The 57,671-nt window shown below is 25.9% G+C and carries 59 protein-coding genes and 4 tRNA genes (1 of these 63 running past the window's edge); 52 read left to right on the forward strand and 11 right to left on the reverse strand.

Annotated features, from left to right (window positions below; translation table 11 throughout):
* Positions 1–479: 479 nt before the first annotated feature.
* On the reverse strand, positions 480–1,013 hold the full coding sequence (locus AYC60_RS02615) for an NADPH-dependent FMN reductase (protein ID WP_067320947.1): 534 nt from the start codon (positions 1,011–1,013) through the stop codon (positions 480–482).
* 141 nt (positions 1,014–1,154) lie between these two features.
* On the opposite strand from AYC60_RS02615, the gene mutL reads away from it, so the two are divergent.
* The 16 genes from mutL to atpC all read left to right on the forward strand — a co-directional run bounded on the left by mutL (position 1,155) and on the right by atpC (position 14,282).
* Positions 1,155–2,942, forward strand: coding sequence for a DNA mismatch repair endonuclease MutL (mutL, locus tag AYC60_RS02620; protein ID WP_067320949.1), 1,788 nt, complete (start codon positions 1,155–1,157; stop codon positions 2,940–2,942).
* Positions 2,943–2,994: 52 nt separating this feature from the next.
* The gene (locus tag AYC60_RS02625) at positions 2,995–3,459 is read left to right on the forward strand and encodes a 23S rRNA (pseudouridine(1915)-N(3))-methyltransferase RlmH (protein WP_067320952.1); all 465 of its coding nucleotides are present in this window, start codon (positions 2,995–2,997) and stop codon (positions 3,457–3,459) included.
* A gap of 11 nt (positions 3,460–3,470) precedes the next feature.
* Positions 3,471–3,890: a hypothetical protein gene (locus tag AYC60_RS02630; RefSeq protein ID WP_067320954.1), complete on the forward strand. Its 420-nt coding sequence runs from the start codon at positions 3,471–3,473 to the stop codon at positions 3,888–3,890.
* Complete coding sequence (locus AYC60_RS02635; RefSeq protein ID WP_067320957.1) at positions 3,890–4,246, forward strand: DUF1934 family protein; 357 nt, start codon at positions 3,890–3,892, stop codon at positions 4,244–4,246. The genes AYC60_RS02630 and AYC60_RS02635 overlap by 1 nt, the downstream gene beginning before the upstream one ends.
* Before the next feature lie 12 nt (positions 4,247–4,258).
* A complete protein-coding gene (lysS, locus tag AYC60_RS02640; protein ID WP_067320959.1) occupies positions 4,259–5,749 on the forward strand; it encodes a lysine--tRNA ligase in 1,491 nt (496 codons plus the stop codon).
* An 86-nt stretch (positions 5,750–5,835) separates the two neighbouring features.
* Positions 5,836–6,222, forward strand: a complete 387-nt coding sequence (locus tag AYC60_RS02645) for a methyltransferase family protein (RefSeq protein ID WP_197416935.1) — start codon at positions 5,836–5,838, stop codon at positions 6,220–6,222.
* A gap of 64 nt (positions 6,223–6,286) precedes the next feature.
* Positions 6,287–7,354, forward strand: coding sequence for a hypothetical protein (locus AYC60_RS02650; protein ID WP_067320961.1), 1,068 nt, complete (start codon positions 6,287–6,289; stop codon positions 7,352–7,354).
* A gap of 82 nt (positions 7,355–7,436) precedes the next feature.
* Positions 7,437–7,820, forward strand: coding sequence for a hypothetical protein (locus tag AYC60_RS02655; protein WP_067320963.1), 384 nt, complete (start codon positions 7,437–7,439; stop codon positions 7,818–7,820).
* An 18-nt stretch (positions 7,821–7,838) separates the two neighbouring features.
* A complete protein-coding gene (locus tag AYC60_RS02660) occupies positions 7,839–8,753 on the forward strand; it encodes a F0F1 ATP synthase subunit A (protein WP_231724617.1) in 915 nt (304 codons plus the stop codon).
* A gap of 20 nt (positions 8,754–8,773) precedes the next feature.
* Positions 8,774–9,013: an ATP synthase F0 subunit C gene (gene atpE, locus AYC60_RS02665; RefSeq protein ID WP_066901074.1), complete on the forward strand. Its 240-nt coding sequence runs from the start codon at positions 8,774–8,776 to the stop codon at positions 9,011–9,013.
* 15 nt (positions 9,014–9,028) lie between these two features.
* A complete protein-coding gene (gene atpF / locus AYC60_RS02670) occupies positions 9,029–9,532 on the forward strand; it encodes a F0F1 ATP synthase subunit B (RefSeq protein ID WP_067320965.1) in 504 nt (167 codons plus the stop codon).
* A 1-nt stretch (position 9,533) separates the two neighbouring features.
* A complete protein-coding gene (gene atpH / locus AYC60_RS02675; RefSeq protein ID WP_067320968.1) occupies positions 9,534–10,055 on the forward strand; it encodes an ATP synthase F1 subunit delta in 522 nt (173 codons plus the stop codon).
* An 18-nt stretch (positions 10,056–10,073) separates the two neighbouring features.
* Positions 10,074–11,579 (forward strand): F0F1 ATP synthase subunit alpha, encoded by a 1,506-nt coding sequence (gene atpA, locus AYC60_RS02680; RefSeq protein WP_067320971.1) that lies wholly within the window; start codon positions 10,074–10,076, stop codon positions 11,577–11,579.
* Positions 11,580–11,594: 15 nt separating this feature from the next.
* Positions 11,595–12,482: an ATP synthase F1 subunit gamma gene (atpG, locus tag AYC60_RS02685; protein ID WP_067320974.1), complete on the forward strand. Its 888-nt coding sequence runs from the start codon at positions 11,595–11,597 to the stop codon at positions 12,480–12,482.
* A gap of 10 nt (positions 12,483–12,492) precedes the next feature.
* Positions 12,493–13,887 carry a F0F1 ATP synthase subunit beta gene (atpD, locus tag AYC60_RS02690; RefSeq protein WP_067320977.1) on the forward strand — a complete coding sequence of 465 codons (1,395 nt, stop codon included), beginning with the start codon at positions 12,493–12,495 and terminating at the stop codon, positions 13,885–13,887.
* A 2-nt stretch (positions 13,888–13,889) separates the two neighbouring features.
* On the forward strand, positions 13,890–14,282 hold the full coding sequence (gene atpC, locus AYC60_RS02695; protein ID WP_067320979.1) for an ATP synthase F1 subunit epsilon: 393 nt from the start codon (positions 13,890–13,892) through the stop codon (positions 14,280–14,282).
* A 21-nt stretch (positions 14,283–14,303) separates the two neighbouring features.
* Here atpC and AYC60_RS02700 read toward each other — a convergent pair whose 3' ends face one another.
* From AYC60_RS02700 to AYC60_RS02710, 3 genes are read right to left on the reverse strand one after another with little or no spacing between them, the layout of a single operon-like run.
* Positions 14,304–15,320, reverse strand: coding sequence for an acyl-CoA thioester hydrolase/BAAT C-terminal domain-containing protein (locus AYC60_RS02700; protein WP_067320982.1), 1,017 nt, complete (start codon positions 15,318–15,320; stop codon positions 14,304–14,306).
* An 8-nt stretch (positions 15,321–15,328) separates the two neighbouring features.
* Complete coding sequence (locus AYC60_RS02705) at positions 15,329–15,754, reverse strand: DUF3021 domain-containing protein (protein ID WP_067320985.1); 426 nt, start codon at positions 15,752–15,754, stop codon at positions 15,329–15,331.
* A gap of 9 nt (positions 15,755–15,763) precedes the next feature.
* Positions 15,764–16,204 carry a LytTR family DNA-binding domain-containing protein gene (locus AYC60_RS02710; protein WP_067320987.1) on the reverse strand — a complete coding sequence of 147 codons (441 nt, stop codon included), beginning with the start codon at positions 16,202–16,204 and terminating at the stop codon, positions 15,764–15,766.
* Between the two features lie 149 nt (positions 16,205–16,353).
* Between AYC60_RS02710 and AYC60_RS02715 the strand changes: the two genes are divergently transcribed.
* The 15 genes from AYC60_RS02715 to AYC60_RS02785 all read left to right on the forward strand — a co-directional run bounded on the left by AYC60_RS02715 (position 16,354) and on the right by AYC60_RS02785 (position 29,812).
* On the forward strand, positions 16,354–17,112 hold the full coding sequence (locus tag AYC60_RS02715; RefSeq protein WP_231724618.1) for a TraX family protein: 759 nt from the start codon (positions 16,354–16,356) through the stop codon (positions 17,110–17,112).
* Between the two features lie 74 nt (positions 17,113–17,186).
* A complete protein-coding gene (locus tag AYC60_RS02720; RefSeq protein WP_067320990.1) occupies positions 17,187–18,884 on the forward strand; it encodes a M3 family oligoendopeptidase in 1,698 nt (565 codons plus the stop codon).
* A 97-nt stretch (positions 18,885–18,981) separates the two neighbouring features.
* Positions 18,982–19,770, forward strand: coding sequence for an SDR family oxidoreductase UcpA (ucpA, locus tag AYC60_RS02725; RefSeq protein ID WP_067320991.1), 789 nt, complete (start codon positions 18,982–18,984; stop codon positions 19,768–19,770).
* A gap of 77 nt (positions 19,771–19,847) precedes the next feature.
* On the forward strand, positions 19,848–20,540 hold the full coding sequence (gene dapD / locus AYC60_RS02730) for a 2,3,4,5-tetrahydropyridine-2,6-dicarboxylate N-acetyltransferase (RefSeq protein WP_067320994.1): 693 nt from the start codon (positions 19,848–19,850) through the stop codon (positions 20,538–20,540).
* 14 nt (positions 20,541–20,554) lie between these two features.
* Complete coding sequence (locus AYC60_RS02735) at positions 20,555–21,733, forward strand: tetratricopeptide repeat protein (RefSeq protein WP_067320996.1); 1,179 nt, start codon at positions 20,555–20,557, stop codon at positions 21,731–21,733.
* Between the two features lie 86 nt (positions 21,734–21,819).
* Positions 21,820–22,635 (forward strand): epoxyqueuosine reductase QueH, encoded by an 816-nt coding sequence (locus AYC60_RS02740; RefSeq protein WP_414162577.1) that lies wholly within the window; start codon positions 21,820–21,822, stop codon positions 22,633–22,635.
* Positions 22,632–23,846 carry a BaiN/RdsA family NAD(P)/FAD-dependent oxidoreductase gene (locus AYC60_RS02745; RefSeq protein ID WP_067320998.1) on the forward strand — a complete coding sequence of 405 codons (1,215 nt, stop codon included), beginning with the start codon at positions 22,632–22,634 and terminating at the stop codon, positions 23,844–23,846. Before AYC60_RS02740 ends, AYC60_RS02745 begins: the two co-directional genes overlap by 4 nt.
* 8 nt (positions 23,847–23,854) lie before the next feature.
* A complete protein-coding gene (locus AYC60_RS02750; RefSeq protein WP_067321001.1) occupies positions 23,855–25,444 on the forward strand; it encodes an NAD(P)/FAD-dependent oxidoreductase in 1,590 nt (529 codons plus the stop codon).
* Positions 25,445–26,239, forward strand: a complete 795-nt coding sequence (locus tag AYC60_RS02755) for a sulfite exporter TauE/SafE family protein (RefSeq protein ID WP_067321004.1) — start codon at positions 25,445–25,447, stop codon at positions 26,237–26,239.
* A gap of 45 nt (positions 26,240–26,284) precedes the next feature.
* A tRNA-Leu gene (locus AYC60_RS02760) sits at positions 26,285–26,370 on the forward strand.
* 5 nt (positions 26,371–26,375) lie between these two features.
* A tRNA-Gly gene (locus AYC60_RS02765) sits at positions 26,376–26,451 on the forward strand.
* 3 nt (positions 26,452–26,454) lie between these two features.
* Positions 26,455–26,530 (forward strand) — tRNA-Lys (locus AYC60_RS02770).
* A gap of 96 nt (positions 26,531–26,626) precedes the next feature.
* The gene (gene dtd / locus AYC60_RS02775) at positions 26,627–27,079 is read left to right on the forward strand and encodes a D-aminoacyl-tRNA deacylase (protein WP_067321006.1); all 453 of its coding nucleotides are present in this window, start codon (positions 26,627–26,629) and stop codon (positions 27,077–27,079) included.
* Positions 27,079–27,714 (forward strand): C40 family peptidase, encoded by a 636-nt coding sequence (locus tag AYC60_RS02780; RefSeq protein ID WP_067321009.1) that lies wholly within the window; start codon positions 27,079–27,081, stop codon positions 27,712–27,714. Before dtd ends, AYC60_RS02780 begins: the two co-directional genes overlap by 1 nt.
* A gap of 118 nt (positions 27,715–27,832) precedes the next feature.
* Complete coding sequence (locus AYC60_RS02785) at positions 27,833–29,812, forward strand: elongation factor G (RefSeq protein WP_067321011.1); 1,980 nt, start codon at positions 27,833–27,835, stop codon at positions 29,810–29,812.
* Between the two features lie 22 nt (positions 29,813–29,834).
* On the opposite strand, the gene AYC60_RS02790 is transcribed toward AYC60_RS02785, so the two are convergent.
* Both AYC60_RS02790 and AYC60_RS02795 read right to left on the reverse strand, forming a co-directional pair.
* Positions 29,835–32,579 (reverse strand): sigma factor-like helix-turn-helix DNA-binding protein, encoded by a 2,745-nt coding sequence (locus AYC60_RS02790; RefSeq protein WP_067321014.1) that lies wholly within the window; start codon positions 32,577–32,579, stop codon positions 29,835–29,837.
* A gap of 65 nt (positions 32,580–32,644) precedes the next feature.
* A complete protein-coding gene (locus AYC60_RS02795) occupies positions 32,645–33,760 on the reverse strand; it encodes an anaerobic sulfatase maturase (protein ID WP_082762551.1) in 1,116 nt (371 codons plus the stop codon).
* A 121-nt stretch (positions 33,761–33,881) separates the two neighbouring features.
* Here AYC60_RS02795 and AYC60_RS02800 point away from each other — a divergent pair, with 121 nt between their 5' ends.
* Genes AYC60_RS02800 through dapB form a run of 3 tightly spaced genes read left to right on the forward strand, consistent with a single transcriptional unit; the run spans position 33,882 to position 36,719 of the window.
* The gene (locus AYC60_RS02800) at positions 33,882–35,240 is read left to right on the forward strand and encodes an MATE family efflux transporter (RefSeq protein ID WP_067321017.1); all 1,359 of its coding nucleotides are present in this window, start codon (positions 33,882–33,884) and stop codon (positions 35,238–35,240) included.
* The gene (locus AYC60_RS02805) at positions 35,233–36,006 is read left to right on the forward strand and encodes an SDR family NAD(P)-dependent oxidoreductase (protein WP_067321020.1); all 774 of its coding nucleotides are present in this window, start codon (positions 35,233–35,235) and stop codon (positions 36,004–36,006) included. Before AYC60_RS02800 ends, AYC60_RS02805 begins: the two co-directional genes overlap by 8 nt.
* Positions 36,003–36,719 (forward strand): 4-hydroxy-tetrahydrodipicolinate reductase, encoded by a 717-nt coding sequence (gene dapB / locus AYC60_RS02810; protein ID WP_067321022.1) that lies wholly within the window; start codon positions 36,003–36,005, stop codon positions 36,717–36,719. The genes AYC60_RS02805 and dapB overlap by 4 nt, the downstream gene beginning before the upstream one ends.
* A 50-nt stretch (positions 36,720–36,769) precedes the next feature.
* Here the strand turns inward: dapB and AYC60_RS02815 are convergent.
* The 3 genes from AYC60_RS02815 to AYC60_RS02825 form a co-directional block, all read right to left on the reverse strand.
* Positions 36,770–36,845, reverse strand: a tRNA-Thr gene (locus tag AYC60_RS02815).
* Between the two features lie 60 nt (positions 36,846–36,905).
* Positions 36,906–38,192, reverse strand: coding sequence for an FAD-dependent oxidoreductase (locus AYC60_RS02820; protein WP_067321024.1), 1,287 nt, complete (start codon positions 38,190–38,192; stop codon positions 36,906–36,908).
* A gap of 91 nt (positions 38,193–38,283) precedes the next feature.
* Positions 38,284–39,021 (reverse strand): toxin-antitoxin system YwqK family antitoxin, encoded by a 738-nt coding sequence (locus tag AYC60_RS02825; RefSeq protein WP_067321027.1) that lies wholly within the window; start codon positions 39,019–39,021, stop codon positions 38,284–38,286.
* A gap of 145 nt (positions 39,022–39,166) precedes the next feature.
* On the opposite strand from AYC60_RS02825, the gene AYC60_RS02830 reads away from it, so the two are divergent.
* From AYC60_RS02830 to AYC60_RS02910, 17 genes are all read left to right on the forward strand, one after another.
* Entirely contained in the window at positions 39,167–40,369 is a 1,203-nt protein-coding gene (locus tag AYC60_RS02830) for an aspartate kinase (protein WP_067321030.1), read from the forward strand.
* A 7-nt stretch (positions 40,370–40,376) separates the two neighbouring features.
* A complete protein-coding gene (locus AYC60_RS02835) occupies positions 40,377–41,204 on the forward strand; it encodes a hypothetical protein (RefSeq protein ID WP_067321033.1) in 828 nt (275 codons plus the stop codon).
* A 1-nt stretch (position 41,205) separates the two neighbouring features.
* Positions 41,206–42,072, forward strand: coding sequence for a 4-hydroxy-tetrahydrodipicolinate synthase (gene dapA / locus AYC60_RS02840; protein WP_067321036.1), 867 nt, complete (start codon positions 41,206–41,208; stop codon positions 42,070–42,072).
* Between the two features lie 2 nt (positions 42,073–42,074).
* Positions 42,075–42,857, forward strand: a complete 783-nt coding sequence (dapF, locus tag AYC60_RS02845; protein WP_067321038.1) for a diaminopimelate epimerase — start codon at positions 42,075–42,077, stop codon at positions 42,855–42,857.
* Complete coding sequence (gene asd, locus AYC60_RS02850) at positions 42,857–43,843, forward strand: aspartate-semialdehyde dehydrogenase (RefSeq protein WP_067321041.1); 987 nt, start codon at positions 42,857–42,859, stop codon at positions 43,841–43,843. Before dapF ends, asd begins: the two co-directional genes overlap by 1 nt.
* Positions 43,844–43,901: 58 nt before the next feature.
* Positions 43,902–44,474, forward strand: coding sequence for an elongation factor P (efp, locus tag AYC60_RS02855; RefSeq protein ID WP_067321043.1), 573 nt, complete (start codon positions 43,902–43,904; stop codon positions 44,472–44,474).
* 91 nt (positions 44,475–44,565) lie between these two features.
* Positions 44,566–45,396 carry an endonuclease/exonuclease/phosphatase family protein gene (locus tag AYC60_RS02860; protein ID WP_067321046.1) on the forward strand — a complete coding sequence of 277 codons (831 nt, stop codon included), beginning with the start codon at positions 44,566–44,568 and terminating at the stop codon, positions 45,394–45,396.
* A complete protein-coding gene (locus AYC60_RS02865; protein WP_067321047.1) occupies positions 45,386–46,735 on the forward strand; it encodes an MATE family efflux transporter in 1,350 nt (449 codons plus the stop codon). The genes AYC60_RS02860 and AYC60_RS02865 overlap by 11 nt, the downstream gene beginning before the upstream one ends.
* A 10-nt stretch (positions 46,736–46,745) precedes the next feature.
* Positions 46,746–48,272, forward strand: a complete 1,527-nt coding sequence (locus AYC60_RS02870) for a deoxyguanosinetriphosphate triphosphohydrolase (RefSeq protein ID WP_067321050.1) — start codon at positions 46,746–46,748, stop codon at positions 48,270–48,272.
* A complete protein-coding gene (locus AYC60_RS02875; RefSeq protein WP_067321052.1) occupies positions 48,272–48,913 on the forward strand; it encodes a TrmB family transcriptional regulator in 642 nt (213 codons plus the stop codon). The genes AYC60_RS02870 and AYC60_RS02875 overlap by 1 nt, the downstream gene beginning before the upstream one ends.
* A complete protein-coding gene (locus AYC60_RS02880; protein WP_067321055.1) occupies positions 48,913–49,695 on the forward strand; it encodes a site-2 protease family protein in 783 nt (260 codons plus the stop codon). The genes AYC60_RS02875 and AYC60_RS02880 overlap by 1 nt, the downstream gene beginning before the upstream one ends.
* Positions 49,696–49,704: 9 nt before the next feature.
* The gene (trmL, locus tag AYC60_RS02885) at positions 49,705–50,223 is read left to right on the forward strand and encodes a tRNA (uridine(34)/cytosine(34)/5-carboxymethylaminomethyluridine(34)-2'-O)-methyltransferase TrmL (protein WP_067321057.1); all 519 of its coding nucleotides are present in this window, start codon (positions 49,705–49,707) and stop codon (positions 50,221–50,223) included.
* A complete protein-coding gene (locus AYC60_RS02890) occupies positions 50,220–50,690 on the forward strand; it encodes a dihydrofolate reductase (RefSeq protein WP_067321059.1) in 471 nt (156 codons plus the stop codon). The genes trmL and AYC60_RS02890 overlap by 4 nt, the downstream gene beginning before the upstream one ends.
* Positions 50,683–52,557: a methionine--tRNA ligase gene (gene metG, locus AYC60_RS02895; protein ID WP_067321061.1), complete on the forward strand. Its 1,875-nt coding sequence runs from the start codon at positions 50,683–50,685 to the stop codon at positions 52,555–52,557. Before AYC60_RS02890 ends, metG begins: the two co-directional genes overlap by 8 nt.
* Positions 52,558–52,565: 8 nt before the next feature.
* Complete coding sequence (locus tag AYC60_RS02900) at positions 52,566–53,924, forward strand: tetratricopeptide repeat protein (RefSeq protein ID WP_067321064.1); 1,359 nt, start codon at positions 52,566–52,568, stop codon at positions 53,922–53,924.
* Positions 53,925–53,937: 13 nt separating this feature from the next.
* Entirely contained in the window at positions 53,938–54,402 is a 465-nt protein-coding gene (locus AYC60_RS02905) for a peroxiredoxin family protein (protein WP_067321067.1), read from the forward strand.
* Entirely contained in the window at positions 54,403–55,320 is a 918-nt protein-coding gene (locus tag AYC60_RS02910) for a nucleoside hydrolase (RefSeq protein WP_067321069.1), read from the forward strand.
* A gap of 23 nt (positions 55,321–55,343) precedes the next feature.
* Here AYC60_RS02910 and AYC60_RS02915 read toward each other — a convergent pair whose 3' ends face one another.
* The gene (locus AYC60_RS02915) at positions 55,344–56,273 is read right to left on the reverse strand and encodes an L-lactate dehydrogenase (RefSeq protein ID WP_067321072.1); all 930 of its coding nucleotides are present in this window, start codon (positions 56,271–56,273) and stop codon (positions 55,344–55,346) included.
* A gap of 11 nt (positions 56,274–56,284) precedes the next feature.
* Positions 56,285–57,031: a YebC/PmpR family DNA-binding transcriptional regulator gene (locus AYC60_RS02920; protein ID WP_067321075.1), complete on the reverse strand. Its 747-nt coding sequence runs from the start codon at positions 57,029–57,031 to the stop codon at positions 56,285–56,287.
* Positions 57,032–57,142: 111 nt separating this feature from the next.
* Here AYC60_RS02920 and ruvC point away from each other — a divergent pair, with 111 nt between their 5' ends.
* Positions 57,143–57,671, forward strand: partial view of a crossover junction endodeoxyribonuclease RuvC gene (ruvC, locus tag AYC60_RS02925; RefSeq protein ID WP_067321078.1) — the 5' portion only. 74 nt of this gene lie beyond the right edge of the window; the window shows 529 of its 603 coding nt (coding positions 1–529); the start codon lies at positions 57,143–57,145; the stop codon falls past the right edge of the window.

Below are 57,671 nucleotides of genomic sequence, written 5' to 3' on the forward strand. Positions count from 1 at the left end.
AAAACTAGTTCCTTAGCTAGCTTGTTAAGAAGAATTACAGGAGAATTTTCATCAAATTCAAAATGTTTGTAATTATTTACTTCAAAAAGTTGATTTTCTTTTGTGTTTGTGATACTATTTAATTGTATTTTTAGCATAACTAATTATACCATAAAACAGTGATTTTATCAATGTTTATGCGTGTTTTTAGTTCAAAAAAAGCCAGCTTTATTTCTGGCTTTTTTTGTTTATTTAGACTGTTTATTTCGGAACAGCCCCTTTTTTATTGCCAAGATACCGGAGTGATTAGGATTGGTCGCCTTAAAAATAAAACGTGGTAGCCATATATTATAGTATTATAAGATCCGTAAAAGCTCTATGTCAGTTCGTGATTTCCTTAAGCATACATTAACAGGGACAGCTCCTTATCCAAGAAGTAAAGCCCAAAAATATAGTATCACTATTCCGAATACCCTCGCCCCATTATTATAACAATATTTTTATAATTTTTCAATTACTTTATTAATTTGTTCTTTTTGTTCATCACTTAGTATAAATTTACCAGTAGTGAATGCTTCACCTAATGCAAGACCAACTCTTTCTTCTAAAACATTTAATCCCATACGAGTTAATAATCCGTTTAATTCTTCTAAAACTAAAGCGGCTTGAGATCTCCCTGCAGCTCCTGAAATTACTGTAGTTTTTCCTTTAACAAATTCTGGTGCACCAAATGTACCTTGAACTACTGGACGCGAAACCCAATCTAATAAGTTTTTGAATGCCCCTGGAACACTTCCGTTATATTCAGGAGTAGCTATCCAAACTATATCAGAGTTTTCAAATTTAGCTCTTACTTTTTCTACTGAATTTGGTGTAGGGAATTCTATATCTTGAGAAAAGAAAGGAACTTCTGAATAATCAACTTGATCAACAGTATATCCTTTTTCTAAAGCTTTTTCACTAACATAATTTAAGATTTCTTGATTGAATGATTCTTTTCTTATTGAACCATTGATTAATAATATTTTTTTCATTTTTATTTACCTCCACCAATATATCTAACTAGATATATTTTATAACTTTTTTATATATTTGTCAAGTATAAATTTTACTTTATTATTTTCTATATTTATGGTATTATTTACTAAAATAATGAATGTGAAAGAAGTGATGATATGGCTTTAATTAAAATTTTAGATGATAGTATTTCTAATATTATAGCAGCGGGTGAAGTCGTTGAAAATCCAGCAAGTATGATAAAAGAATTGCTTGAAAATTCATTGGATGCTGAATCTACATTAATACAAATAGAAGTATTAAATGGTGGAAGTTATGTAAAAATATCTGATAATGGTAAAGGTATGAGTAAAGAAGACGTTCTATTAAGTATAGAAAGACATGCTACATCAAAAATATCGTCTAAAGAAGATATCTTTAATTTAAGGACTTATGGGTTTAGGGGAGAAGCACTTGCATCTATTGCTGCAGTATCAAAACTTTCAATGTCAAGTAAAACAAAAGATGATAAATTAGGTACAATAATTAATGCATATGGTGGTGTTGTTAGAAAATATGAAAATTTTTCAAGAACTACAGGTACAGAAATTGAAATAAGGGATCTTTTCTATAATACACCAGCACGTAAGAAGTTTTTAAGAAAAGAAAGCACTGAATATGGCAAGATTAAGGATATAGTATTAAAAGAGGCTCTGGCAAATCCTAATGTAAGTATTAATTTATTTATAGATGGAAAACAAACTTTAAAAACTACAGGTAATGGTATAGAAAGTACAATATTTGAATTGTTTGGTAAAAATGTACTAAAAAATTTAGAAAAATTTGAATATGGTTATCTAGGTAATGTAGAAATTTTAAGATCTTCTAAAGAGTATATATTTACATATGTAAACGGAAGATATGTTAAATCTAATTTACTTGATAGGGCAGTTATAGATGCTTATTATACTAAATTGATGAAAGGTAAATATCCTTTTGTAATATTGATGTATAATGTAAATCCTAAGGAAATAGATGTAAATGTACATCCAAGTAAAAAAATGATTAAATTTTCTGATGAAAAAATAGTATATAATGATGTTAAGAAAACTATAGAAGATTTCTTTTATGAATTTGATAGAAAATCATGGCAGCCAACTTTAAAACCTAAGGTTGAAAATAAAGTGGAAGAAGTTGAAAAAAGTGAATATATACCTATTAATATATTTAGTAAAGAAGAACTTGGAGTTAAACCACTTCAAGTAAAAGAAACAAAATTGTTATATGAAAACCCTTTTTATGAGGAAGAAATTGTAGAGAAAAAAATTGTAGAAGATAAAAAGATAGAAAATAAAGTAGAATATATGAAACCTTTTTTTGAAAAAAAAGAAGGAGAAGAAAAACATTATGAAATACTAGGTCAAATATTTAATACTTACATACTTGTAAATAGAGATGATAATTTAGAAATATATGATCAACATATAATACATGAAAGACTACTTTATGAAGAATTAATGTCTAGTTTTGAAAAAAAAGATATTAGTTCTCAAATTTTATTATTACCTGAGGTTGTTGATATTAGTCCAGTGGATAAGGATACTATATTTAATAATATAGAAATATTTGAAAGATTAGGATTTGAAATAGATGAAATTTCAAATAATCAAATTGCATTAAGAGCAGTACCTAACTTTAATTTTAGAGAAAGTATTACTAATATTTTTGAAAATATACTTAATGATTTGAAGAATAATAATAAAGTAGGGGATATTAGAGAAAAAATAATAATATCTATGTCATGTAAGGGAGCAATTAAAGCTGGTCAAAGATTGAATATGCAAGAAATGCAAAATATGGTAAGAAGATTACATGAAGTAGGAAAGTATACTTGTCCTCATGGTAGACCAATTATTTCTAAAATTTCTAAATATGATTTAGACAAAATGTTTGGACGTGTAAAATAACTTGACTTTTCTTAATATATATGATATATAAACTTGAGTGAGAGGGAAATTAATGTTAAAAATTAATATAATTTGTGTAGGAAAAATTAAAGAAAAATATATATGTGATGGTATTGATGAATTTAAAAAAAGGCTATCAAAGTATATTAAATTAAATATAATTGAACTTAAAGAAGAACCTGATAATAATATTGATATGGCAATTAATAAAGAATCTAAGTTAATTATTGATACCATAAATAAAAATATAGGGTATAATATATTACTAGATATTAAAGGTGAAAACATTTCTAGTGAAAAATTATCAAAAAAGATAGTTGACTTAAAATTAGAATATAGTACTATAAACTTTATAATAGGTGGTTCTAATGGATTTAATGATGAGGTTAGAAATATTTCGGAATATAAGCTAAGCTTTTCAAAGATGACATTTCCACATCAATTAATGAGATTAATATTAATAGAACAAGTTTATAGAGCAATATGTATAGAAAATAATATAAAATATCATAAATAGGAGGAGTTGAAATGTATACTATTGGAGATGAATTTGAATTTGATGTAAATGACAGTTTAGAATATTTTACGTGTATAGGTGAATTTCCATATTCAGGAATAGAGTATTTAATTTGTGAAAATGAATATGGAATAAAAAAAGTTTTTTATTATGAGGATGAAGATTTATTCTTAGTAGAAGATGAGGATGAAGAAGAAAGTATTTTAGATAATTTCCAGGAAGAATCATATAAAATGGATGAAAAAGGATTCGAATGGTATGAAGAAAATGAATATAATGATTATGAATCTAGCTTTAATGACGATAATGAACTAGAGGATAACTATATTGAAGATGATATGGAATTATTAAACGATTATTCTGATGAAGATGATGAAGAAATAGATACATTCCTAGATGATTTATTTGATGATGAGGAATTTGAAGATTAATGTATATAGAAATTAAAGATAATTTTACTAATGAAATTAGTAGAATAAGTAACATAAATTTTAAATATATAAATAATGAATTGAGTTATATATACAATTTAGAAGAATATATTTGGAAATTTGAAGATGATAAAATTACTTTAGAAAAAAAAGGTCAAATAAAATATGTACAAAAATATATACAAGGTAGACTAACTAATTCAATAATAAAAATGGATGGTCTAGAAATGAGGATATATATTTTAACAAAATTAATACATAGAGCAGATAATGAAATAAAAATAATATATAATATATATAGTGATAAAGATGTAGAGAATTTAATTTCAAGTTTTGAGGTTAAAATAAACTTATAGGAGGATGTCCAAATGGAAAATAAAGAAAATGCAGTTAATGAAACCTTTGTAATGAAAGAAAAATATAGAAAAGTTGAAGAGTTAAAAGCTTTAGGTATAGAGCCTTATGGAAGACATTTTGATAAACAAGATGAAGTAGGAACTATTTTAACTTTTGATGAAAATTCAGAAAAGGAATTTAAAACTGCAGGAAGAATAGTATCATATAGAAGAATGGGTAAAAATGGATTTGCACATATACAAGATCCAACAGGGAAAATTCAAATATATGCTAAAAAAGATGAAATTGGTGAAGAGGAATATGAAACATTTAAAAGACTTGCAACAGGAGACTTTGTTGGAGTAGTAGGTAAATTATTCCGTACTCAAACTGGAGAAATAACTATAAAAGCAAGTCATTTAGAAATTTTATCTAAAAACATTAGACCTTTACCTGATAAATTCTCTGGACTTCAAAATATTGAAATGCGTTATAGACAAAGATATGTAGATTTAGTTATGAATCCAGAAGTAATGGATACTATGAAAAAAAGATTTGAAATAATAAGATATTTTAGAACTTATTTAGAGAAAAAAGGATTTATAGAAGTTGAAACTCCTATGTTACACCCAATCTTAGGTGGAGCAAATGCAAGACCATTTGCAACTCATCACAATGCATTAGATATGGATATGTACTTAAGAATAGCTCCAGAATTATACTTAAAGAGATTATTAGTTGGAGGATTTGAGAAAGTATTTGAAATTAATAGAAACTTTAGAAATGAAGGTGTATCTATTAAACATAATCCAGAATTTACTATGATGGAATTATACCAAGCATATGGAGATTTCAATGATATGATGAATATAACTGAGGATTTAATTTCATCACTTACTTATCATTTATATGGAACTTATGAAATACCTTATGAAGATAAAATGATTAATATGGTAAAACCTTGGAGAAGAGTAACTATGAGAGAAATAGTTAAAGAACAGACAGGATTTGTTATGGATGAAAATACTACAGATGAATCAGCTGTACAATTTGCAAAAGGATTAGGAATACATTTAGATAAAGATAAAACATATACTAAATTTGGTATTTTAAACTTATTATTTGAAGAAAAAGTAGAACATACTATAATTAATCCAACATTTGTTACAGATTATCCTAAAGAAATTTCACCACTTTCTAAAAATTCTAAAGGTGAAACTGAATGGGTGGATAGATTTGAATTATTCATTACAGGAAGAGAGTATGGAAATGCTTATTCAGAATTAAATGATCCTAAAGATCAAAAAGAAAGATTTGAAGACCAAGTTAGAGCAAAAGAAAATGGTGATGATGAAGCTACGGAAATGGATTTAGATTACATCAGAGCATTAGAATATGGAATGCCACCTGCTGGAGGACTAGGTATTGGAATAGATAGATTAGTAATGTTACTTACTAATTCATCATCAATTAGAGATGTTATCATGTTCCCTACACTAAAAAAAGAAGCACATTTTGAATAATATATAAAGTGTAAGACATGTTCTTACACTTTTTTTAGTTGATATATATGAAAAAATTACCAATATTTTGAGTTGGACCTTTTTATGTGATTTTTTGTTTTATAGTTACATCTATAATTATAATATTTAAATTTAAAGGCTATATTAATTATGGTAATATGGGATATGAAAAAATATTTTTTAATATATTAGGCTTTTTTTTGATGATTGGTGGTATAATATTATCGATATATGCAGTAACAGTAAAAAAAATAACTGAAAAGATATCTAATTATATTTTACATACAGATGGAGGATATTCTATAGTTAGAAATCCTATATATTCAGCATTCAATTTAATATTTACTGCAATATTTATGTGGCTTAATAACTATATATTATTTATATTTCCTTTTGTTTTCTATATAATTTTAACTATACTTATGATAAATACAGAAGAAAAATGGTTATTAGATAAATATGGAGAGGAATAAATTAAATATATAAGTAAAGTAAATAGGGTAATATCTTGGTTCCCTAAAAAAATAAGGAGGAATAATGGCAAGAAATAGTGGTATTTTTGGTATAATAAGAGATGTCCAAAGAATAAGTAGAACCATTCAAAGAGAAAGTAAAAGAATGGAGAAAAAACAAAAAAGAGAAATGAAAGCTATTCAAAAAGCTGAACAAAGAATGCAAATAAATAGTTATAAAGATATTGCAGAAGATGAAAAAAATGAAGCAATAGAATTAAGAGAAAAATTGATGAGAATACACCAAGAGATAGAAATAGTTGGACAGGTTGATATATTAAAGGATACAAATGATATAGAATTTAATATAGAAAAACCAGTTGAACCTATTTTGGAAAAACTTCCTTTAAAGCCTGAATATAAATCAAGTATTATGGGTAAACTTTTTTCATCATTTGAAGATAAGAATAAGGCACAATATGAAGATGATGTTAAGGTTTGGGAAAATTCAGTTGAGAAAATTAAAGAAAAAAATGATAATATCCTAGAGCAATATAAAAAAGAAATGTTAGAATGGGAAAGAAAAAAAATAGAATTTGAGAATGATAGAGAGAAATATAATAATAATCTAGGTAGTTTACATCAGAAATATTTAGATGGAGAAAAAGAGGGTGTAGAAAAGCATTTTGAATTGCTACTAGATAATATGGAATATCCAATAGATATGGGTTGGGATTTTAATGTAGCATATAATGAATCTGATAAGACTTTAACTATTAATTATGTATTACCAAATAAAGATGTAATACCTACATTAAAAAATGTTACTTATGTTACAACAAAAAAAGATTTTAATAGAACATATATTAGTGATAAAGCTTTAAAAGAAGCTTACACTGAATTAATATACGGTACAGTATTAGGAGTAGTTGATAAAGTATTTAGAAATGATAATAATTTAGTTAATACTATAATATTTGACGGAATACTTGATGATATTAATCCAGCAACTGGTTTAAGTAATGAAATAACTTTTTTAAGTCTTACAGTTAATAAAGAACATATACTATCATTAAATTTAGATAAAGTAGATTATCTAAAATGTTTTAAATCTTTAAATGGTATAGTATCACTTAATATTATCAATAATTAATAAATGTAAAATAAAAAAAATATTGACTTGTCTATTTCAAAGTGGTATTATGAATATATGTAATAATTTAAGGAGAGGAACAATGTTTTTGAATATTAGTAATGATATAAAAAAAATAATAAAATTATTGTTAATAATATCAATATTAGTTTTTTTCATTGGATTAATAAAGATAAATATAATTTTATTGTCTTTATCTTTTGGAATATTTATATCTATAATATCAAATTTAATGCTGCTTTATACAGTGAATAAAATAGTATATTTAAAGGGGAATAGGGCCACAATGTTTATAGACTCTACGAAAAGGTATGGAATATATATATTGGCTCTTTATTTTGTATATAGAATTTGTATTAAATTTTTTAATTTAGATCCTATTTACCCTATGCTTTCTTGTGGATTTGGATTTATTTCATTTAGATTAGTATTACAGGCTATAAATTATTTTAAATTGAAATTATAAAGAAAGGAGCTGGTACATTTGTCAAAGAAGAATAGTTTATATAAATGGCTAGGATTAATGTTACTAATGCTTGTTGGAGTTAATTTATTACTTTCTCTAATTTCAACATTCTTTCCAGTAGCATTTGAAAAACCCCATGCTATTATTGAACCACCAGAAGTTTTTTTTAGTATACCTATAGGTAAATATCTATTAAATATTAATCAAACTGTAATGAATACATGGGCTATTATGTTAGTGATTATAATAATATTGATTTTAGGAACTAGAAATATTAGTGTAGAAAATCCTGGATTTTTCCAATTAGTACTTGAAGAATATTATAACTTTATTAATAATTCATTCTTAGAGGGATTAGGAAAATACAAATCAAAATTTGCAGCGTTTTTCTCAGCAATGTTTTCTATGATCTTATTATTAAATGTATCTATGTTCTTATTCCCTTTTGTAGTAATGTGGAAGAAAACAAAACATGGAATACTTATTAAACCTTTCTTTAGGACTGCCACTGCTGATATGAATACAACAGTGGGTATAGCGATAGTAGTATTTGTAATATTTATTGGAGCTGCTATATATAGAATGGGTGTAATGGGATTTATTAAAGAATTATCACAACCATTTGTATTTATGTTACCAATAAATATTATTGGTGAATTTGCAAAACCTATAAATATATCTATGAGATTATTTGGTAATATGTTTGCAGGACTTGTTATTATGTCTCTAGTTTATGGACTAGCAGTAAAAGATATTTTTCCAAGTATTACTAATAATATTTTAAAGGGAAGTTTTAGTTTTGCGGTAGGATGGCCAAATATATTACAAGTATATTTAGATTTCTTTATAGGAATTTTACAAGCATTTGTATTTACAGTTTTATCATCTGTGTATGTAAAACAAATGTTAATTGGGGAAGAGGAAGAAGAATAAAATATTAGGAGGAAATTAGAATGGATGCATCAATAATTAAAGCAGCAGCATTATTAGGAGCTGGTATAGCAGCTTGTGGAGGAATAGGAGCAGGATTAGGGCAAGGACTTGCAACTGCGGCAGCAGTAGAAGCTGTAGCAAGACAGCCAGAAGCAAAAAATGATGTAATGGCAACATTATTCATAGGGTGTGCGATTACAGAGTCTACAGGAATATTTGCATTAATCATAGCACTTATTTTAGCTTTAATAAAAGGATAATAAAGGTGGAATGTTATGGAACAAAATAATAATTTAATTACCATTGATATATTAATGATAGTTCAAATAATTAACTTTTTTATATTAGTTTATGTTTTTCATAAATATTTCTATAAAAAAATTGGTAAAGTAATAGAAGAAAGAAAAAAAATTGCTTTAAAAGAACTTGAAGTAGTAAAAGAAGAAAGAGAAAAATTAGAAGAACAAAAACAAAATTATGAAAAACTTAGAAAAGAAGCTAAAAGACGTGCTAATGATATTATTATAAAAGCCGAAAGACAAGCTGATGAAAGAAAAGAGCAAATACTTGATAATGCAACGTTAACTCGTGATAGAATGATAATGCGTGCAGAATCAGAAGTATTAAAATTAAGAGAAAGTATTAAAGAACAATTACAAAAAGAAATGAGTCAAATGGCAACAGAACTTGCCGAAAAAATTATTAAAGAAAATATAGAAAAAAACCCAGAAATAATTGATAAGAGTATTGATAAGTTTATCGATGAAGTAGGTGAATAGTATGGATAATATTTCTATATCTAGAAGATATGCAGAGGCAATATATAATGTTGCTGAAGAAAAAGATGAAGTTTTTGAAGTGTTTGAAATGCTTAATGTAATACTTGAGCATATAGAACATGATGATGACTTTAAAAAATTTCTTAGTTATCCAATAATAACTAAAGAAGAAAAAAAAGATTTAGTAAATAGAATATATAAGGATATAAAAAATGGTCCTTTAGAAATTCTAGATTATTTAATAGAAAAAGACAGATTATTACACATTAAAGAAATAAATGAACAATATAGTAAAATATATTATGAAGCTCATAAAAAACTAATAGTAACAGCAATATTTCCAAAAGAATTATCTTTTGATCAAAAGGAAAAATTAAGAAAAAAACTTGTAAAGATGAAACAAAAAGAAGTTGTTATACACTATAAAGTTGATAAAGACTTAATAGGTGGAGGAATAATAAAAATTAACGATGATGTAATAGATGGTTCGATTAAGACTCAAATTAAAGAATTAAAACGTTAAATTGAGGAGGTGTTTTATTTGAAAATCAAACCAGAAGAAATTAGTAATATAATTAGACAAGAAATTGAAAATTATAAAAAGAAAATAGATGTTTCAAGTGTTGGAACTGTTGTAGAAGTAGGAGATGGTATAGCAAGAATCTATGGATTAGATAATGCTATGGCAGGAGAACTTTTAGAATTTCCAAATGGAGCAACAGGTATGATTCTTAATTTAGAAGAAAATTCTGTTGGAGCTGTAATACTAGGAGACACAAGAGGGATTAAAGAAGGGGATGTAGTAAAAGGTACAGGTAGAATTACTGAAGTTCCTGCTGGAGAAGCTTTACTTGGAAGAGTTGTAAATTCTTTAGGGGAACCTATAGATGGTAAAGGTATGATAGTTGCGAATAAATATATGCAAGTTGAAAGAGTTGCATCAGGAATTATAGATAGAAAACCAGTTACAGAGCCTTTACAAACAGGAATAAAAGCAATAGATGGAATGATTCCAATAGGAAGAGGACAAAGAGAATTAATAATAGGTGATAGACAAACAGGTAAAACTGCTATTGCTATAGATACAATAATAAACCAAAAAGAAACAGGGATTTATTGTATATATGTAGCTATAGGTCAAAAAAGATCTACTGTTGCTGCAATTCAAAGAAAATTAGAAGAAGCAGGTGCTATGGAATATACAACTATAGTTGCTGCAACTGCAAGTGAACCTGCACCGTTACAATATTTAGCACCATATGCAGGAGTAGCTATGGCTGAATATTTTATGGAAGAAGGAAAGCATGTATTAATAATATATGATGATTTATCTAAACATGCTGTTTCTTATAGAGAAATGTCGTTATTATTAAAAAGACCACCTGGGCGTGAAGCATATCCTGGAGATGTATTCTATTTACATTCAAGATTGCTTGAAAGAGCAGCTAAGTTATCAGATGAATTAGGTGGAGGATCTATTACTGCACTACCTATAATTGAAACACAGGTAGGAGATATATCAGCATATATTCCTACTAACGTTATATCAATTACAGATGGACAAATATTCCTAGAAACAGACTTATTTAATTCAGGATTTAGACCAGCTATCAATGCGGGATTCTCTGTTTCAAGGGTTGGAGGATCTGCACAAATAAAAGCTATGAAACAAGTAGCAAGTAGAGTTAAAATGGAACTTGCACAATATACTGAATTATTAGCATTTGCACAATTTGGTTCAGATTTAGATAAGGCTACACGTGATCAATTAAATCGTGGAGAAAGAATAATGGAAATTTTAAAACAAAAACAATATTCTCCTATGCCTGTTGAAGAACAAGTAGTTTCATTCTATGCTGTAACTAATGGTTATGTTGATGATATAGATGTTGAAGATGTGAGAAATTTTGAAGAAGAACTATTACAAAGTATGTATTCAACTTCAGATATTTTAAAACAAATAGCAGAGTCAAAAACTTTAACTAAAGAAATAGAAGAAGAATTAGAAGACTTTATAAAAACATTTAAAAAAGATTATGTACATTAATGAAAGGAGAAACATATGGCATCTAATATGAAAGAAATTAAAGCTAGAATTAGTAGCATTAATAATTCAAAACAAATAACTAGTGCTATGAATATTGTTTCTTCAACAAAGTTTAAAAAATTTCAGGTACTTACTTTTAAAACAAGAGAATATGAAAAATCATTAGAGTATGCTTTATATAATTTATTAAATCACATGGGTAATAGGCATAACATATTATTTGAAGGTAAAAAAGAAGTAAAAAATGTTGGTATAGTCGTTATGACTTCTGATAGAGGACTTTGTGGTTCTTTTAATTCAAATACTTTAAAGAAAATGGATAAAATGATAAAAAGATTTAAAAAAGAAGGAAAAAATGTTTCTATAATTTCTATAGGTAGAAAAGCTAGAGATTATTGTAAAACTAGAAATATTGATGTTGATGCAGAATACATACAACTTATCCCTGAGACTATGTTTTCTAAAGCTAAAATACTTAGTGAAGATATAGTTGACTTCTATCTTTCAGATCAATATGATGAAGTATATTTAATATACTCAAAATTTGTTTCGGTAATTAACTATAATTTAGTTGAAGAAAGAATATTACCATTTTCAAGACCAACAGGGCTTAAAATATCAAAAGAAAGTGAAGAAGTAAAGGATAAAAGATATATATTTGAACCAGATGAAAATCAAGTTTTAGTAGAATTTTTACCTAAACTTTTAAATAATAAATTATATCAAGCGCTGTTAGAAAACTCTGCAAGTGAACACTCAGCAAGAATGTCAGCTATGAAAAATGCAAGTGAAAGTGCAACAGAAATAATAAATAGATTAACTTTAGAATACAATAGAATTAGACAAAGTCTAATAACTCAAGAACTATCAGAAATTGTTGGTGGTTCAGAGGCAATAAAATAGGAGGAATAAGATGAATAAAGGTAAATTGGTTCAAATAATAGGACCAGTTATAGATGCAAAATTTGAAAATGCCTTACCAGATATCTTTAATGCCTTAGAAATATACTACGAAGATGGGAAAAAAATAGTAGCAGAAGTTCAAGCACATTTAGGTAATAATGTTGTTAGAGCGGTATCTATGACATCAACTGATGGATTAAAAAGAGGTATAGATGTAATAGATACAGGAGAGCCTATAAAAGTTCCTGTAGGAAAAGAAACTTTAGGTAGAATTTTTAATGTTTTAGGAGAAACAGTTGATAATGGAGAAGAATTAATAACAGAAGAAAGACATTCTATACATAAAAAAGCTCCATCTTTTGAAGAACAAGAAACTCATTCTGAAATATTAGAAACTGGAATTAAAGTAGTAGATTTACTAGCACCTTACTTAAAAGGAGGGAAAATAGGACTTTTTGGAGGTGCAGGTGTAGGTAAAACTGTATTAATACAAGAATTGATTAATAATATAGCAAAAGGGCATGGTGGACTTTCAGTATTTGCTGGAGTAGGAGAAAGAACTAGAGAAGGAAGAGACCTATATAACGAAATGAGAGAAAGTGGAGTTATTAATAAAACAGCACTAGTGTATGGTCAAATGAATGAACCACCTGGTGCAAGATTAAGAGTTGCTCTTTCAGCTCTAACTATGGCTGAATATTTTAGAGATAAAGAAGGTCAAAATGTACTTCTATTCATAGATAATATATTCAGATTTACTCAAGCAGGATCTGAAGTTTCAGCATTACTTGGTAGAATGCCATCAGCAGTTGGTTATCAACCTAACTTAGCAACAGATATGGGAGCTTTACAAGAAAGAATTACATCAACTAAAAAAGGATCTATTACATCAGTACAAGCAGTATATGTACCAGCAGATGACTTAACAGATCCAGCTCCTGCAACTACATTCTCACATTTAGATGCAACAACAGTATTATCAAGACAAATTGCATCTTTAGGAATATATCCAGCAGTAGATCCACTTGCTTCAACTTCAAGAATACTTGAAGCTGAAATTGTTGGCAATGAACATTATAAAGTAGCAAGAGAAACTGTTAAAGTATTACAAAGATATAAGGAATTACAAGATATAATAGCAATACTTGGTATGGATGAATTAGGGGATGAAGATAAAGTTATAGTAAGTAGAGCAAGAAAAATTCAAAGATTTTTCTCTCAACCATTCTCAGTTGCTGAACAATTTACAGGTATGAAAGGTAAATATGTTACATTACGTGAAACTATTAGAGGATTTAAAGAAATCTTAGATGGTAAACATGATGAACTTCCAGAGCAAGCTTTCCTATATGTAGGTACTATTGATGAAGCAGTAGCAAAAGCTAAAGATTTAATGGGGGATTAATTATGGAAAAAAAAGATTTTTTTACATTGAAAGTAGTAACTCCAGAAAAGATAGAATATTTATCAAAAGAAACTAAATATATTAAAGTTAGAACTATAAGGGGAGATATTGGAATTTTACCTAATCATACTAACTTTATGAGCTCTCTTGGTGAAGGATTAATGCTTTTAAGAACATCAGAAGAAGAAAAGACTTACTATATTAGTGGTGGTTTTTTAGAAGTTAATCATAATTATGTAACTGTTATGGCAGAAGAAGCTATGCTAGCAGAAAGTGAAGAAGAATATAAGAAAATTAAACAAGAAAAACTTGAAGAGGCAATAGCAGCTAAGAAAAAAGAAGATCAAGATATACTTGGAACTAAAAAGAGATTACAAGATAGTTTACTTAGATAAAAAAGAGGTATTACCTCTTTTTTATTTATTATGTTGAGATTTTAAAAATTCAGAAATATGCTTAACTTTATCCTTTTGGGCATTTTCATTATCTTTAATATTACCACCGGTTCTAAGTTTCATATTTCCTATATTAATAATACCATTACCTTCGAATATATGACCTGCATTTTTATATGTTTTTAAAATAACACTAGGTTTTTGTTTTTTTATTTTTAAAGACATATTGTAACTATCCCATAATTTATCATCTTCCCCAGTTATTATTAGAATATTAGTCTTAAGATCTTTAATTGGAATTAACTTTGTTGTTGCATTAGTATCAACTTCTATAGCTTTATTATATAGATTACTAAAAGATATAGGTAAAGATATAATTCTTGGTATTATTATATCTTTTAATATAACTGAAAAAGGAACTTTTTGTGTATCTATATATGGAAGTTCTTCATCTTTAAAAGTCCATGATGAACCATTTTTTTCAAAATCTAGACCTGAAAAGTTATATGCAGAAGGTGCTAACAATATTAGATTAGATATATCTTCATATTTATTAGCTAAATTTAGAGCATATTCAGCACCTTTTGAGGCACCTAATACTGTAATTGGATTCTTATCTATATTATTTTCTTCTATATATTTTAGTACATCTTCAAATTGTTCAAGTGGAATATTGATTAAAGTTTTTTGTTGATTTTTTTGTCCAAACATGAAAACAGCTAATACTTCATAGCCCTCTTTTACAATTCTTTCGGCTTCCCAAAAATTGGGGCTTCCTTCTGAACCTCCGTATGTAATTACTATCCCTTTATATTTTTTTTCTGTAGGTTTTAGATGAAAACCTTGGAAAGTATTAAAGTCAACTTTTTTAACTGTTACATTTTCTATAGTTTTATTATACAAATCTTCTAGGTTTTTATTAGATGAAGTTTCACTTTTATACTTATAGTTATTATATATTCTTAATAGTGTTATTATAGTAAATAATACTATGATGATTAAAAATATTTTTTTAAAAATTGCTAAGATTAATTTCATATTTCCCCCTACTTCAATTTTTTATTAATTCTTTCTATTTCTTTTATTTGGTATATGTAGCTAAATATCCATATAATTAAGTATATAATTATGAAAATTATTATGAAAAATATAAAATTTTCAGCTTTAAACCAACCAAAATAATATCCAATACTAGAAACAGTAAAAAAAGTTGAAATAAAGTGATAAATAGTTTTTTTATATAATGAAATGTTTTCTAATTTATATATTTCAGAAGAAAGACCTGACGTAATACCTATTATTGCAAATAATATTAGTGAAACTTTTGTTGCATACATTTCATTTGGAAACTTGCTAATAAATTCTGGATCTGCAAGTAACAATCTATCTTTAGAAAACATAAAAGCAATTGAAGTACCTATACCTATACCTATTAATCCGTTAAGAAATATATTTTTTATTATTTTATACATTTTAACCTCCTATAATCCTATTGAGTTTTTGAAATTTTTTAAATATGATCTTGAAACTGTTGTTGTTATACCTGTTTTAGTTTCAAGTTGTATACTACCAAAAAAATTTAAATTTAATTTTTTTATTTCATTTATTGCTATAATTTCTGAATTAGAAATTCTTATGAATTCTTTTGGATTTAACATCTCTTCTAATTCATATATTTTGTATTTTACTATATACTCATCTTTTTTTGTTGTTAAATAAACTTTTTTATCTTGTGCATAAAATCTAATTATATCTCTTTTTTCTATTAAATATTTTTTATCATTTTTTATACCTATAAATTTATTTTTATTTTCTGTTTCTAATAATTTAATTAAATTTTCAATTTCTTTATCTATTTTATTTGTATTTATAACTATGTTAGTTTCTTTTATACTTTCATCAATATTTATCTTTATTTTCATAATTACCTCCATTTCTTACATATACTATATTATATTATTCTTATTAAATCAATAAATATTGGATAAGTTGTAATCTATTAAGTATAAGTTGTAGTAAATCAATATATTTTATGTTAGAATATAGTTGAAATTTTACATATATAAAGGAAGTGAATAGATATGAAAAAAATTGTAAAATAAGTTTTTCGGCTACAGAATTAAAGCTTATTGCAATTATTGCAATGACTATAGATCATATTACTTGGTTAATGTATCCGGGGTTATCTAAGGAATTAGTTCCTATAATTATGCATATCATAGGTAGACTTACTGCTCCCATAATGTGGTATTTTATTGCTGAAGGATGTTATTATACTAAGGATATTAAAAAGTATTTTATTAGATTATTTTTTTTTGCATTAATAAGTCACTTTGCTTTTTGTTTTGGACTTGGAGTACCGTATAATGTCATGGATGGAAGTTTATTTAATAAAACTAGTGTTATGTTTCCTTTATCAATGGCAGTACTTTTAATTTGGATATTTAAGGAAGATAAATTTAAAAATATTACTAAATATATATGTATATTTATTCTTTGTTTAATAACTTTTGTTGCAGACTGGTCTTCAATTGCACTTATGATTCCTTTTTTACTATACATGCATAGAGATAATAAAAAGCAACAAATTAAGGATTATTTAATATGGATTAATGTTTATTCTATGATATATATATTATTTATTGATAAATTCTATGGAATACTACAGTTTGCTACTCTATTTTCTCTATTTTTCTTGTTAAAATATGATGGAACTAGAGGTAAGGAAATAGGAAGTAAATGGTTGTTCTATTACTATTATCCAGTACATTTAGTAGTAATAGGTGTTTTTAGAATATATATGTATGGAAATATTTCTTTAGTTCTATAATCTGTTTAATAATTTCTAGAAATAATATACAATCTGTGCTAAAATAAAGATGAATAAAAAATAGGAGGTAGAAAATGGTTTTTAAAGATTTTGAATACAAAAGGGTTGATATTGAGGAATTAAAAAGCATATACAATAGAATTAAAGAAGATTTAGAAAAATCAGAAAGTTCTGAAAAAGCTGCAGAATTGTACTTAGAATTAGATGAATTAAATAAAAAGTTTGGTACAAATTATTCATTAGCATATATCAGAAATAGTATAGATACTACTGATGAATTTTATGCAGCGGAAAAAGCATTTTATGATGAAAATTTACCTTTAGTTTCTGAATTTAGTAATGAATTAGGTATAGCATTTGCTAATTCTAAATTTAGACCAGAACTTGAAGAAAGATTTGGTAAATTAGCATTTCAAAAAATAGATTTAGATCTTAAAATATTCAAAAATGAAATAGTAGAAGATTTACAAGAAGAGAACAAGTTAACTACAGAGTATGTTAAATTAACTTCTAGTGCTAAAATAATGTTTGATGGAGAAGAAAGAAATCTTTCTGAAATGGTTCCATACACTCAAAATATAGATAGAGAAGTTAGAAAAGAAGCTGTAATTGCAGTTGGTAAATTCTTTGAAGAAAATATGGAAGAATATGATAGAATATATGATTCTATGGTAAAAGTTAGAGATAGAATTGCTAAAAAACTTGGATATGAAAACTTTGTTGAAGTTGGATATTTAAGAATGGGTAGATTAGATTACAATGCAAAAGATGTTGCAAATTATAGAAAACAAATAAAAGAAAGTGTTGTACCTCTATATGTTGAATTAAGAAAAAAACAAGAAAAAAGAATTAAAGTTGATAAATTAAAATATTATGATGAAGGTATGTCTTTCTTAACTGGAAACCCTACTCCTAAAGGAGATAGAGAATGGATGGTAGATAAAGCTAAAACTATGTATAAAGAATTATCACCTGAAACTCATGAATTCTTTTCTAAAATGGTAGAACAAGAATTGCTTGATTTAGATAGTAAAAAAGGTAAACAAGGTGGAGGATACTGTACATCACTTGATTCATACAATATGCCATTTATTTTTGCTAACTTTAATGGAACTGCGCATGATGTTGAAGTATTAACACATGAAGCAGGTCATGCTTTCCAATCATATCAAACAATGAGAAATGTTGATATATCAGCATATTATTGGCCAACTTCAGAATCTGCAGAAATTCATTCTATGAGTATGGAATTTTTAACTTGGCCATGGATGGAATCATTCTTCAAAGAAGATATAGATAAATTTAAATATCATCATTTAAGTGGAGCATTTTTATTCATACCTTATGGTGCATTAGTTGATGAATTCCAACACTATGTATATGAAAATCCAAATGTAACACCTGAAGATAGAAGAATGAAATGGTTAGAACTTGAAAAAGAATACTTACCAACTAGAGATTATGATGGTATAGAATCTTATGAAAAAGGATTGTTCTGGTTCAAACAAGGACATATATTTGAAATGCCTTTCTATTACATTGACTATACTTTAGCTCAAGTTATAGCATTACAAATGTGGAAATTAAATGGAGAAAATAAAGAACTTGCTTGGGAAAAATACATGAGACTATGTAATTTAGGTGGTTCTAAAACTTTCTTAGGATTATTAGAAGATGTAAAACTTGATAATCCATTTGAAAGTGGAAGTATATCTAAAATTATACCTCCAGTAAAAGCTTTCTTAGAAACTATTAATGATGAAAATCTATAATTATAGGATGCCAATTTGGCATCCTTTTTTATACTGTATTGCTTTTTTTAAAATTGTGAGGTTTAATATATTGTAATAATATTTTTTGGAGGTTGTTATGAAAAAATTAGAAAACAAAGTAGTAGTTGTAACTGGTGCAGCAATGGGAAATGGATTTGGTATTGCAAAAGTAATGGGTAAATATGGAGCAAAACTTGTATTAACTGATATAGCCCCTTTAGATGATGCTGTTAATGAACTAAAAAAATTAGGGTATGAAGCTATGGGTATACATATGGATGTTAGTAATTCTTATGAGGTAAAAAATGGTATAGAAAAGGTTATTGAAAAATATGGAAGAATAGATACTTTAGTTAATAATGCAGGTATTATTAGATTAGGAAGTTTATTAGAAACTAGTGATGAAATTAGAGATTTTCATTTTAATGTAAATATTAATGGTGTATGGAATGTTACTAAAGCTGTAATGCCATATATGCAAAAAGAAGGTTATGGAAGAATAGTTAATTTATCATCTGTAACTGGATTTATGGTTGTTGATAAAGGAGAATGTGCTTATGCTACAACTAAGGCTGCAATTATGGGATTTACAAGAGCTGTTGCAAGAGAAGCTGCAGAATACAATATCACATGTAATGCTATACTTCCAGGATATATATTGACACCTATGGCAGAACAAATAGCAAATGAATCTAATCCTTCTAATCCAGATTCAGTTATAGATGGTATTGCAAGTGCTGTACCTTTAGGTCGTTTAGGAACTATAGAAGAAGTTGGAGAAGTTGCAGCTTTTTTAGGTTCTGATGAATCTTCATATATTACAGGTACTCCTATAGTAATAGATGGAGGAAGTACATTACCTGAAACTGTGTCAGTAGGGGTATAGGATTATAAGGTAAATCTAATTGTATTTTATAATGATTTATGGTAGTATTTGTATAGTAAAATATGAGGAGTAAAAAAATGACAGAATTAGAAAGATCAAAAGAGATAATAAGCTTTATAGCTAATTCAACAAGAAAAACACCTGTTAAACTTTATACGGATGAAGATATAAAGGGTGAATATGATGTTAAAATAATAGGGAAAGAAATAAAAATAATAATAGGTAACTGGGATGAAGTTGAAAAACTTATTAAGGAAAATGATTTGAAAAATTATCATTTAGAAAGTGATAGAAGAAATTCCGCAGTACCAATGTTAGATATAAAAAATATTGACGCTAGAATAGAACCAGGTGCAATTATTAGAGATAAAGTAATAATTGAAAGTAAGGCAGTAATTATGATGGGTGCTGTTATAAATATAGGTGCTAAAATTGGAGAAGGTACTATGATAGATATGAATGCAGTACTTGGAGGAAGAGCAACTGTAGGTAAAAATTGTCATATAGGAGCAGGAACAGTTTTAGCAGGAGTAATTGAACCACCTTCAGCAGACCCTGTAGTTATAGAAGATAACGTTGTTATTGGAGCTAATGCTGTAGTTTTAGAAGGAGTTAGAGTAGGTGCAAATTCTGTTGTTGCAGCAGGAGCGGTTGTAACTGAAAATGTTCCAAGTGGTGTAGTAGTTGCTGGTATGCCAGCTAAAGTAATAAAAGTTATAGATGATAAAACTAAATCTAAGACAGAGATTGTAGAAGAATTAAGAAAATAAGTAGGGTAAAATATATGAAAAAACTGTTAATATATTTATTTCTTTCTCTTTCAATCATATTAAATGCAAGTATTAAATCAGATTTTGAAAAATCTTTAAAATTAATGACTGAAAATAGATATGAAGAGGCAAAGATTATGCTACATATTTTAGTTGAAAAAAAGATTGATAATATTGAAGATAAAAAATATATAGAATCTGCAAATTACTATCTTGCAAATATTTACCATAGAGAGAATAAAATAAAAGAAGCTAAACTATATTATAGAAGATTATCAGATAATTTAGAGACTAAATCTTTTTCTGCTATTAAGTCTAATCAATATTTACTTTCTATAGCAATGGAAGAAGGAGATATGGATGAGGCTATTAATCAAACTGAGATATTAATGAAAAGAACAGATTATAAAGAATTACCTTTTTTATCAAATTTAATTTATTTATATGAAATAAATAATAAGGAAACTAAATTACAAAAATTAAATAAGAATATAGTTTCAAAATTAAATGAAAAAGATAAAGGTAAGTTATTTAGCTTATTATCATTAACTTATTTAGAAAATAAGAGGTTTGATGATGCGAAAAGATATTTAGATTTATTATTAAATAGTAATGATAATGAAAACAAACAATTAGGGTATTTAGGTTATGCAAATTTTGAAATTGTACAAATAAATAAGGAAGGTGCTATGGAGTACTTGTCTAAAGCATTAAACTTACAAAAAAATACACCTAAATATATATTAGAAAATATAAATAAAATTTATATATCTCTTGAAGAACCAGAAAAGGCATATGATGTTTTAATGTCAATTGAAAAAGATAGCAATATGGATGCTAATTTAATTGTAGAATTAATTAAGTATGCTAAAGTTTTAGATAAAAAAGATGATTTAATAAAATACTTAAATAAATTAGAAAGTATGGGTATATCAAATTATGATTTAGGTATAAAAATGGCTTCAGAAAATTTATTAGAATATGCAGAAAAATATCTGATAAAATCTAGAGATTTTGATAAAAAGAATGTAAATTTTGCTTTAATTAACATATATTTTTCTAATCAGGATTTAAATAAATTACAAGTACTATTAGAAGATATGGTAAATAGTAATGAAATAAATATAGAAAAGAAAGACAGTATTTTGATAGAGTATGAACACTTTCAAAAATATAAAAATAAAAGAAATTAAATAGGCGTAAGCCTATTTTTCTTTTAAAATATAGATATTTATTGTATAATATATAAAGAAAATATGAGGAGATATATTTATTATAAATGGAAAAAAATGAACTAAAAGAAATATATGAGAAGTTAAAAAAAGAAATGAAAGATAATCAGGGAAGAAACGATAAGGTTTTCAATTTAATTAAGAATAATAGTTTTGTTAAGGAAAATGAATTTGATAATGCTTTGTCTATTTTATCTTCTATGAATAAAAATCAAGTAATAAATTATCATACAGTACTTGAAAAGATGATAAAAAATTGGAAAAATTCAGAAAAAAAACCTAGAATCTTGTTACATAGCTGTTGTGCACCATGTTCTACATATACTTTAGAATTTTTGTGCCAATATGCAGATGTTACAATATTATTTGCTAACTCTAATATACATCCTAAACAAGAATATATTAAAAGAAGTGAAGTACAACAAAAATTTATTGAAGATTTTAATAATAAAACTGGGAATAAAGTTGGATATATTGAAGATGAATATAATCCTAAACACTTTTTAGAGTTAACTAAGGGACAAGAAAAAGAGCCTGAAGGTGGAAATAGATGTGTTACTTGTTTTCAAATGAGATTAGATATAGTAGCAAAATATGCTAAAGAATTAAATTATGATTATTTTGGTTCTGCAATAACATTATCTCCTAAAAAAAATTCGAAATTAATAAATGAATTGGGATTTGAAGTTCAAGAAATATATAATGTTAAATATTTACCTTCAGATTTTAAAAAAAATAATGGATATAAAAGAAGTATAGAAATGTGTAAAGAATATGATGTATACAGACAGTGTTATTGTGGATGTATATTTGCATTAAATGATCAAATAAAACAGCAAAAAGAAAGAGAAAAAAATAAATGAGAGTAGGAATAGTTGGAGCAGGGGCCTCTGGTGTATTATGTGCAATATATGCAGCATATAAGGGGCATGATGTAATATTATTTGAAAGAAAAGATAGAATGCTAAAAAAAGTTTTGATTACAGGTAATGGAACTTGTAATTTTACAAATATTAATGCAGGTTATGGGAACTATTTTTCTATAGAGGAAAAAATAGATGAAAGATTATTTAAAGAATATAGTTATCAGGATGTAATTTCTTTTTTTAAGACTTTAGGTATAGAGTATAAGGTAGAAAAATTTGGTAAGGTATATCCTCTATCATATCAAGCTTCTTCTATAGTAGATGCTTTAAGATTTAAAGTTGAAAGTATGAGAAATATAGAAGTTAAATTAAATTTTGAAGTTAGTAAAATTAGAAAGAAAAATAATGTTTTTAATGTAACTAGTTTAGATAATGAGAATGTAGTTGTAGATAGATTAGTTATGGCTACAGGAGGTATCTCCTATCCAGAACTTGGAAGTAATGGATCTGGGTATGAATTAGCAAATAAAATGGGTCATAGTAAAACAGAAATATATCCTGTTTTAGTACAACTTAAAGTAGATAAAAAATATGCAAAAGGACTTGAAGGTGTAAAACAAAAAGTTAAACTTAGTGTATATAAGGGTGATGAATTTTTAAGAAGTGATGAAAATGAATTACTATTTACTCCATATGGTGTTTCTGGTCCTTGTATATTTAATTTATCGTATTTAACTGCAATATATAATATGGATATTTTGTATTGGCATGTTGATTTTTTAAGTATGTATAGTGAAGATGAATTAAGAGATATGCTATATTTTAGAAAAAAACAATTAGGTTATTTAGAAATAGAGTACTACTTGAATGGATTGGTGAATAAAAAGTTTGCTGGTTATTTATTAAAGAGTGTAGGTATAGAAAAATTAAATTTTAAAGTTTCTGAACTAAGTGATGATATTATAGAAAAATTAGTTGAAAAACTAAAAAAATTTGTGTTTAAAGTATATGATACAACAGGTTTTTCAAATGCTCAGGTTACAGCTGGGGGTATAAGGTTAAGTGAGGTAGATAATTATTCTTTAGAATCTAAAATTATACCAGGACTATATTTTACAGGAGAAGTATTAGATATATTTGGAGATTGTGGAGGATATAATTTAAATTGGTGTTTTATTTCAGGTATGCATGTAGGTAAAAATATATAGGAGAAAAAATGTTAAGAATTACTAATATTAAAGTAGACATAGATCATAGTATAGATGATATTAAAAAAGAAATGAAAAATATTTTAAAAGAACATGAAATAAAAAATTTTAAAATTACTGGTAAAGCTATAGATGCAAGAAATAAGAATAATATTAAATATGTATATACCATTGATTTTGAAAGTGATGAAAAAGTATATAATAATATAGAAAAGTATAAGAATGTATCAATAATCGAGGAATACATTTATCCACAACAAGTAATAAATGAATATGTAGGAAATAGACCTGTTGTTATAGGTACTGGTCCTGCAGGTATGTTAGCAGCATTAATTTTGGCACAAGCAAATCTTAGGCCAATAGTAATTGAAAGGGGAAAAGCTGTAGATGAAAGAGTAAATGACGTATATACTTTTTTTGAAACAGGTAAATTAGATGAGGAGTCTAATGTACAGTACGGAGAAGGAGGAGCAGGTACTTTTTCAGATGGTAAATTAACAACTAATACACATAATATTAGAATAAAAAAAGTTGTTGATGAACTTATAGAGGCAGGAGCAGATGAATCTATTTCATATATTTCAAAACCTCACTTAGGTACAGATGAACTAGTTAAAATAGTTGAAAATATAAGAAAAAAAGTAATTAATTTAGGTGGAGAATATAGATTTAAAAATAAGTTTGTTGGTTATAGAGAAGAAAATAAAAAGTTGAAAAAACTTAAAATTTTAAATTTAGAAAATAATGAAGAGTATGAATTGGAAACTGATTATGCAATATTGGCAATAGGGCATAGTGCTAGAGATACGTTTGAGATGTTAAATGATAATAATATTGATTTATCTAAAAAAGTATTTTCTATAGGTGTTAGAATTGAACACAAACAGGATATGATTAATAAAGCACAGTATGGTAAATTTTATGATAAATTACCCCCAGCAGAATATAAATTAAATGTTAGAACTTCTAATGGTAGGGGGGCATATACTTTTTGTATGTGTCCAGGTGGAGTTGTTGTCCCTTCATCAAGTGAGAAGAATAGACTAGTAGTAAATGGTATGAGTTATAGTAAAAGAGATTTAGAAAATGCAAATTCAGCTGTTTTAGTTAATGTAACTCCAGATGATTTAGGAGAAGGAAATTTATCTGGTATGTATTTTCAAAGAGAATTAGAGGAAAAGGCTTATATAATGGGTGGATCTAATTATAAAGCTCCTGTACAAATGGTTAAGGATTTTATAAATAATGTTGAAAGTGTTAAAATAGGTAATGTTAAACCAAGTTATTCAATAGGATATAAATTATGTAATTTAAATGAATTATTTCCTAGTTTTGTTTCAGAAACACTTAGAGAAGCATTCCCTAAATTAGATGATAAAATTAGAGGTTTTGCAGGAAATGACGCTATAATTACAGGTATTGAAAGTAGAACATCATCTCCTATTAGAATAAATAGAGATGATAAATATAATTCAAGCATTAAAGGATTAATACCTTGTGGTGAAGGTGCAGGTTATGCAGGTGGTATTATGAGTGCAGCAGTTGATGGAATAAGATGTGCAGAAGCTGTTATAAATTTAATATTAGAGGAGGAATAGATGCTTATTTACATAATATATTTCATAATAATAATGTTTGCAACAAGTGTTGGCTCACTATCTGGTATGGGTGGTGGTGTAATAATAAAACCAAGTCTTGATGCATTATCATATTCTAATTTAGATAATATTAATTTTTATTCATCTTTAGCGGTATTAACTATGTCTATAGTATCCATAATAAAAAAATCTAGACAAGGTGATAAAATAGCTGGGAAACAGTTATTTGCAATTGCAACAGGATCTATTTTGGGAGGTAAATTAGGGTTGCAAATTTTTAAAAATGCACTTTCATATTTTCCAAATGATAATATTGTAAAATTAATACAAATAGTAATAACAGTAATAATTCTTTCTTTATCTATATACTATACGAGTAAGTGTAAGTTTACATTTAATTTAAATAGTTATTTTATATATTTTGTTGTAAGTATGGGTTTAGGTATAGTATCAACATTCTTAGGTATAGGTGGAGGGCCTATTAATGTTTCTTTATTTATATTAATATTTGGAGTAAGTATGAAAAGTGCTACTCTTTATTCTATATCTACAATATTTTTCTCACAACTTTCTAAAAATTTTATAGATTTTTTTGTAACAGGAATTTCAGGATATAATCTATATCCTTTAATTGTTATTATTCCTGCAGCAATATTAGGTGGAAATTTAGGTACTAGAATTAATATTAAATCAAGTAATGAATTTGTAAGAAAAGCTTACAATATTATAACTATGTTTGTAATTTTACTTAATATTTTTAACGGTATTAGAATCATATTAAAAATTTTTTATTGACAATATTATCAAAATAATGTATAATAATTTTTGTCAATAAGAAATGCCTTGGTGGTGAAATGGTAGACACACAGGACTTAAAATCCTGTGGGAGCAATCCCGTGCCGGTTCGAGTCCGGCCCGAGGCACCATGTATGCGGGAGTAACTCAGTTGGTAGAGTGTCAGCCTTCCAAGCTGAATGTCGCGAGTTCGACCCTCGTCTCCCGCTCCATGTGAGTCATTAGCTCAGTCGGTAGAGCACTTGACTTTTAATCAAGGTGTCACTGGTTCGATTCCAGTATGACTCACCATCTACATAAAAATAATCAATTTATACATTAAGGAAGAAAGACTCTTCCTTTTTTTTATTTTTTATGTTATAATAAAATGAGAGGAGTGTCTAGATTATGAAAATGTTAATTCAAAGAGTGAATAATGCAAAAGTTTTATTTGAAGATGGAACATTTAATTCTATTGGTAAAGGACTTTTAGTTTATTTAGGAGTTCATAAAGAAGACGACCTTGATGATATACAAATCTGTATTAAAAAATTAATTAACCTTAGAATATTTGAAGATGAAGATGGAAAAATTAATTATTCATTGTTGGATAAAAATTTAGAAATTATGGTTATAAGTAATTTTTCACTTTATGGAAGTATGAAAAAAGGTAATAGACCTTCATTTAAAGAATCTGCACCAGCTTTAAAAGCAAATGAGATTTATGAAAATTTCTTAAAAGAATTAGATAAAACTAATGTATCTTATACTACAGGGAAATTTCAAACTTATATGGATGTGCAATCAAGTAATGATGGTCCAATGAATTTTATTTTTGATACAAGAGAAGGAGACAATTAATGTTGAGATACAAGAAAATGATATTAGTATTATCTCTTGCACTTTTACCAGTAACAAGTTTCAGTGCAACTAAAATAAGCCTAAAGAAATCTTCTGCAAAATCTCAAAGAGAATTAGTAATGCAAGATTCAAACTCAATATTGTTTGATTCAGAATATATTCATGATCAATCATATATTGATAAGAAAATAAATGAAATTGAAGAATCAGTAATGTCAATGTCTGGTGTATACAACAGCCTAGATAATATAATATTAAAAAATAAGTTATTCAGTGCATTTGATAAATGGGCTGGAACTAAATATAGGCTAGGTGGAACTGGACAAGGTGGAATTGATTGTTCAGCCTTAACAAGAGAAGTTTTTAGAGATGTATTTGGATATGAACTACCAAGAGTAAGTGTTGATCAAGTGCAAAAAGGAAGAAAAATTGCTAGAGCTGAAATGAAACCTGGTGATATTTTATTCTTTAGACCTGAAAATAGGGTAAATCACGTAGCAGTATACATTGGTAATTCATTGTTTATTAATGCTTCATCTTCGCAAGGTGTTGTACTATCAAGTTTAAATAACTCATACTGGGGTAAATATTTTAAATATGCAGTAAGAGTTGATGCGGCAAGAGAAGTGAGATAATTTAAATATTAAGTGCTTAAATTTTTTAAGCACTTTTTTTTTATTGCTTCTTGTTTTTTTTAATTTTCAAGCTATAATGTTAATATAGTAGTAATCAATATTTTTAGGAGGTACAGGTATGAAAGTATATGCCAGTGATAATATTAGAAATGTGGGAATTTTAGGACATAGTGGTTCTGGAAAAAGTAATATGTTAGAATCATTAGAATTTACAGCAAATTTAATTTCTAGAATTTCATCTCCAACAGAACAATTTAAAATGTCAAATACAACAACATTGTCTGCTGTAGAATATCAAAATATGAAATATAATTTATTGGATATTCCTGGTTATTCAGATTTTTATGGTGAATTAGAATCAGGATTAGCTGCTATAGCAGGTGCTATAGTAACTATAGATGCAACTACAGATTTAAGTGTTGGTACTGAAATAGCTTTAGAATTAACAGAAGAAAGAAAAATACCTAAATTTATTTTTATTAATAAAATAGATTCTGATAAGGCAGATTATGTAAAAATTTTAAATCAATTAAGAGAAAAATATGGTAAAAAAATAGCACCTTTCCATATACCATGGGGAAAAGGTGATGATTTTAAAGGACATATTAATGTTGTTGATTTATTCGCAAGAAAATATAATGGAAAAGAATGTGAAACTGTTAAAATGCCTGAAGAATTTGAAGGTGAAGTACAATCAGTGAGAGAAATGCTATTAGAATCTGTAGCAGAAACTGAAGAAGTATTAATGGATAAATATTTTGCTGGTGAAGAATTTACAACAGAAGAAATACATAGAGGTTTAAGAAAAGGAGTATTAGATGGTACTCTAATTCCTGTGGTTTGTGGATCAACATATAAAAATATTGGATTACATACTACTTTTGATATGATGAGAGAATATTTACCTACACCAAAAGATAATAAGAAAAATATTGATATAGCAGAATTTGTAGGACAAGTATTTAAAACTGTGATAGATCCATTTGTTGGAAAAATATCATATGTAAAAGTACTTTCAGGAGAAATTAAAGCTGATTCTGAAATATATAATGTTAACAAAAGAGAATACGAAAAAGTAAATAAAATATATACTTTAGTTCACGGGGAAATGGTAGAATTACAAAAAGCTACTATGGGAGATATAGTTCTTCTAACTAAACTTAATTTTGCACAAAATTCAGATACTCTAGCTAAAAATGAGAAAATAGAAGCAATAGAAGAAATAAAATTCCCTAAAGAACAAATGTTAGTTGCAATAGAAGCAAAAAATAAATCTGATGAAGATAAAATATCAACAGCATTACATAAAATTAGAGAAGAAGATTCTTCACTTTATTGGAGACGTGTTGTTGAAACTGGACAAACAGTACTTGGAGTACAAGGAGAAATACATGCAAGTTCTGTAATAGCTAAATTAAAAGAAAGATATGGTGTAGAAGTAGTTACTGAAGAATTACAAGTTCCATATAAAGAAACTATTATTGGTACATCTGATGTTCAAGGTAAACATAAAAAACAATCTGGTGGACATGGACAATATGGAGATGTAAAAATTAGATTTAGTCATTCAGAAAAAGAATTTGAATTTGAAGAAGAAATAGTAGGAGGAGTAGTTCCTAAAGGATATATACCTGCAGTAGAAAAAGGTTTATTAGAATCAATGAAAGAAGGAGTACTAGCTAAATATCCTGTTACAAATATTAAAGCCGTATTATATGATGGATCTTATCATGATGTTGACTCTTCAGAAATGGCATTTAAACTAGCAGCAAATCTAGCATTTAAAAAAGGTATGTTAGAAGCTAAACCGGTTTTATTAGAACCAGTAATGGAATTAAAAATAGTTGTACCTGAAGAAAACGTTGGAGATATCATGGGAGATATTACTAAAAAACGTGGTAGAGTATTAGGAATGCAAGCAGTTGGAAAAGATAAACAAGAAATATCAGCAGAAGCTCCAATGGCAGAAACATTTAAATATTCTAATGATTTAAAATCTATGACTCAAGGTAGAGGATATTTTGAAATGAATCTTGTAAGATATGAACAAGTTCCACATGATATAGCTAAAAAAATAATAGAAAAAGCTGAAAAATAAAATACTAGGCATCAAGTGATGCCTAGTATTTTTGTATAATATTATTTTCTTTATCATAAAAAATATTTTTATTATCTATAATATTATATTCTAATTTATTTTTTTCAAAAATAAGTCCATATTTTTCTTTTATTATACTAATCAAGTCTTCAATCTTTAAAGAATTGTAATCTGTAATAATTCTTTCTATAATTACGTCAATTATTTTAATAGTATTATCAGAGTTAAACATCATTAAAATATTTTTTGTAGAATGTCTTGAAATTATTTCATCTTTCATTTCTGTTAAAATTGAAGAATAAAAGTAGTCGGGTAAGTTATCAGCAATATCATAATGATATCCTTTATCTCTTAAATATTTGATAGAAAAAATTTCATCTTTATTTAACTTTGATAAAATATGGGAAATATATTCTTTTATTTTTTCTTTTGTAACACCTCTTTTATTTAATTCATTAATATTAATATATTTTCTATATTCATATTCCACAATTTCAAAATTTCTTTTTAATTTAGATATCTCAGCATATGTTGCTGTAGTATTAGTAAGTTTTATTTTTGATAAATCAATTAATGGATTATTTTTAAATAAGCTTATAATATAATTATGTATATTATTATATTTATTACTAACTACATAACCAACATAGTTTTTAAAATTTAGTTCATTTAAAGTAAAAGGATTAATCTTTCCATTTTCTTCATATCCAAAAGTTTCATAAAATATATTTTTTAAATCAGTAGTTGTATAAAAATCTTCTGTTAGTTTTTCTTTTAGAATTTTTAACTCATAATTTGATAAAAAATTATAGTCTATTTTCAAGATGTCATTTTCCATAAACATATTTAATTCATGTAAATAGTTTGAAAAAAAAGTTGGTTTCTCAATACCGTATATCTTTTCATATTCTAATGCTAAATCATCCTTATGAATGGGTGCAGTTTCAAAAAGTAAATCTAATACTTGTTTTTGTCTACTAGCTTGACCAAATTCTAATGTAGGCATACGACCATAATTTATGTATTTAGATGGATATATTTTTTTTAGTAGATTATGTAATTCATATTGATCTCTAATATCGTATTTTTTCATTAGTTCTGGGTAATCTCTAAGGAATTTTAATGTAGATATTTCTACATCTTTATATTGCTCTAAGTTTAAAATATCTAATAATTCAGTATAATCATTATTGTCTATGTTATAATATCTGAATTTTCCCATATTCCAAAGTATAAATTTACTATCTGATAATTGATTTATTACTCCACGACCTAAATTTATTATTTTACTGGTAATTTTATTTTGAGGTATATGATTTATTACGTCGTTATATAGTTCTGTTAGCGTTTCAAAATCAATTCCATCAGTCGCAAGATTTTTTAATATATATACTATTATACTTGTTCTGTCTATTTTGATTTTATCATCACCTAAATTAAAATAATCTCTATAAAAATATATATTTAAATCTTCTTTAATATATTTTGGGATTTTATTATCACTAAAAGCAAATCTCATTTCTTTTTTTCCTTTAGAATATTTTAAATCTAAATAATTATATGTAATTATACCATTTGTACTTTTAAAAGTTTCAAATGCTTTACAAGGTATGTTATAGTTTTGGAATAAATATGAATAATTTTCTTCTATGAAATAATCATTATTATAAAATGTATTTATTATTTTGCTTAATATTTGTCTTACTCTTTCTCTTGTTAGATTTAGTGGTTCTGCAATTGTTTGTAATGTTTTACCATTAATTTTTTCTGTAAAAATTTCTTTTTCCTTATCATCCAATTCAATCACTTTTTCCAATATTGACTTGTAAGAGTAAAAGTAAGTAATTTCATTTTCTATTTCATTTTCAAAAATATCATTATTTTTTATCAATGAGTTAATGATATTATTTAAATAACTAAATTGTAAATAAGAATATCTTTCTGATAGTTTATTTTTTGATAAATATCTATTGATTTTTATACATGTTTTTATAGACTTATAATACTCATCAAATAGTAAATCTAAAAGTTCAAAATTATTAAATCCATCTATTTCAATTTTATTTTTAATTAAGTTTAGTTTATTTTTACTGATTGTATAATAAATTTCTTTATATTTGTAGTATAAAGTTTCAGATAAAAAATCAGAGTGAATTATATTCCTATTTTCTATGATAGGTATATATTTTTCAATTTCTATTAATACATTTTTTTTCATAGTTGGTGATAAATTTGTATTAATAAAATCACTGTAGGTAAAAATTCCAATATTATTTAAATATCTTAATTTTGAACTTTTTTTCAAAATATGTTTTAATGATATATCGTATATTTCAACTAGATTATGTTGGAATGTTGTTGCTAATTTAAGACTATTTTCTAAATTATTTATTGCAACTTCTATTTCTTTTATTTCATTGTTGTCAAAATTATTGGAATTCTTAAGTTTAGAAAATTCCTCTAAAGTTAATGGATCTATTTTAAATAATTTTTTTGAAATTTTTGGATTTAAATTTAATTCTGTTAAAAAAAAGTTTTTAGCATTTTTATAATCTAAAATTTTATTTTGAAGAATATTATTATAAACAATTTTTGTTTTCCCATAATTATAGATACATATTTTATCAATATTTTTTAGTTCTTCTAATGCAATATTGATTGAATCTTTATTATATGATTTAAATTCTTCATAGATTTCCTCAATAAAAAAATGAAAATTATTTTTTTTAATAAAATTTTCTATATCATGTATTAACTGATTAATCATAAAAAACTCCTTGTATAATAAAGTTATATTATATTTTACATAATCTTAATATAATATACTAATTGTTATCTGATTATATATTTATTTCTAATTTCAACTAATTTATCTAGATTTCTTCCTAAAAAATATTTATAACTTTCACAAAACTTATTTATATTATTTTGATCTTTATGTCTTTTACAACCACTTCTACAAATTTTTAAATACTTACAATTTTTACAATTTTCATCTAATTTAAATGATTCTTTTACAAAATTTAATGCTTTTTCTGAAAATATAATATCAGGGATACTATCTGTATTTATGTTACCTAATCTTCTTTCATCAATAACATAGAAATCACATGGATAAACAGAACCGTCAGCTTCAATTACAGTATTTACAGAACAGTGACCAACCATATCACAAGCTTCTGGATTTCTTCCTGTAAGAATTAATAGTAGATTTTCAAAATATCTAATACTAATAATATTTCCTTTTTCTAAGTCTTCGTTCCATAAATTGAAAATTTCATCTAAAAATTTACCATAATTCTCAGCAGTAAGTGTGTAATCTTGTTCATCATAATTTTTTAGAGGGTCAAGAGCAGGTATAAATTGTATAAATTTAAAATTTTGTTCTTTAAAAAAATTATATATTCTCTTAGCATTTTTAGCAACTTCAAAATTAATTACACACAGTATATTAAAATCTATATTATTTTCTCTTAATTTGTTGATGTTATTCAATACCGAATCAAAAGTTCCCTTTTGCCTAATATCTATTCTAAAAATATCGTGTATATCTTTAGTACCATCTAGTGAAACACCAATTAAATAGTTGTATTTTTTGAATAAATCAAACCATCTTTTGTTAAGTAATGTTGCATTAGTTTGTAATGAAAATGTTGTATTTATATTATTTTTATTATATTTCTCAACTAGTTCGTGTAATTTGTAGAAATAGTTTATTCCTCTCATAGTAGGTTCTCCACCTTGGAATAAAAAGTTTACCTGATATTCTACACAATCATAGACATTTTTAACTAGATTTTCTAATGTTTCAAAAGTCATATTTCCATAAGTATATGTTTCTCTATTTTCTGCTACATCAAAATAGAAACAATAACTGCATCTTAAATTACAGTTACAAGATGCAGGTTTTATTAATAAATTAATACTTCTCAGTTTATTTAATTTCATATTATACCTCACTAATATGATTATACATCATATAATAAAATAAAACAATATGATAAAAAATCTTGACTTAAAATGAATGATAAAGTATTATTAGATATAATGAAATAAAAAGAGGTTATGTATGAATAATTTATTTAAAATGAATTTAGATGAAAGACGTGAGATGATAATTCATGGTGATACTGTAAAAACTATTATGTTTTTAACTATACCCATATTTATGATGGCTATAGTTCAGGTATTAATTCCTTTTTCAGATGGATTATTCCTAAATAAAATTTTAGGGACAGATGTTGGTGCTGGTGTTTCGTATATGCAACCAGTATACAATATGTTAATTGCTATATCACAAGGACTTAGTGTAGTTGCTATGTCCATGATAGGTCAACTTAATGGTAAAGGAGATTTTAAAGGAGTAAAAAACGTTGCTATGCAAGTATTAGTATTTGGATTTTTATTAGGAATACTATTGATGCCTGTATGTTTTTATGGTGCAAAATATTTAGCACCAATAGATCCTGTAATAAGAGAATATGCAATAACATATTTTGCATTAAGTGCGTTTATTATACCATTTCAGTTTATGGCTGCTATATTTAATTCAATTAAAAGTGCAACTGGAGAGCCAGAAGCTACATTTTATAGAATGATAGTATTATTAATATTGAAAATTATTTTTAACTTTATATATTTAGTAATAATTAAAATGGGATTAGAAGGAGCTATATTTGCTTCTTTAACGGCATATATATTTACAACTATATGGATGTATTATGATTTATTTATAAAGAAATCTAAATTTAAGTTAGATATATATGAATATAAGTTTGATTATCCTATAGTAAAGGAAATGATAAGGTTATCAATACCAACTATAATATCGTTTACTTCTATAAATTTTGGTTTTTATTTAATAAACGGAGAAGTAGAAATATATGGAGCAGATGTACTTGCAGGTCTTGCTATTGCCTCACAAATTAGTAATATATGTTTTACTGTCCCTACATCTATAGGAACTACAGTAACAACTATGATAAGTATGAATATTGGACTTGGAAATGTTGAAAAATCTAAAGATATATATAGAAAAGGTTTAATTATTGGTGAAATTATAGCATTAGTGTTATTAGTTTTAGTACTTTCTACATCTAAATATGTAATATCTTTATATGACCCTAGTGTAAATGTTGCAATTAAAACACAAGAAGCTTTAAATATTTATACATATTCAGTATTTCCGTTTGCTTTATTTATTATTACACAATCTGTATTTAATGCATTAGGAAGAAATGTTTATCCATTAATAATGTCTTTTTTAAGAATATGGGTTTTCAGATATTTATTTATAAGAATGACTAGTTCTTATTTAGGTTATTATTCTGTATTTTATGGTAACCTATTTTCTAACTTTTTAGCTGCAGCAATATTTTATATGATAATTAGAAAGAGTAGTTGGAGGAGTAATATTAAATATGAATAAATATGTATTGATTACTGGAGCAAGCTCTGGTATAGGACAAGAACTTGCAAAAAAATATGCGGAGAAGGGGAATAATTTAATTTTAGTAGCAAGAAGAATTAATATATTAGAACAATTTAAGAATAATTATCCTGATATAGATATACATATATTACAAAAAGATTTAAGTAATGTAGAAAGTAGTAATGAAATTTATAAATATACAGAGGAAAATAATCTTTTTGTAGTAACACTAATAAATAATGCTGGTGTAGGTTTATTTGGAAATTTTATAGAAACAGATCTTGAAAGAGAAATATCTATGATTAATTTAAATATAGTATCACTAGTATCTTTAACTAAGTTGTATTTAAAAAATATGAAAAATAAAAATGAAGGACAAATATTAAATGTATCTTCAGTTGCAAGTTTTATGCCTGGACCAAAGATGAGTGTATATTATGCTACTAAAGCCTTTGTTACATCTTTTTCTAATGCACTTTATCATGAATTAAAAGATAGTAATATTAAGGTTTCAATTTTAGCTCCAGGAGCAACAAGTACAGGTTTTGTTAAAAGTTCAAATTTAGAAAATTCTAAATTATTTGATAATATGCGGGTACAAACACCTGAATTAGTTGCAGATTATACTATGATAAATATGGGTAAAAGATTAATTATACCTGGTATTTTAAATAGATTATCAGTATTTTCTACTAGATTTACACCCACAAAATTACTAATGTATTTTGTTGAAAAAATACAACAAAGAAAGGATGAAAAATGAAAGTTTTATTAATAGGGGCAGGAGTTATGTCTGAATACTTAATTACTTCAATTAAAGAAAAAGGATATGAATTTATTGGAAGAGTAGACCTTTTTGGTAATGGAGAATTTGATTCTTTTTCATCAGTGGATAAGGATTTTGATGTAATTATTGATTTTTCAAACCATTTATTAACGAAAGATGTTTTAAATTTTGCAATGAATAAGAAAAAAAATGTATTAATTGCAACTACTGGTCAAACTGATGAAGAAATGGAAATAATAAAAGAAGCTAGTGAAAAAATTGCAATATTAAAATCTACAAATACTTCTTTTGGAGTAAATGCATTAAATAAGATAGTTGAATATGCAACAAAAATCCTTAATGAATTTGACATTGAATTAGTAGAAGCACACCATAATAGAAAAGTAGATGCTCCTAGTGGTACAGCTGAAACATTACTTGATATAATAGATGAAAGTTTAGGGGAAAAAAGGGATAGAGTATATGGTAGAAGAAATGAAAAAAGAGAAAAAAAAGAAATAGGAGTTCATTCAATAAGAGGAGGTAATATAGTTGGAGAACACAATGTTATTTACTCTAAAGGTGATGAAATAATAGAAATAAAACATAGTGCTTTATCAAGAAAAATATTTTCAGATGGTGCAGTAAATATAGTTGAAAAATTAGTTAAATTAGAAAATGGATTATTTAATATGAAAGATGTAATGTAAAAAGGAGAGTTTTAAACTCTCCTTTTATCTATACTTTAATTTTATTCAAGTGGTGCCGCTTATCGGATTCGAACCAATCACCTGCTGATTACAAGTCAGCTGCTCTACCTAATGAGCTAAAGCGGCATATAACTTATTATACAAAAAAAGTTTTTAATTGTCAATAAAAAAAGGAGAAAAATCTCCTTATTTTATTACCTTTCTATATAGAACTAATAATGGGTTCCATACACTAGCATTAGTTGGTGAATATGCAAAGTCTATTGATATTAAATCATCTATTTTAATTTTAAATCTAATAACTATTGATATTTGATCTATGAATTGAGCTACAGCTTCATAACCTATAATAGTTGCTCCTAGTACTAAATTTGTGTCTTTGTCATAAATAATTTCAGCTTTACCAGGTTTAGATGATTCAAATGCAGAATTTTTAGTTAATACTTCCATACTAACTTTACCAACATTATATCCTTTGTTTGTAGCTATTTCTTCAGTTAATCCAGTTCCTGCTATTTTTAAATCAAAGAATGATGTAGCATATGAGTTATTAACACCTATAAATTCAGATTTTTTTCCTGATAATATTTTTGCAAGCATCATTCCATGTTTGTTTGCAACATCACCAAAAGGGGCATATGTATAATCATTAGTTATAATATTTTTATTTAATACAGCATCTCCGAGTGCATATACATCTTCAATATTAGTTTTGAAATTATTATCAACTATTATTTTTCCGTTTAATAAATCTAATTTATCTCCTAATATTTCAGTTTTAGTTGTAATACCTGTTGAAATAATAAGTAAATCAAAATCTATTTTATGATTATTTTCAAGTACTACATTATTTTCATTAAATTCTTTTACACCGTTTCCAAGTAATATATTTACATTTTTTTCTTCTATTTTTTCTTTTAATACATTTCTATATTCAAGCGGTAAAATATTAAACACTTCATTTGATTTTTCTACCACAGTTACATTTATATTGTTTAAAAGTAAGGCCTCTACCATTTCAAGACCTATAAATCCCAGACCTAGTATCAATGCATTTTTAGGTTTATTAGTTTCTATGAACTTTTTAATATTAATTGCATCAGTTGCATGTGATAGAGTAAAATAGTTTTCTTTTTTTATGTTTAATGTTGATTTTGCACCTACAGCTATAACTAATTTATCATAATTTAAAGTATCTATATTTGTTTTTATATATTTTTCATCATAGTTAATTTCTAATACTTCAGTATTAATTCTTACATCTAATCCTTTATCAATGAAAGTTTGAGCAGGAGAACCTATAACCTTCTTTAAAGGCAATTCATTAGCTATGTAATATGGAGAAGGACATCCAGCCCAAGATACATATGGACTTTTTTCTAAAATTATTACTTCATCTTGAGGGTTCATTTTTTTATATTGAGTAGAGAACATCATTCCAGCTGCTCCACCACCTATTACTACTATTTTCATATTTACCATCCTTTGTAATTGCTTTCTATTATTGTATCTTATTTAAAAAAATTTTTCAATAGAAAAGGGAAAACGAGTTTTCCCTTAATATTTATTCTATTCTTTCTCCTACTTTAAATCCAAATTCGTAATCAATTACTAATTTAGTACCGTCTTCTCTATGATAAATAGAAGGACCAAAAAGTTTTCCATCTCTATATGAAATATCTTTGTACATAGTACCATTTTCATTATAATATTTATGTCTTCCATCTTTTTTATTTCTTCTAAAGTTTCTTTCTGAAACTAAATTACCTTTTTCATCATAATCAAACCAAGTTGATTTTTCAGGTAAAGCACCCATATGTTCTCTATAATATTCAATTAACATTATTTTTCCATCTTCATGAAAAAATACTTGTTCACCAACATGGTGGTTGTCTACAAAATGTTCTATAGATAATAGACGAGGACTATCAAAATTAGGATTGTCATTAAATATCCATTTATTTTTTTCAAATAATCCATTTTTTAAAGTGAAAATTGATGTTTCATTATTTGCATAAAGAATATAGTTACCATTTCTTTTTGAAGTTTTAGTTTCATCGTTAGCAAGCTGCATATATTCATTAGGATTTTCTATACTGTTTTCAGAAATTAATACACCATTTTCATAATTTTCTGATTTAATAACTATACCTGATGGATCTAAAGTTATTTTTTTCCCATCTAATAATCCATCTTTAAAATTTGCAATTCCTACGATTTCTGTTAAGTAATCAATAGATCTAAGTAACTTATATTCTCCATTTAATATTGGATTTTTGTTTAAACCTGAATATACTTTCATAAAGAACCTCCATAAATATTTCTATATAATATATTATAACTTGAAAATCTTAAAATGGAAGAGATATTTTAAAAATATTTTTTACTATGCAACTTAATATAAAATGTGGTAAAATATATATAAAAGCATAATGTTAGGAGAAGTTATGAGTAGAGAAATTGTTGTACATAAATATGGAGGTAGTTCTGTAGCAACCACTGAAAAAATAGTTAACATAGCTAAACATTTAATTGAAGTAAAAAAAAGTGGGAAAGATTTAGTTGTAGTTGTATCTGCTATGGGTAAAACTACTGATGGATTAATTAAACTTGCAAAAGAAATATCACATGATCCTGATAAAAGGGAATTAGATAGATTAATGTCAACTGGGGAGCAACAAACTATAGCATTACTTTCTATGGCCTTAATTGAGCTTGGACAAAATGCTATATCGCTTACAGGTGAACAGGCAGGAATTAAAACTCTTGGATTACATACGAAAAATACTATAGAAAGTATTAATAATGAAATAATATTAAAAAATCTTGATGAAGGTAAAATAGTAATAGTAGCAGGATTCCAAGGTGTAAATGAAAATGGAGATATAACTACTCTTGGTAGAGGAGGATCAGATACTTCAGCTGTTGCCTTAGCCTGTTCATTAAATGCAGAATGTAAGATATATACAGATGTTGATGGGATATATACTATAGATCCTAGGGTTTATGAAAATTCAAAAAAAATACAATATATTTCATATGAAGAAATGATGGAACTTGCATATTTGGGTGCTGGTGTTATGGAACCAAGAGCTGTTGAGCTTGGATTTAAATATGGGATAGAAATATATGTTGGAAAAACTTTAGGCGAAAATAACGGAACAATAATTACTTTTAAGGAGAAAATTATGGAGAAAAAAGAAATTAGAGGAATTTCTATTAATAAAAATATATTAATGGTAACTTTAGATGGTATACCAACTTATGCAAGAAATCTTTATCCAATATTCAAAAAAGCCTCTGAATATGGAGTTATTATAGATATGATAAGTCAAAATGACGTAATAGCTGAAAAAGGAAGTATAGCTTTTACTTCTCCTAGAACGGATGAAGAATCTCTTAGAAAAATGTTTAAAGAATTAGAATGTAATTATGAAATATTAATTAATAGTAATGTAGTTAAAGTTTCACTTGTTGGAATAGGTCTTGCAACATCTATTAATACTATTTCAAAAATTTTTGAAGTATTGTCAGAAAACAATATTAGTTTTCATCAAATATCTACGTCAGAAATTACTATTTCAATAGTTGTAGAAGAAACAATAGCTGAAAAAGTTGCTAGATTACTTGCTAAAAAATTTGAATTATAGGAGTAATATGAAAAAATATATATTATTATTACTATTTGTTTTTTCTTGTTCATCTATATCTGATAAAGTTACTATAGATGCAAAAGATTACAGAAGAATTAATAAGGAAACAGAATATGATTATCTATATTCTAATTTAGAAAAATCTGATTTTTATTATGATAGAGAATTTTTTAAAATACTAAATGAAATGCAGGATGAGTTTGAATCTTATGTAAAGGTAAAAGAAATATATACATTACCTGGTTTAATACTTAAAAGACTTAATGTTTCAAAAGAAAATTTAAAAAAAATGTATAATTTAGAAAAAATAAATCCTTTAGTATATAATTACTTATCTTTACTTGAATTAAAAAGAGAAGATTTTACTAATGCATATAATAATGCATGGATATCTAAAACTGCAAAACATAATTATCTTTCAGACGAGATATTTATGTATATAAATATAGTTTTTGATGAAAAAGAAATGTTTGAAGAAGTTTTAGTAAATATGGAAAATATTTATAAGGATTATCCTCTTAATAAATATAATAGATTATTATATGATTTATTATATAATTTTTCTAAAGTAAGTGAAGAAGATTTTAAAAATACTAGAAAAGAAATTAGAAAAATAAATAAGAATTTTTATCCTGAATTACAAGGATATGTTATAGAGTTGTTAATGATGTTAGATTTATTACAATCAGAATATTATTTTTCAAAGAAAGATGTTGCCTCATTAATAAAATTAAGAGATGAAATAAATAAAACTGAAATTAAAGATAAAATAGATTTAGGAAAAATAAATAATAATTTAGATTATTATATCAAAAAATTATTGGAGGAATAGTATGAAATATTCAAAAAGTTATGTTGCATTAATTACACCATTTGATAAAAATTTAAAGGTAGATGTGGAAAAAATAAAGGAGTTAGTAAACTTTCATATAGAAAATATGACTTCAGGTATAGTAGTTTGTGGAACTACTGGAGAAGCAGCAACTTTAAGTGAAGAGGAATATATTTTAGCTATTAAAACAGTTGTAGATGAAGTTAAAGGAAGAATAAAAGTTGTTGCAGGAGCAGGCTCTAATTCAACAGAAAAAGCTGTATATTTAACGAAATTATGTAAAGATTTAGGAGTACATGCTGTATTATCTGTAACACCATATTACAATAAACCAACACAAAGAGCAATAATTAATCATTATATGAAAATTGCAGAAGTTGGTATAGATGTAATTTTATATAATGTTCCATCGAGAACAGGGGTTAATATGGATGTGGAAACTACAGTTTTACTTTCAAAAGTTAAGAATATAGTTGGTATTAAAGAAGCTACAGGAAATATAGATCAGATGATAGAAATAGTTAATAGAGTAGATAAAGATTTTTCAGTAATATCTGGTGAAGATAATTTTATGCTACCTATGCAAGCTATAGGTTCATGTGGTGTAATATCTGTTACAGCAAATGCACTTCCAAAACAAGTTGCAATGCAATTTGAGTTAACAGGTGAAGAAAGATTTGATTTACATAAATTTATGTACAATATACATAAATCTATGTTTATAGAAGGTAATCCAGTAACAATTAAAGCAGCTATGAATGTTTTAGGAATATTAGAAAATGATTTTGTAAGAGAACCTTTACTTAGTTCAACTGAAGAAACTAAAAAAGAATTGATAAAACTATTTTCTAAAAAAGGATTGATATAAATATGGAATTTGAAAAATATAGTGGCTTAGGAAATGATTTTATTATAACAAAAGAAGAATTAAGTATTGAAGAAGTAGTTAAGTATTGTGAAAGAAGAAAATCTATAGGTGCAGATGGTATAATAATTTTAAAGAAAAAAGAAGAAAATTATTATATGCATTTCTATAATGCAGATGGAAGTTTAGCATCTATGTGTGGTAATGGTATAAGATGCTATGTACATTATTTATATAATCACAACTTAGTTTCAAAAGATGATGAGATACTAATAGATACATTATCAGGGATAAAAAAAATTAGAATAATTAATGATGATAAAAATGATTTTTGGGTATCTGTGGATATGAATAAAGCAATAAATACTACTGAAATAAAAGAAATAAAAGCTCTAGATAGAAAATTTGAATATATTTATACATTTACTGGTACAGATCATGTAGTTATATATATTGATAAAGAAGATTTGAATGAAGAATTTGTAATAAAATATGGGAAAAATATTGAGCAAAATAAAGAAGTATTTCCAAAAGGAACTAATGTTAACTTTGTTTATGTAAAAAATATGGACGAAGTTGAAATAATGACTTTTGAAAGAGGTGCAGGACTTACTCTAGCTTGTGGAACTGGAGCTAGTGCAGTAGGATATATTTCTAATAAATTAGGCAAAACGAATGAAAAAATTAAAGCTAAATTATTAGGTGGAAATTTAGAAATAGAATTAAAAAATGATACTATCTATATGAATGGACCAAGTGAATTGATATATAAAGGAAGTGTTGAGTAATGAAAAATATTGCTATAGTTGGTGCAACAGGTCTTGTTGGAACTACATTTTTAAAAGTTATAGAAAAAAGAAAAATAAAATTTAATAAACTATATCTATATGCTTCAAGTAGAAGTGCTGGGAAAATTATTAATTTTATGGGTAAAGATTATGAGATAATAGAACTAAAAGATGAAAATATTAAAGATGATATTGATTTTGCATTATTTTCTGCAGGAGGATCAACTTCTTTAGAATTTGCTCCTAAATTTGCTGAAAAAGGTGCTACTGTAATTGATAACTCAAGTGCATGGCGTATGGATGAAGATGTTCCTTTAATAGTTCCTGAGGCAAATATAGAAGATGCTGAAAATGTAAAAAAAGGTATAATAGCAAACCCAAATTGTTCAACTATACAAGTTATACCTGTATTAAAAGTTTTAGCAGATAAATATGGTTTAAAAAGAGTAATATATTCAACTTATCAATCAGTTTCTGGTGCTGGAGTTAAAGGTTTAGATGATTTAGAAAAAAACTTGAAAGGTGAAGAATCTACTAACTTTCCAAGCCAAATTGCATTTAATTTAATACCTCAAATAGATGTATTTTTAGATAATGGATATACTAAAGAAGAAATGAAAATGGTAAATGAAACTAGAAAGATATTACATTTACCCGATTTAAGAGTAAGTGCAACTTGTGTAAGAGTTCCTGTTAGATATTCTCATTCAGTTTCTATGAATGTTGAAATGGAAAATGCATTTGATTTAGATGAAGTTAAAGAATTACTTTCAAAATCAAATGGAGTAGTTTTAGTAGATGATGTAAAAAATAATATATACCCTATGCCTATAATGACAGAAGGAAAAGATGAAGTATTTGTGGGTAGAATAAGACGTGATGAAACTGTGGATAATGGTTTAAATTTATGGGTTGTTGCAGATAATATTAGAAAAGGTGCAGCAACTAATGCAGTTCAAATATTGGAATTATTATTAGATAAATAATTTACATAATAATAAAAGTAGTGTATAATACTATAGAAGAATTTTAAGGAGGAATATAATGAAAGCAGCAATGGAATTAAGACAAGGTAATGTATATGTAAAAGAAAATGTACCTTATTTAATTTTAAAAGCAGACAGACATCAATCAACTTCAGGTAAAAAAGCTAGGGCAGCAGAAATGAAGTTTAAAATTAAAGATTTAATTAGTGGGAAAGTACAAGAAATTACAGTTTTATCTACTGAAATGATTAATGATATCATTTTAGATAGAGCACAAATGCAATTTCTATATCAAATGGATGGGGAATTTTTCTTTATGAACCAAGAAACATTTGAACAAATGACTTTAACAGAAGATGATTTAGGAGATGCAACAGATTTTTTAGTTGATGAAATGGTAATACAAGTATTATTATATGAAGAAAGAGCAGTAGGTGTAGAACTTCCTAATACAGTGGTAAGAGAAATTACATATACTGAACCTGGATTAAAAGGAGATACTATAGGTAGAGCTACTAAACCAGCTACTATAGAAACTGGATACCAATTACAAGTTCCTTTATTCTGTAATATAGGAGATAAGATTAGAATAGATACTCGTACTGGTGAATATATGGAAAGAGCAAATTAAAGACTAGTTTATTCTAGTCTTTTTTTAATTGAATAAAATTGTAAAATAATGTATAATTAAATATACGAGTAATAAGAAATGAGGGAGTGTTTTGAGAAGAATTTTTAAGATATTTTTATTCATAATTTTCTCAATAAATATTTGGGCGGAACCTATATTGCTTGCAAGTTTTAATGCAATGAAATTAGGTGAGAATGAAAAAGACTGGATATCTATGGCAAAGATAGTATCAAAATTTGATATAGTTTCTATACAAGAAGTTATGAATGAAAAAGGTTTAAATAAATTAAGGGAAGAAGTAAAAAAATATACAAATGAAGAATGGGGATATTTAATATCAGATGTACCAGTAGGTTCAAGAGAGTATAAGGAATATTTTGGTATATTGTATAAGAAAAATAAAGTAAATAAAATAATTTCTTTAGGTACTTATCAAGATGGTAAATCTGGTTATTTCATAAGAGAACCATTCGGTGCATTAATAAAATCAAATAATTTTGATTTTGTTGTAGTTTCTGTACATTCAATTTATGGTAAAGATAAGGTAGAAAGAGAAATTGAAGCTAGTAGATATCATAAAGTATATAAATATTTCTTAGATAAATCAAAAGAGGAAGATATAATATTATTAGGAGATTTTAATCTACCAGCAAATTCTAAGGCTTTTAGATATTTTAAGGATACTTTTAAGGTTAAAGAAGCTTTAAATCCTAATAGTAATAAAACTACTATGTCTGATAGAGGACTTGCTAATTCTTATGATAACGCTTTCTTTAATAGAAATAATTTAAAAGAATATACTGGTAGATTTGGAGTATATAATTATACTAAAAATAATTATGAACAAGTAAGAAAATATATTTCAGATCATTTAGTTATATTTATGGAGTTTGAAAACGAGGGAGACTTGGATGATAAATAAAAAAGATATGAGTATTTACAAAAAAATACTTATAATTGGAATACCTGTTGCTTTGGAAAATTTGGTATATAATTTGATAAATTTTTTAGATAATTTTATGGTTGGAAAAGAAAATCCAGCTTTAGGGTTAGGTACTAATGCAGTTTCTGGACTTGGTATTTCTAATCAAATATTTTTTGTATATATAATTTCATTATTTGGATTATTTAGTGGTGCTGGTGTACTTTCAGCCCAATATTATGGAAGTAAAAATTATTCTAAAATGAATAAAATTTTAGGATTTTTATCTGTAACTTCATTAATGATATCTATTCCTTTTGTAATTATAGGATTAACAAATCCTGATATTTTATTACAATTTTATACTAAAGATCCTATGGTTTTAATACAAGCTAGAGAGTATTTCAAAATTGCTTGTTTTACATTTCCTTTAGCGGGATTAGGGTTTGTATTTAGTATGCAATTAAGAGTTATTAGTGAATCTAAGTATTCTTTTTATGCTTCTATAGTTGGATTAATTGTAAATTTATTTGGAAATCTGTTATTAATACCAAGAATAGGTGTTAAAGGAGCTGCTATAGCAACAGTAATAGCAAGATTATTTTCACTAATATATATGATATATCAAGTTAAGAAAAATAAATTCCCAATTTTATCAAGTATAAAGGAAACTCTTAGTTTTGAGTTTAAATTAGTGAAGGAAATTATAAGTATCTCATTCCCTACATTTATACATGAATTTATATGGGTATCAGGATTAACTTTTAGAACTTCAATTTATAGTAATATGGGTGCAGTTGAGTATTCATCTATAGTTATAGCATCAACAATTTCATCTATATTATTTAGTATGTTTAGTGGAGTTTCTAATGCTGCATCTGTATTAGTAGGAAATGAATTAGGAGCAAATAACTTAGATAAAGCAAAAAAAATAGCGAGCCTATGTTTTAGATTAATGATATTATTAGGAATATTTTCTGCTATAATGGTAAATATTATATCTCCTATAGTACTTAATTTAATGAAGCCTGAGGTAGAACTTGCAAGACTTACAAGACTTGTAGTATTAAGTGAAAGTTTATTATTACCATTTAAAGGATTAAATTTATTAGTTATAGTTGGAATTTTAAGAGCAGGTGGAGATATTTTCTATGCTATGATGCTTGACTTAATAAGTATGGTAGGACTTTCAGTACCTCTTACTTTATTAGGTAGATATTTACAATTACCAATAAATATTATTTATCTATTAGGTGGTAGTTCGGAATTATTTGTATTCCTACCATCAATATTAAGATACAAACAAAGAAAATGGTTAAAAAGAATAATAAGAGAATAGAGGTGATGTTATGAATTGGAAAACATTATTATCAACAAATACAAGACGTGCTAGAAGTAGAATAAAATCAAGTGATATTAGAAATGATTTTGAGAAAGATTATCACAGAGTAATATCTTCACCATCTTTTAGAAGATTACAAGATAAGACACAAGCTTTTCCTCTAGAAGAAAATGATTTTGTTAGAACAAGACTTACTCATTCACTTGAAGTTTCATCTTTTGCAAAATCTATAGCACAATCAATAGGAAAAAGAATAATAGATGATAAGTTAGATAAGGATTTTGGATATGAAGAATTAAATTCAATTTCAACTATTTTATCTTCAGCTGCTTTAATACACGATATAGGGAATCCACCTTTTGGACATTTTGGTGAAGATACTATTAGAATGTGGTTTTCAGACTTTATAGAAAAAAGAGAAGTAAAAGACTATAATGGTGAATTAAAAAAATTAAAAGATCTACTTACTCCTCAAATGATAGGAGATTTTGAAAATTATGAGGGTAATGCTCAAGCTATAAGAGTTGTATCAAAGTTACATTTTTTAGTAGATGAGTATGGAATGAATTTAACATATGCACTTTTAAATACTTTAATAAAATATCCTGTTTCTTCTGAGGATATAAATAAGGAAAGTGGAAATATTAAAGATAAAAAAATGGGATTTTTCCTTGCTGAAGAAGATGTATTTTTAGATGTAGTTAAGTCTACTGGAACATATGATGAGCAAGAAAATAAGATTTATAGACATCCATTAACTTTTTTACTTGAGGCTGCAGATGATATAGCATATATTACGGCGGATATAGAGGATGGACTTAAGAAAAAATATCTTGATTACTATAATTTAGAAAATACTTTAAAGGAATATGGTTTTGATTCAGGAGATGTATTTTATGATAGATTAATAAAATATAAAGAAGAAGGAAAGAAAAATGGATATAGAAATGTACATAGCTATGCATCTAGTAGATGGATAATTTCTATACAAGGTTTGATAATAAAAGATGTAGTTAATAATTTTATTAATAATTATACAGAAATAATGAATGGAACATATACTAGAGAATTACTTGCTGATGGAAGATCAGCTAAAATAGTAAAAATGTTAAAAGATACTGCAAGAAAATATATTTTTGAATCTAAAAGAAATAATAAAATGGAATTAACTGCAAATATAATGATAAATTTCTTATTAGATAAATTTGTAGAATCAGTGATATATTATGATACAATTTTTGAAAAAGAAAATAGTGTTCACAGTAAGTATAGAATAATATTAAGTGATAATCAAAAATATATTTATCATGTATATGCAAATGAATATGAGAAAAAAGAACGTGCTAAATTAATTACAAAAATTGAAGAAGGAAAGTTAGAAGGTAATAAAAAAGAAAGACTAGAACAAGAATATGAGAATAAAATATATAATTATAAACTATATCTAAGATTATTACTTGTTACAGATTATATATCTGGTATGACGGATTCATATATTAAAACAACTTATCAAGAATTAATGGGGATAAAATAATGGAAAAAGAACTATTATTAAAACAATTAGTTGATATAGGTATTACAGAAATTGAAGCAAAAATTTATTTGCATCTATTAAAAAAACCAGGAGAAAATCCAACTCAAGTTTCAAAAGAAGTAGATATTTCAAGAAGTATTTCATACAAATATATGCAAAAAATGGAAGAAAAAGGGATGCTTAAACTTATTCCAGCTCAGGATGATTCTAAAAATTACGTAGTAATTAATCCTAATATATATTTTGCAGAATATGAAAAAAATTTTTTGAATAATATTAATAGTTTGAAATTTACCTTAGATAGCATGTATAATAAGTATAATAGAGAAGGTATGTATCTTTTTGATAGAATTGATAATTTAACATATAAGGTAATTGATTTAATTAATAGCGCAGAAAATATTATTGTAGTTATTGGTAATATATATGATGAAGTTATAAGAGAAAAATTAAAAAAAATAGAAGAAAAATCAATATTAGTATATATTTTAGAAGATATAAGTAGAGATGAATTTATTATTATTAAAGATAATGTTGAAATGGTACTTAAAGATAATCTTAATATGATATATACTAAAAACAGTTTACTAATAAATCAAATTAGTAAAAGAATTAAAATGGAAATGGAGAAAAAAAAATAATGTTTTTTATAGTAATAGTAACATTACTTGTTTTAAGTTTAATTATATTTTTACATGAATTTGGACATTTTTATACTGCAAAAAAATTTAATATGCCAGTATCTGAATTTTCTATAGGTATGGGGCCTTTAATTTATAGTAAATTAAAAAATGGAACACAATATAGTTTAAGAGCTGTACCTATAGGTGGTTATGTCTTAATTGATGGTATGGTTGAAGCAAGTAAAGAAGATAAAGAATTTAAAGATTATACTGATGAAGAGATTATAGAATATAATTCAAAAGGCTTTATGTCACACTCAAAGTTGGAGAAAATTATAGTTTTACTTGCAGGAGTAATAATGAATTTTATTACAGCATTAATAGCTTTTGTAATATTAATGTTAATAACAGGTCAGCCAATAATTAATGCTTTCTATATGTTTGCTAAAGTATTTGGTGCAACATTTATGGGACTAAAGATGTTATTAACTGGAGCAGCTAAAGCTAAGGAAATGGTTGGTCCAGTGGGATTACCACTAGTTTTTGCAGAACAAATTAAAACGCAAGGTTATTTAGTTCTAATTCCATTATTTTCTTTATTATCAATAAATATTGGTATACTTAATTTATTACCTATACCAGCTTTAGATGGTGGACGTATAATATTTGTTCTATTAGAATTTTTTGGTATTAAATTAAATAAAAAATTAGAAGAAAGAATACACACTATAGGAATGATATTATTGTTATTACTTATGGTATTTGTTCTATTTAACGATGTAAAAAAATATATATTTTAGGGGATTAAAATGAATATAGTATTATTTCAACCAGAAATGCCATATAATACTGGTAATATAGGAAGAAGTTGTGTTATTACGAATACAACATTACATTTAATAAAACCTTTGGGTTTTGAAATTGATGATAAACAAGTAAAAAGATCAGGACTTGATTATTGGAAATATGTAGATTTGAAAATTTGGGATTCATTTGAAGAGTTTTTAGCTAACAAAGGAGAAGGCAAAATATATTTTGCTACTACTAAAACTAATCAAAAATATACTGATGTTACTTTTGGTAAGAATGATTACATAATGTTTGGACCTGAATCACGTGGTATACCCGAAGAAATTCTTAATAAATATAAAGACCAAAATATTACTATTCCTATGCTTAAAATAGGTAGATCATTAAACTTATCTAATTCGGCAGTAATAATACTTTATGAAGCATTAAGGCAGCAAAATTTTGAATTTGATATGGATGAAAATAGAGTTGATGAAATTAGAACAGAACTTACTATTAAAGGAGCCACTCATAAGTGATACATATAGTTGCAGCCGTAGGTAAGAATCAAGAAATAGGCAAAGAAAATAGAATGCTTTGGAATTGCCCTGAGGATTTAAAATTTTTTAGAGAGTTAACTTTAAACAATAAAATATTTATGGGTAGGAATACTTTTGAATCTATAGGTAAACCTTTAGATTTTAGAGAAAATTATGTGATAAGTAAAACATTGAAAAATATACAAGGAATAAATATTATTGATAATATTGAATATATATTATTAAATTACTTAAATAGTGATGAAATAATTTATGTTATAGGTGGAGGAAGTATATATAGCCAATTGATAGACTATGCAGAAAAAATATATATATCAAAAATTGATGAAGAATATTTAGATGCTGATACTTACTTTCCAAAAATAGATGAAAAAAAATATAATAAACAAGAAATAATATATAATACATTTAAATTGTATATATATACAAGGAGGACTAATGAATAATTTCTACATTACAACGCCAATTTATTATCCTAATGCTAAACCACATATAGGTACAGCATATACAACAGTTATTTGTGATGTTGTTGCAAGATACAATAGATTAAAAGGTAAAAATGTTAGGTTTATAACAGGAACAGATGAACATGGACAAAAAATACAAGAATCAGCTGAAAAAAATAATGTAACTCCTCAAGAGTGGGTAGATAAAATGAAAGAAGATTTTGTTAAGTTATGGGAAGTGCTTAATATTGATTATTCAGAATTCGTAAGAACTACTAGCTTAAAACATGAATTTACTGTAGGAGACATAATAAAAAAAGTATATGAAAATGGAGATATTTATAGTGGGGAATATATAGGTAAATATTCTGTTAGTGAAGAAACTTTTGTTACTGAATCTCAATTAGTTGATGGACTATATATGGGTAAACCAGTTATAGATATGAAAGAAAAATCATTCTTTTTTAAATTGTCTAAATATGAAGATAAATTATTAAAATTTTACGAAGAAAATCCAGAATTTATTAAGCCAACAAATAGAAAAAATGAAGTTATATCTTTTATAAAACAAGGATTACAAGATCTTTCTATATCAAGAACTACTTTCAATTGGGGTATCCCTTTAGAATTAGAAAAAGGTCATATAGTTTATGTTTGGTTTGATGCATTAAATTCATACCTTACAGGTGCAGGATACAATAGTGAAAATTTTGATGTATATTGGAATAATTCTGAGGTAGTTCATATGGTAGGTAAGGATATACTGAGATTCCATGCAATTATTTGGCCTGCAATGCTTATGGCAGCAGGAATTAAATTGCCTACTACTTTAGCAGTGCATGGTTGGTGGACTAAAGATGGTCAAAAAATGTCTAAATCATTGGGGAATGTTGTAGATCCTATAGATGAAGTAAATAAATATGGATTAGACCAATTTAGATATTTCTTATTAAGAGAGGCAACTTTTGGTCAAGATGCAGATTACTCTAATTCTGCAGTTATACAAAGAATAAATTCAGATTTAGCTAATGACTTAGGTAATTTATTAAATAGAGTTATTGGAATGCAAAATAAATATTTCGATTCCATAGTTTATGGTATTGATAAATTAAATGATTTAGATAATGAGATAATTAAATTATGGGAAGAGACTTTAATTAATGTTGATAATTACTATAATGAATATAATTTTTCTGAAATGTTAAAAACAATATGGAAATTTATTTCAAGATTAAATAAATATATAGATGAATCTGAACCATGGACTTTATTTAAAAACAATGATACAGATAGACTTAAAACAGTCTTATATAACTTAATAGATGGAATATATAAAATAGCGGTATTAATTTCACCTATTATGCCGGATTCTGCTAATAAGATTTTAGAACAATTATCAATAGAAAATAAAGATATTTTATTAGATGATATAAAAGATTTGGCTATTTATCCTGTAAATAATAAGTTAAATAAGGCTGAAGTTTTATTTCCAAGAATAGAATTACCTAAGTCTGAATTTGAAGAAAATTTAGTAATTAATAACCCTATTAATATAGAAAAATTTAATGAAATTGATATAAGGGTTGTCGAAATAAAGAAAGTTGAAAGAGTGACTGAAAATACAGCATTACTTAGATTTATTGTAGATACTGGAACTGAATTGAGACAAATAGTATCTGGTATTGCAAGACATTATAAAGATGAACAAAGTTTAGTAGGTAAAAAAGTTATAGCTGTCTTGAATTTAGAACCAGTTGAGATTAAAGGAATACTTTCTCAAGGTATGTTACTAACTACTGCTGAGAAGAAAAAGGTCTCTTTAGTATTAATTGATGATGCAGTCAAAGTTTCAACTAGTATAAAATAGGAGTATTGATGAATAAAAATAAAATACTAAAAGAAATTTCTGTAATACTTATTTTTTCTTTGTTAATTGTATTGGTATTTCAATATAAAAAGTGGAGTTTTGATAGTAAAACTTTTGACTATATAGAAGATGGTATAGTAAGTATATATAAGGAAGATAATGAATCTACTTTGAAAAATTTTGAAAAAGCTTTTATAGGAAATGATGAAAATATATTTGAAGTAATTAATTATTTAGGTGATGAAGAGATACTAGATAAATTTTATGAAAATAAAACAGGTAAATCTAATGGATATGCTGAGTATAGAGAAGCTACTTTATTAATTTTTAGTAATAAGCTTGAGCAAGCTATAGATAAATTAAAAGAGGCTGCATCATTTGGCAATGTAGGAGCGACTTCATTTTTAGCTACATATCTTTATTCTTTAAAGAGATATACTGAGGCATTTGAATATTTTGAAATGGCATATAATCAAAATAATTATACTGTTTATCCAAACTATAAAGATATGAGAGATCATTTAGAAGAATTTAAAAAAATGGAAGAGTTGTATATTAAATACAATCAGAATAAGATACAGGATTATGAAAGATATGCTTTAGGTAAATTTTTATTAGATAGAGATGATGTAGGAGAAGCGTATAAGATTCTAAAACCATTTTTAGAAGAAAATAACAATGATGCTTTATTTGCTAAAGCGAGTTTTCTAGAAATGGAGGGAGAAGTAGAAAATGCAATAAAAATTTATAGAGATCTATACATTAATCATAAATATGCTAGGGCAGCAATAAAATTAGTTGAAAATTCTGATTTAACAACAAAAAATAAAAGAGAAAAAGCTATAGAAATTCTTGATGAGATTAAAGAAAGTAATAAAGATATTCAATTTATGAAAGCAAATTTATTATATGAAAATGATGATTGGAAAAAAGCTAAAGAAATTTATGATGATTTAGTATTATCAGATTATGTTCCAGCATATAGTAAATTAGGGGAATATTATGAAAATAGTGATGAAATTAATAAAGCTTTAGAAATGTATAAGAAAAGTTTTGAAAATGGTAATTTAAATGCTATACTTAGCTATCACTCTTTATTAAAAAATCTTGCCATTACAACTGGAAGAGATGTAGATATAAGAAACTATAAAGATGAATTAAAAATTGCTTCAAAACTTGGACTTGGTGCTGCAAGTTATGAAATTGCTGTATTAACTAATGATAGTTATGAAAGAAAAAAATATGCAATAATTGCTTTATCTCAAGAAGAGTTAAAATCTTTAGAATTATTAGTAGATTTAGCTAATAAAAATGGTGATAAAGAAAAAATTATGGTTTATACAAATATATTAATAAATAATAAATAAAAAGGAGATAATTATGAAAAAAATAATTTTAATATTAATGATGTTTTTAACTTTTTCTTGTTTTTCAGCAGAGAAAAATAAAGTAGGGGTAATAAATGCTACAAATTATGAAAGTACTGTTAAAAAGGAAAATCAAATAGTAGTCTATGCTGCTGCATGTTGTCCTCATTGTCAAGTTGAGTTAGAAAATTTAAGTAAATTACAAGATAAATTAAAAGATACAAAAATTACTGTAATTTTTTATCCTTTTATTTCATCTGATAATGGTTTAGTTGACTATGAAAAAGAAACTTTAGAATTTATAAATGAAAAAAAATATAATTTTGAATACTATTTAGATAAAGATAGAGAAGTAATGCAAAAATTAAATATTAAATCAATACCTGCTGTAGGTATAGTAAAAGATGGAGAATACTTAAAAGAGGTAAATGAAGAAGATGTTTCTATGGAAAAAATATTAGAAGTATTTGGAGGATAAATGTTAAGTAAGATACCATTAATAATTGATACAGATCCGGGAATAGATGATGCAGCAGCACTAATTTGTGCTATTAATAGTAATGATAAATTAGATATTAAATTAATAACTACAGTATTTGGAAATGTATCATTAGAAAAAACTACTAATAATGCACTTAAGATATTAGAATTTATAGGTAAAGATATTCCTGTTGCAAAAGGATCTAAAAAAGGTATTCTTTTTGAAGGAATAGATGCATCAGAAGTACATGGTGATTCTGGTATGGATGGATATGTATTTAAAGAACCAAAAATTAAAGCTCTAGAAATACATGCTATAGAAGCTATGAGAAATGTTATTTTAAATACAGAGGATAAAATAACTATAGCTACTTTGGGTTCTTTGACTAATGTTGCCCTTTTATTATTAGTTTATCCTGAAGTTAAAAATAAAATTAGAGAAATAGTAATAATGGGTGGGAGTTTAACAGGTGGAAACACAACAACAGGAGCGGAGTTTAATATATATAATGACCCTCACGCTGCAAAGATAGTTTTTGATTCAGGTATAGAATTAACTGTACTAAGTTTAGATATTACTAGAAGATGTCTTATTTCAAATGAAAAATTAAATATATTAAAAAATGGTACTGAGGTATCTAAAATGTGTTATGCTTTATTTGAAAATTATAGAAGTGAAGGTATAGAAAAAGGATTAATGATGCATGATTCTACTGTTATAGCTTATTTAACTAATAAAGAAATGTTTACATACGAATATAAATATATAGATGTAATATTAGAAGGTAGTGCTGTTGGGACATTAGTTGCTGATTATTATACAAATATTTTTTCTAATAAGGTGAAAAATGTTAAATATGTTGTAGATGTTAATGAAAAAGTTTTTGAAGAATGGTTAATTGATAAACTAAAATAAAAAAGTCTGTGTGAACAGACTTTTTATAATTTTATAGTTTTTATTACATCTTTTAAAACTTTTTTTGTGTTTTCTAATTTTTCTTTTTCACTGTCTTCAAATTCTGGACATATTTTTAGATGTTGACCATTTCTACCAACAACATTTGGAACAGAATAATATACATCTTCTAATTGGTTGTATGTTGATATTGTTAAAATACAATTTTCATCTCTTAGGACTGCTTCAACTATTCTTCTTATTGCCATTCCTATAGCATAGTTTGTATATCCTTTTCTAGATATAATTTCATATGCAGCATCTCTAACTTTATGATGTATTTTTTCTTTTAATTCAGCAGCATTTTTAGCCTCTCTTGCGCAAAAATCATCAAAGCTTAATGGACCAATATTAGCAGAAGACCAAACAGGGAATTCTGAATCTCCATGTTCACCTATTATATATGCATGTATGTTTCTAGCATCAAGATCAAATTCTTCAGCAAGATAATATCTTAATCTTGAAGTATCAAGTACAGTTCCAGTTCCTATAACTTTATGTGAAGGTAATCCTGATAACTTATATGCAACCCATGTTAATATATCTACTGGATTTGATGCTATTATTAAAACTGTATTAGGTGAGTAACGTGTTACTTGAGGTATAATAGTTTTAAAAATTTCTACATTTTTATGAACTAAGTCTAATCTAGTTTCGCCTGGCTTCTGATTAGCACCAGCAGTTACTATTACTATATCTGAATCCTGTGTATCTTTATAATCACCAGAAATAATATCACAAGTTTTAATGAATGCGGCACCATGTGCTATATCTAAAACTTCTCCTTTTGCTTTTTCTTTATTCACGTCTACTAAAACAACATGTGAAGCTAATCCAGATAAAACTATGGATAAAGTAGTAGCTGAACCAACAAATCCTGCACCTATAATAGATACTTTTGTAGTTTTTTTCATTGTATTTCCTCCTAATTTAATTTTTCTAAAATATTGTTTGGTATATTGAAGTTTGAATATATGTTTTGTACATCTTCATTATCTTCTAAAGCTTCATATAGATTCATGATAGATTTTGCAACATCAATATCATTAATTTCTATTTCATTTTTTGGGTACATTCCTATTTCAGATTCTATAGGGATGAATCCTAAATCTTTTAATTTGTTTAATACATCTTCCATATCCTTATCTTTAGTAAGAACTATATATTCATTTTCTTTTTCAATAACATCTAAAGCACCAACTAATATAGAATTTTCTAATAATTTTTCAAAACTAATATCTTTATTAAAAATTAGTATTCCTCTTCTGTCAAACATAAATGATACAGAACCATCAGAACCTAGATTTCCTTCATTCCTTGAAAAATTCATTCTAACTGAACCGGCACTTCTATTCTTATTATCTGTTACTACATCAACTATGAATGCAACACCAGATGCTCCGTAACCTTCATAACGTATTTCAATGTATTCTACACCTTCTAATTCACCAGTTCCTTTTTTTATAGCCTTATCTATTACATCTTTTGAAACGTTTGCAGCTTTAGCTTTATCAATTGCTAATCTTAATCTTGGATTAAAGTCTGGATTTCCACCACCTATTCTTGCTGCAACTGTAATTTCTTTTCCAAGTCTTGTGAATAATTTTCCGCGAATTTTGTCTTGTCTACCTTTTCTATGTTGAATATTTGCCCATTTACTATGTCCAGCCATATTAAAGTTCCCTTCATTTTTTATTAGATTATACCATATTTTTATTTATTTCTTCAAGTTGTATAAATATTAATAAATGTGATATAATCAAGTATAGAAAAGAGGTGTAATATGAGGGTAATAGGAATAGATCCTGGTACAGCAATAATAGGGTATTCAATAGTTGATTTCAACAAAGGCAAGACAGAATTAATAGATTATGGTTGTATATATACTGATAAAGACTTATCTATGCCAGTAAGACTTGAACAGATATTTTTTAAACTAGAAACATTATTTAATATGTATAAACCAGATCATATGGCTATAGAAGAGTTGTTTTTTTTCAAAAACCAAAAAACAATAATTACTGTAGCTCAAGCTAGAGGAGTAATAGTAGCTAAGGCACAAATATCTGGAATAGAAATTTTTAATTATACACCTTTACAGGTTAAAACAGGGATAACTGGTTATGGTAGAGCAGAAAAAAAACAAGTACAAGAAATGATAAAAATATTACTGAAATTAGATGAAATTCCAAAACCTGATGATGCAGCAGATGCTATAGCTATTGCAATTAATCATATTAATACTATAAGGGGTGTTGGGGCTTTATTAAACAACCCTAGGGATAGGGTGAATAAAGTTACTGAGATTATGG

It is taken from the genome of Streptobacillus felis (genome assembly GCF_001559775.1).
Taxonomy (GTDB): Bacteria; Fusobacteriota; Fusobacteriia; order Fusobacteriales; family Leptotrichiaceae; genus Streptobacillus; species Streptobacillus felis.

What these genes read in the sequence shown, in the direction of transcription:
- AYC60_RS02615 (WP_067320947.1), bottom strand. Translation starts at nt 1,013, where the DNA reads ATGAAAAAAATATTATTAATCAATGGTTCAATAAGAAAAGAATCATTC.
- mutL (WP_067320949.1), top strand. Translation starts at nt 1,155, where the DNA reads ATGGCTTTAATTAAAATTTTAGATGATAGTATTTCTAATATTATAGCA.
- AYC60_RS02625 (WP_067320952.1), top strand. Translation starts at nt 2,995, where the DNA reads ATGTTAAAAATTAATATAATTTGTGTAGGAAAAATTAAAGAAAAATAT.
- AYC60_RS02630 (WP_067320954.1), top strand. Translation starts at nt 3,471, where the DNA reads ATGTATACTATTGGAGATGAATTTGAATTTGATGTAAATGACAGTTTA.
- AYC60_RS02635 (WP_067320957.1), top strand. Translation starts at nt 3,890, where the DNA reads ATGTATATAGAAATTAAAGATAATTTTACTAATGAAATTAGTAGAATA.
- lysS (WP_067320959.1), top strand. Translation starts at nt 4,259, where the DNA reads ATGGAAAATAAAGAAAATGCAGTTAATGAAACCTTTGTAATGAAAGAA.
- AYC60_RS02650 (WP_067320961.1), top strand. Translation starts at nt 6,287, where the DNA reads ATGGCAAGAAATAGTGGTATTTTTGGTATAATAAGAGATGTCCAAAGA.
- AYC60_RS02655 (WP_067320963.1), top strand. Translation starts at nt 7,437, where the DNA reads ATGTTTTTGAATATTAGTAATGATATAAAAAAAATAATAAAATTATTG.
- atpE (WP_066901074.1), top strand. Translation starts at nt 8,774, where the DNA reads ATGGATGCATCAATAATTAAAGCAGCAGCATTATTAGGAGCTGGTATA.
- atpF (WP_067320965.1), top strand. Translation starts at nt 9,029, where the DNA reads ATGGAACAAAATAATAATTTAATTACCATTGATATATTAATGATAGTT.
- atpH (WP_067320968.1), top strand. Translation starts at nt 9,534, where the DNA reads ATGGATAATATTTCTATATCTAGAAGATATGCAGAGGCAATATATAAT.
- atpG (WP_067320974.1), top strand. Translation starts at nt 11,595, where the DNA reads ATGGCATCTAATATGAAAGAAATTAAAGCTAGAATTAGTAGCATTAAT.
- atpD (WP_067320977.1), top strand. Translation starts at nt 12,493, where the DNA reads ATGAATAAAGGTAAATTGGTTCAAATAATAGGACCAGTTATAGATGCA.
- atpC (WP_067320979.1), top strand. Translation starts at nt 13,890, where the DNA reads ATGGAAAAAAAAGATTTTTTTACATTGAAAGTAGTAACTCCAGAAAAG.
- AYC60_RS02700 (WP_067320982.1), bottom strand. Translation starts at nt 15,320, where the DNA reads ATGAAATTAATCTTAGCAATTTTTAAAAAAATATTTTTAATCATCATA.
- AYC60_RS02705 (WP_067320985.1), bottom strand. Translation starts at nt 15,754, where the DNA reads ATGTATAAAATAATAAAAAATATATTTCTTAACGGATTAATAGGTATA.
- AYC60_RS02710 (WP_067320987.1), bottom strand. Translation starts at nt 16,204, where the DNA reads ATGAAAATAAAGATAAATATTGATGAAAGTATAAAAGAAACTAACATA.
- AYC60_RS02720 (WP_067320990.1), top strand. Translation starts at nt 17,187, where the DNA reads ATGGTTTTTAAAGATTTTGAATACAAAAGGGTTGATATTGAGGAATTA.
- ucpA (WP_067320991.1), top strand. Translation starts at nt 18,982, where the DNA reads ATGAAAAAATTAGAAAACAAAGTAGTAGTTGTAACTGGTGCAGCAATG.
- dapD (WP_067320994.1), top strand. Translation starts at nt 19,848, where the DNA reads ATGACAGAATTAGAAAGATCAAAAGAGATAATAAGCTTTATAGCTAAT.
- AYC60_RS02735 (WP_067320996.1), top strand. Translation starts at nt 20,555, where the DNA reads ATGAAAAAACTGTTAATATATTTATTTCTTTCTCTTTCAATCATATTA.
- AYC60_RS02740 (WP_414162577.1), top strand. Translation starts at nt 21,820, where the DNA reads ATGGAAAAAAATGAACTAAAAGAAATATATGAGAAGTTAAAAAAAGAA.
- AYC60_RS02745 (WP_067320998.1), top strand. Translation starts at nt 22,632, where the DNA reads ATGAGAGTAGGAATAGTTGGAGCAGGGGCCTCTGGTGTATTATGTGCA.
- AYC60_RS02750 (WP_067321001.1), top strand. Translation starts at nt 23,855, where the DNA reads ATGTTAAGAATTACTAATATTAAAGTAGACATAGATCATAGTATAGAT.
- AYC60_RS02755 (WP_067321004.1), top strand. Translation starts at nt 25,445, where the DNA reads ATGCTTATTTACATAATATATTTCATAATAATAATGTTTGCAACAAGT.
- dtd (WP_067321006.1), top strand. Translation starts at nt 26,627, where the DNA reads ATGAAAATGTTAATTCAAAGAGTGAATAATGCAAAAGTTTTATTTGAA.
- AYC60_RS02780 (WP_067321009.1), top strand. Translation starts at nt 27,079, where the DNA reads ATGTTGAGATACAAGAAAATGATATTAGTATTATCTCTTGCACTTTTA.
- AYC60_RS02785 (WP_067321011.1), top strand. Translation starts at nt 27,833, where the DNA reads ATGAAAGTATATGCCAGTGATAATATTAGAAATGTGGGAATTTTAGGA.
- AYC60_RS02790 (WP_067321014.1), bottom strand. Translation starts at nt 32,579, where the DNA reads ATGATTAATCAGTTAATACATGATATAGAAAATTTTATTAAAAAAAAT.
- AYC60_RS02795 (WP_082762551.1), bottom strand. Translation starts at nt 33,760, where the DNA reads ATGAAATTAAATAAACTGAGAAGTATTAATTTATTAATAAAACCTGCA.
- AYC60_RS02800 (WP_067321017.1), top strand. Translation starts at nt 33,882, where the DNA reads ATGAATAATTTATTTAAAATGAATTTAGATGAAAGACGTGAGATGATA.
- AYC60_RS02805 (WP_067321020.1), top strand. Translation starts at nt 35,233, where the DNA reads ATGAATAAATATGTATTGATTACTGGAGCAAGCTCTGGTATAGGACAA.
- dapB (WP_067321022.1), top strand. Translation starts at nt 36,003, where the DNA reads ATGAAAGTTTTATTAATAGGGGCAGGAGTTATGTCTGAATACTTAATT.
- AYC60_RS02820 (WP_067321024.1), bottom strand. Translation starts at nt 38,192, where the DNA reads ATGAAAATAGTAGTAATAGGTGGTGGAGCAGCTGGAATGATGTTCTCT.
- AYC60_RS02825 (WP_067321027.1), bottom strand. Translation starts at nt 39,021, where the DNA reads ATGAAAGTATATTCAGGTTTAAACAAAAATCCAATATTAAATGGAGAA.
- AYC60_RS02830 (WP_067321030.1), top strand. Translation starts at nt 39,167, where the DNA reads ATGAGTAGAGAAATTGTTGTACATAAATATGGAGGTAGTTCTGTAGCA.
- AYC60_RS02835 (WP_067321033.1), top strand. Translation starts at nt 40,377, where the DNA reads ATGAAAAAATATATATTATTATTACTATTTGTTTTTTCTTGTTCATCT.
- dapA (WP_067321036.1), top strand. Translation starts at nt 41,206, where the DNA reads ATGAAATATTCAAAAAGTTATGTTGCATTAATTACACCATTTGATAAA.
- dapF (WP_067321038.1), top strand. Translation starts at nt 42,075, where the DNA reads ATGGAATTTGAAAAATATAGTGGCTTAGGAAATGATTTTATTATAACA.
- asd (WP_067321041.1), top strand. Translation starts at nt 42,857, where the DNA reads ATGAAAAATATTGCTATAGTTGGTGCAACAGGTCTTGTTGGAACTACA.
- efp (WP_067321043.1), top strand. Translation starts at nt 43,902, where the DNA reads ATGAAAGCAGCAATGGAATTAAGACAAGGTAATGTATATGTAAAAGAA.
- AYC60_RS02865 (WP_067321047.1), top strand. Translation starts at nt 45,386, where the DNA reads ATGATAAATAAAAAAGATATGAGTATTTACAAAAAAATACTTATAATT.
- AYC60_RS02870 (WP_067321050.1), top strand. Translation starts at nt 46,746, where the DNA reads ATGAATTGGAAAACATTATTATCAACAAATACAAGACGTGCTAGAAGT.
- AYC60_RS02875 (WP_067321052.1), top strand. Translation starts at nt 48,272, where the DNA reads ATGGAAAAAGAACTATTATTAAAACAATTAGTTGATATAGGTATTACA.
- AYC60_RS02880 (WP_067321055.1), top strand. Translation starts at nt 48,913, where the DNA reads ATGTTTTTTATAGTAATAGTAACATTACTTGTTTTAAGTTTAATTATA.
- trmL (WP_067321057.1), top strand. Translation starts at nt 49,705, where the DNA reads ATGAATATAGTATTATTTCAACCAGAAATGCCATATAATACTGGTAAT.
- metG (WP_067321061.1), top strand. Translation starts at nt 50,683, where the DNA reads ATGAATAATTTCTACATTACAACGCCAATTTATTATCCTAATGCTAAA.
- AYC60_RS02900 (WP_067321064.1), top strand. Translation starts at nt 52,566, where the DNA reads ATGAATAAAAATAAAATACTAAAAGAAATTTCTGTAATACTTATTTTT.
- AYC60_RS02905 (WP_067321067.1), top strand. Translation starts at nt 53,938, where the DNA reads ATGAAAAAAATAATTTTAATATTAATGATGTTTTTAACTTTTTCTTGT.
- AYC60_RS02910 (WP_067321069.1), top strand. Translation starts at nt 54,403, where the DNA reads ATGTTAAGTAAGATACCATTAATAATTGATACAGATCCGGGAATAGAT.
- AYC60_RS02915 (WP_067321072.1), bottom strand. Translation starts at nt 56,273, where the DNA reads ATGAAAAAAACTACAAAAGTATCTATTATAGGTGCAGGATTTGTTGGT.
- AYC60_RS02920 (WP_067321075.1), bottom strand. Translation starts at nt 57,031, where the DNA reads ATGGCTGGACATAGTAAATGGGCAAATATTCAACATAGAAAAGGTAGA.